The organism is Acinetobacter higginsii, assembly GCF_000369525.1.
Taxonomy (GTDB): domain Bacteria; phylum Pseudomonadota; class Gammaproteobacteria; order Pseudomonadales; family Moraxellaceae; genus Acinetobacter; species Acinetobacter higginsii.
This window is the reverse complement of sequence record NZ_KB850072.1, coordinates 1-57,671: the sequence shown is the minus strand read 5'-3', so window position 1 is coordinate 57,671 and position 57,671 is coordinate 1. Positions and strand designations below refer to the sequence as shown.

Here is a 57,671-nt window from a genome sequence, read left to right as displayed (position 1 = left end):
TGTTGGACTCATCTGCATTCAATGGTCGGGTGGTCAAATACAGTTGTGACGGATTAATCGTTGCAAGGCGTAGATAGCGATCATTGTTGTTGTGCTGATAGAGGATGGCTTGTTCTAAAACCAATTGCCCTTGCTGCATACTCAAAATAAAACCGAGATAGTTTCGCTTATCTCGTTCATCACGTAGATTGCCTAGGATAATTTCAGCATTTTTGGGTGATGCACTAAATACTAGATTGAGCTTGGATACAGTCGAATCGTAGTAGCCCGCAGCATTGGTGCTCGATGCCTGTATATGCATGACTTGCCGATCCGCATCATACTGAGCTGAGTCTTCACTAGATGGACTAAGTACATTGATCGCAATTGGGTAAGCCAAATAATTTAAGGCATCCTCCAATCGTCCAAGGTCAACATTGAGATTGGCTGTGGCTTTTTTTAAAGTGGCTTGTTCTGCCTGAATCCGTTGCTGGTATTGCTCCGTAGTTTCAAATTCGCCTTTGCTCTCTCCTGTAACTGGGGTCTTCAGCATTCGTGCATGGTTAATCACCAGATCATTAGCACTGGCAAATAGGTCATTCTTTGGAAATTCCAGTAAGGATTGCTGACTTGGTTTTTCTATCCCTAAGACCAAAATTTGATTCGGCTTGAGTTGCAGTTTTTCTCGGAATTGTAGCAATGCAGATCGATTGCCTGATTGGGCATGCAGATAGTCACGGAAGCCTGAGACATCTGCTTCGGGCAGTTGTTGTTGATTTAAGAAAGGTTGTAATGCTTTAGCTTCGACCAGAACAGGTCGATGTGTTGGTTCAAGTCGTTGGCTGAGTGCTACATTTTCGTCAGGGCTTAAAACTTCAGTGGAAGAATTTTTATTTCCACAGCCGATCAGTAAAAATGATCCGAGCACACAGACAAACAGAGGATGGACATCCTTCATTTGTTTACCCCAGATAAAATTATTGTTTTATGTATGCTGTTATTGGTTTAGTGATGACAAAGCCGTACACAGCACTGAGGTAAAAATAGAATGATAATTTAAGAATGTAGTGCACATGGTCGACTCCGTTATCAACTTGGAGTTCTGCCCAAAATACAAAGATTATGGTGGCAGAACGAGAAAGGGTTGACGGACTGGGTAAGACTCCAGCACACCCGAAGGTGTCCCTCTCTCGCCCTACCGCAACGAGAGAAGGACGAGAAGTACACACAAAGTCAGCCCTCAGAAGGGAAAACTCTGATGTCGTCTTACAAAACGGTCCGTCAAAACCGACTGACAATGTAGGTCAGCAAGCAAAGGATAATCAGCGAAGTAAAGGGTGTCAATACGTTTAGCTGTTTATAGCTTATTCGACACGCCATAATGTAAGTGAATCAACCATGATCTAGTCAGAATTTATCAATCATTAAATCCTTGAGAATTTTTAGTATAATTTATTAATATAGTCTCAATACATTAAATATTAGGAACCAGCCTATGTCAGAGCAATTTGATTTTATTTCAATAAAAAAGAAAGCCAATGTTCATTTTAATGGCGCATCGATCAGCCATGCTATTGTATTAAAAGACGGAACTAAAAAAACTTTAGGTGTAATTCTTCCATCTGAGGAACCACTAACTTTTAAGACTCATCTAGCCGAACGTATGGAAATTATCTCTGGGGAATGTAGTGTGCAAATTGGTCATGTGCCTGACATAAAAATCTTTAAATCTGGTGAGTCGTTTCAAATCCCAGCCCATAGCCAATTTAAGATTCATACAAGTGAAGTCGTAGATTATATTTGTCATTTTGAATAACAAATAAACTTAATATACCCAAAATCATAGTGTTCTATTCTGATATATAATTTACCAGTAGTAAACTTGACGGAGATAAATGTTGCGACCCAAATGTATTCGTGGTCCAAAGTATAGGCAAGAATATTCTCATCCATATAACGAATTCACCTTTCGTGATCAATAAAAAGATGAACAGCCCCGTTTCTGTAAACAAATCTTAGATTTTACCCCACCTCAAGCATTCTTCATTGCTGAATAAATTTTTCCTTATTTTGCTTACGCGCTTGTATTACAACTGATGGGGCAACAATCTTAATTCATAGCTTTTATTCAATTAGTACTGATTCCACGTTCACTGATCTTTTTATCAATCCACGTATTCACTTCATGCGCAACCCAACCAACTCGATTGCTCGTTAAATTAATCTGCTGCGGAAAACTGGCTTCGTAATATTTTGATTTGGGGTCTAGAAGTGAATAAATTATGGCACGACTCAGCCCTGTGATTTCAACTAGTTGCCTGATGTTTAAAATTTGATTGATCTGAAATGTTTGTGAATTTAACGCGTTCATCTGATGTACTCAGATGTGGTATGAAGGCGTGCTTTCTGCACATATCATGTCCATCACCGTAAAAAAATATATGCCCTCAAACTCCTCTGTATCTAATCAAATAGATACAGAGGTCAATTGTTTTACATTTGATTTGATTCAATCACCATTTTTTGCCATGAAAGGCTTTAAACCCACGTGTTAGGATACAAATCTTATTCATCTTTTCAGATACACTAGAAGCAACTTCAGGCACATTATCTAAATCATCTAATGGGTCCTGTGGCTCAGGAAATGCCAGAACGTCATCACGACCCAAACCAAAAGGATTACCTAATGGCTGCTTAGATCGCTCCTCATCTACAATCAACAATGTTCCTAATCCATCAGTTGCTTCCTGCCATAATCGCAGTATCAAAGCTGAATAATTCGTATCGATAGAATAAAAAACTTTTTGAAAGGTTAAATAAAAACGAATCACATAACAGTTTCTGTAGCCATCACGAATTAAGTGATAGTAAGTAAATATGACTTGGCCTCTAAACCAAGGTTGGCATTTCAAGTTTTTTTCAAATTTTCGAAAGGATTTAATCACCCAATCAATCGATTGCAGTTGCTCTGTCCCTGAAGGAAAGCTCAGATAAAACTTAATATCTGGTGCATCTACACTTGTCTTGCTCACCCCAATATAAGAATCTCGAATTTGATTGATATGCTTCTCATATTGCTCATTGCACTGATGTAAAAACTCAATAAAGCCCGTCGTCCAAAATAGTGTCTTGAGTTTTTCAAGAATCTGCTCAATCATCCATTTCTTAGTATACGTCGTATCTGGTACAAAGTAACGCGCATACGGATTTACTTCTGATAACACACAATAATAAGCATTTCGAAATAGAGTAATCCAAAAGCCAAGCTCAGCATCTCGATGCGAATACATCAAAAAATTCCAATCGCCAAAATAATCTAAAAAAACCTGTGACCATTCCTGTTTCAGATTCTTTTCATTTTCAACATCGCTTTTCTTGGGACCTGAAGCCCCATAGCGTGCCTGAGTAAAAAAGTCATGCACATCTTTCTCTAGGCGTGGTGCTGTTTGGTGTTCAATGTGTGTAATATCCATGGAAGTCGTTCTACAAGGTTGTGGATTTCATAGAACTGCTCCATCCATATTTTTTTACAGGCACTTAATCGGATATGAGTTGATAGTTACGCCCATGCACTCGGTAAATGCCTTTAAAGAATGTTCTTTTATTAATCGGTTTAACTAACATCTGTTGTAGATACTTTTCTGGGTTGGTTAAGTATCTGGCAACATTCAAAGCATTTTGAAGCTCTTTTGGATGCTTACGGTGAATCAAACCAATACCCAGTAAGCCTTTATTGGCAAACTGCTCCTTGTTTTCTTTAGTATTACCATTCCTCCCATAACCCCAACCATGGGTAATAGTCTGCCACTTTTGTAAGACCTGATCCCCTAGAAACCAATCCTGACAACGTTCTGAACCGTTGTAGACCAACATCAGATGCGCATGATAGCCCTTTGTATAACACCCTTGCTCTAAAGCTAAACCATAACCCAATATATGCTTAAAACAGCCATTCTTATCTTTTAGGTACTTGCATAGAAACTGAATATGGAGATAGAAGTCATGAACTGTGACATTCGACATAAATTTCTTTAAATAACCTAAATCCACACGGACAATCAGAACTTGATAATGATCTTGAATCATTTGCTGAACATAAGTCAAAAAGCTGATTTGATTATCTGATTCCTGCTGCCTGAATAAGCGAATCTCATCTAGAATCAGACTACGGTAATCTCTCAAACTTCGCATTAACTTTACTACCTCAACAGAAGATAGCCGTAGCAAGTAATCCTCTAGACATAGAGTCCCTCTTAGTGCTTCAATGGCTTGAGTCATATCTTTAAAAGCCTGAATGGATGCACTGTACTCAATGCCGTCTTGATCAAAGATCTGAAATGCAGGAATCAGTGAGCAAAGATGCGTGATAAAGGAAGATTGATTTAGCTCCAGATTCAGCACCCAGTCAACAAAGCCATGTACGGCTGTCATGACGCCAGCTTGATGAGATAAGTCATATTGCATTGAGATGCTCCTTCGTTATGTTTGGTACATAACTAAGGAGACAACATTATTTTTTTATGTATGAAGATACCTATATGGCGAATCCTACACCAAGATTCAGATCGATCTCAGGACTGATAGCTATAAGTTGCATTTAGGGATTGTAGCACATTGATTGACTATATCAAGATTCAGTAGACATCACTATTAAGTCTCTAATATCAATTGATTATTTCACTATGAGTATCTTAGTGAAGTATTTATGATTGAATATTGAATATTAATTAATATTAAGTATTTAATTAATAATATTATTTACCGACTTATCACAAGACTCAGTAGTTGCAAAATCAATCGATTCATAGGTCTATCCAATTTCCCCCACCCTACAAATCCTGTATTTTTAGAAAAAATCTCATTTACGAGAGTTAAGGCAGAAATTAGTTTTTATTGCAAACCTAAGTCGTGTCACGTTCTACAGCTTGTTAGACTATAAATCCGATTACCATGATCCCCCTTCCACAAACAGGTTCACTTAACCACAAATCCTGTTGGCAGGTCCGCCTTTGAAATTAATGAGTGGATGAAACTAAACTTGCTCAACGCTAAGGCCAACTATTTTTTAAGTATCACACCTTTAATAAAAGCTTTAGGAACTGTCTGACTAAACCGAGCGTGGAATACATCCCGATAAGCGAAATAGGGTATGACATGCTCAATGACTCTTTTTTTCATTTTACGATCATGTGCTTCAAGACAGACATGATACGTACTCTGAGTCTTATCTTCTGTATTCAATCCATCAACCGAACACATTAATATTTTCGGTTTAATGGAGCCATAGTACTTTATATCTTCTGCATCTTGCAGCTTTAAAGTCTGAGCAGCTTTAGTATCAAGAAAGTTGTTCCAGCGCTGATCTAGATCATAGACTAGAGTTTGTAATTGCGCCTGACAACGATCATTAAAAAACAATACGACATCTATTGTAAATTCTGAAGCGATCGGCCAGTTCTTCTCTTGCCAAATACCTACGTAGCCACGCAACCAATAACAAGGTTTCGCTCGCTTTGCTAAGCGCATGAATTCAGTAAATAATTTTGATAGCTCAGACTGTTTCAAACACCCCTTTGATGAATTCGCATTGACAGTAATACGATAAGCCCAACAATTGTGCTCTAATACGCTATTCAAGTATTCTCGTGTATCTGTATACCTCCGTACACCTTGAGCATAATGCTTTTCCAGAAGTTCACGTTTATTTACTTCTAGTCTTTGTTGTTCAAGAAAATAATTCCTTACAGCTTGGAGGTTTGTATTTAACTGGCCTAACACAACAGAGTCGACAGGCTGATTGAATATAAATCCTGTAAAAATCTGCTGAAAACCAATCCACAAGTTCAAATTGTCTTCATGCCCAAACCACCATGTACGTAAACCGTAATTTTGAATTAAATGATCAATCTGCCTAAAAAAATTAAAATCACTTGCAACCTGCTTCACAAGCGATAAATACTGCTGACCAAGCTGTGTAGCGGATTCTTGCATATCTTTAGCATTCAAAAAGTAGGTCTGATGCGCTGATCTCACCTCATTAAAGACGGGTTGTTGATTATTTAACAAAGTCTCAATAAATACTTCAATTTGGAACAACCACTCACCATACTGTTTTGAAATACCTTGTTCAGCACAAAATTCTTTGTAGTAAATCTGGCTAACGAGCAGACGATCAGCTACGCGCTTCGCAAGATGTTTAACATCCCAGATACCTTTGAGTACTTTGCATTCCTGCAATACCTGTGCAAAATTTTTAGGTGGAGGGCTTATCTTGGATGACACAGCCTGCTTCTTTATCTTTGGCTGTTGCCCACTCGGATGCATATAAACCTTATTCACCTCAAGAGATTTTTCAGGATGTATAAGCTTTGCTATTGAATCCATTTTAAAAAAATAGCTGAGTACCCAATACTTAAATTGTTCAATCCGAACAGGCGTATTTATTCCGACAGAACCAACAGCATGTTTCTTACCATGTGTTCGTACAAACTCATTTCCATTAACGACATCAATCGCAGTATAGTGACTAAAATTATTCCTCAATAATGCTTGTAGACGAGTAACAATCACTTCTTCCTGATCAATGCTATAACTTCTTAGTATAAAAACACATGAAAGCTTTAAACCATTTTGATAATCATGTCCAAGCTTGGTATATGCTCGCAGCCAACCAGGGATCATCTTAAAAATTGTATTCTGTATCTCAGCCCGATCTCTAAGTACTTTTTCAATCAATTGCACTAACGGTTCATTCTCAGTTTGACTCACTATACGCAAGAAACGAACATCAATCACCAAGATATACACTTCCTGATGTATTGATAAAAGCGTATCAAAATGTGCGAAAGCATGATTGATCTCGTCTACAACCTGCTGAGTCTGCTTATTAGTTTCTTCGATATATAATGGATTTTTCTGCAACTCAGAAAAAAAATTCATCAATCTCCATGCTTTTTGATAATGGAATTTTGAAGGTGACCATTGTTGCTTTCGTTCCTGCAAACCACCAGAACCCGACAGAACCTGTTCAATACAAGCAGTATTATTTGGTAGCTTAACTGCATCTTCTTCTAAAAACTTTTGATAATAAACCCAATTTAACCCAAGCCCAAGATAAGTCATATCGAACATTTTGCGCTCAAATTGAAGGGCTTTAAAATAAACAAGGAATGAAGGGTCAAATTCAGCATGCCCAGTCACACTAATTCTCAACTGAGTCGCCCGAGGTAAACTTCCAGACTTCAAATCATCTACAAACTTATCGATTGCCCGAATAACCTGAACAGATTCTTTATATAAACAAGCAGGTTGGTACTCCTGATCTTCCTTCACGGAGCGATCTAAGGCTTGCCAGATATAAGGAACTTGATTAAAAAATAAATCAAATAGATCTTTATCTTTAATTATTAGCTTATAATTATCCATTAACATACCCAAAACCAGTAAATATCCTTTATATTAGCTGGATCGAGTCGAACTAAACAATAAATTCCATCCCATTAATCACAGTTATTTTCACTATTATTCACATCAAATTTTACCATCATTAACAATGAATAAAAACATTATGCACTGTGAGTAATATAACTACATCTTTTTAAATCTCTAATTCACTTAAAGAGTTAATTTAATTATGGCAAATCGGTCAATTTTTTTATAAAATTATGTCTAATTATACTTATTTTAGACATAATTTAATCATGAAAGAAGTGACTGTTATTGAACTGAGCGAACTGACAGGTCTCTCTAGATCAAAAATCTACTATCTCAATAAAAAAGGTAAATTAATGATTTTAAATGGTAAAATAAATTATGAAGATGCGCTACAAGTTATCACTTCATTAGTAATTAAGAAAACGAAGATAAACAATCAAGAAAATTTTAGACATATATTAAACATGATGCATTTGCAAAATATCACCTTACAGAAACAGCTAGATTTAGCTTATGAGCGTGAAAAAACCTATTTGGCAGAACTTGCAAGCTATCGGCAGAGTTTACGCCTGAAACCATCTCTCACCCCATTTATAGATGAGAATAATTCACAAGTAGAACTAGAAAATGATTTAGACAATATTGATAAAAATTGTCTAAACGGAATGCCGCCCGAGAGCGAAAATCATACCCCGACAGAATCGTGTCAAAGCATCAATGAAGAAATACAATCTACAAATGAGATTAGTCTCCACGTCCTCCCTACAGCCCCCCGTCAAAATGAAATGACCTTATCCGAGACAGAACGTGGAAAGACTGCATCTACAGAACAAAAAAAAGAAGCTATTGAACAAAAAGACGATGCTCTTGGCATGCAATCACCTACCCAAGGCCAAACAGGTCAACGAACTCTATATACACGCACAAAAGCCACAACCAAAGTAGACCCAGAAAAATTAAGAAGAGGTCTGATCATAGAACGCCGCCCACCCTCACCTAAAAAAACATAAAGAGTATTAGCAGTAAAAACAGGATTAAGAATCATGGGAACCAATCTATAGGAATCATCACCCACCATTTATTTAAATATGACCTCGCTTACATTGAACTGCTTAACTAATGTAAGTGTTGAATAAGTAAATTCCTAGTCTCTATCGGCTGCTAAGGGTAACTTAAATTCTGTAATATCCATCGTAATTCATCTACTAAATCAGCACCATCGATTGGCCTAAACGTTTATTCGTCACCACCCCATTACCAACACTCCTCCCTATTTGGAATCTTTTTCAATAATCTCTGCAAGCAGCTCTGGGCAGTTCCGTACATGATTAAGAAGTGTCTGTTCTTGATCATTCGAGTTAAAAGCCATTTTTTTCTTCAAAATATCTGCAACATTATGGGCGTTTAAAGCTCGTATAAATTCTCTGTTTTCTTCTTCCAGACTTTTAATGTAGCTAATATAGGTTCGATCCTGAATTTTGATATCACAAGATCCCTCATATCGTTTTTTATTATTTTCTAAAGCATCCTGTAATTCTGCAATTTTGCCGGTATTTTCTGCTATACGATTTTTAATCCAATTTTGATCAAAAGCTTTAAGCTCTTTTTCCAGTGTCGGATAAACATCATTAATTGCAGCCGTAACAGATTTCCAGCGTCCTTTTATTTTTGCAGTTTCTCGTAATACCCTATAAATGATCTCTCGCTTTTCATAGAGATTACCTTCATAGCGCTTTTTCACATTCTTTATACCATTGATTCGGCGTTGTAACTTAGGATGCTGAAAAACATGCTGATCAAAATCAAGTGCTAGGTATGCATAAAGTATTGGTTTATAGCCAGCAACACTATGTTTATTTTTTTGCTTATCATTAGCCCCCAATAATTCTTCTTTTAATTGAGCAATACGATCTAATAACTGATTCAGCCCATAAAACTGTGAAAGTTGAGCTTCTCCTTTGAGTGCAATCTCATCAGCCATACATTTTTTTATAAACTCAATTTCGTCAGAGGCAAATTCCCTCTGCTCTTTCAAAGCCCTTACACCACCTGCATGGTAAAGGTAACAATTAAGCATTTCCACCTCTAGAATATTGATGTCTTCATTAGTAACTTTCATCATGCTCAAAATAAAAATATTATAATAATTATAAATTTAACACATATTCTAGTATAATATTTTATTATCTTTGTAGTATGCTAAAAAAAAACTCACTGAGTCACTACCATCAGGTCATGGACAGTCATTAAGTCGGCATCACACGAAAAGTCTGATGAAATTGAATTGATGATTGAGTAGAATTTGGCTTAATGGAAACCAGTAAAATGTTAGAGTTACGCTATCGTGTAAAAGATTTAGTGAACTACCCTGAACGCCCAGCAAAGGACTATGTGGATCGTAGTGGTCGTAGACGGAGAGTTTCACACAAGCCTGCCAGCAAAGGTTTGTTGAATATCGCAGAATCTACTTTTTGGAAGATGATTCGTCGTGGTGATTTTCCTGAACCGACATACTTGACCACAAGTATGCCAACATGGACTGAAAGCCAAATCAATGCTTGGCTTGAGCAGAAAGTACTTCAAGCGGCATAAAAGGAAACAGCCTGTCGATGACAGGCTGTTTTTCTTATACTTTCACATTATGTACAAAATATTGTCTGTACAGAATATTGACACTTAAATTAAAGAGACTTATAGTTAGTATGCTTAGTCGCAATTGTAAGAGTAATAAGCTAACTAGTGTCTATCTAAGTATCTAAATTTAATGCCCAAAATTGAATGACGAAAATACAGCCAGCCATAGTGTCCAAATGTAATGATCAATGTATCTAAAGAAGTGACCAAAAATAGTGTTAAATGAAATGTCAAAATATAGTGGCGAATGAATATCGTAATTAATGACTTGTAATGCTTGAGTAATAGGAAAATTAAGACTATGCAAATTTTCACTTATACCGATGCTCGCAATAATCTGAAAACGGTTTTAGACCGTGTTATTGATGATTCAGATGTTGCAGTAATTACGAGGAAAGAAGGTCAACATGCAGTTGTAATGGGCCAAGACTATTACAACAGTATAATGGAAACATTGTACCTCATGTCTTCTCCAAGTAACGCAGCACACCTAGCGAAATCAATTGCAGAATTACGGGCATCTAAAGCAATCGAAAGAGAACTTTTAGATGAAACGGAAGACTAGTTTTACTCCAACAGCTTGGGAGGATTATGTGTACTGGCAAAGCCAAGACAAAAAAACTCTTAAGCGTATCAATACACTAATCAAAGAGTGTCTTCGTACTCCCTTTGAAGGTATTGGCAAGCCTGAACCATTACTCGGTGATTTAGCGGGGTTTTGGAGCAGACGAATAGATGAAAAAAATAGATTAGTCTATGAAGTAAGTGATGTAGCGATAACTATCATTTCTTGTCGTTATCACTACGAATAAAAGAGAAGCCCTAACTTAGCATTGGGGCTTCTTTACATAAATCATTTACTATATAGCCCACTTAACTGCAATAAGCCTACTTGGACTGAAAGTCAAATTAATACCTAGCTCAAGCAGAAAAATAATTAAGCAGTATTGTAGCTAATTTTAGAAAAAGTTAATTATCAGTATCATCTACTTCATATGAAAACTCTAATGGGGTTACTGAACCCCAGCCAGCTCGTTCAGGCATTCCATTATAATGTCGTTTTGTACTTCCTTTAGTTGCAACAACTTTAAATCCCCTACGCATAAAAGCATTCACAACACGGTCTCTAGGGTGCTTTTTAGAGGATTGGGATGCTGAAACAAATGCCGTCTTATTTAAAGTAAGATTATGCGCATCAAAATTGATCGGCTCACCTAATAAACGGTTTAGTACAGTAGTAGATACATTTCTCCGACTACCGTGATGTGGTACTTGAACAAACTTTAAATCTTCTTTCAGTCTTAAATTGTTTCGTTCAGCAAAAATACAAGCCCTATCAATAGCTTCGACACCACTATCACCAGTAAGTACGAATCCGCGTCCTAATAAATTGGCATATAGCACTACACTACTATTATTTTCTGCTGAAGTTTGAACGTTATTAGGAAGATTCTCATCACCCCAAGATTCCTCTAGTAGCTTAGCAACTGTTTCAACAAAATTTTCCATGCCATCCATAATATTTTCAAAAACCATTTTTGCTTTTGGTGGAGTTTTTGAAAAGTCTGGTACTAGTGTATTTTTATACCAATCCTCATCAGGAGACAGAACTGTAAATGGTCCAATTTTTGCGCCTGCATAGGGTTCATACACTGGAATAGATTGTTCTATAGCTAGTTCATACACACGATGAGCCAGTCTCAATTTAGTTTTCATACGTTCACTAAGACTATTTGCAGTCATACGTCCATCATGAAATAGATCTAGAATCTCTGCACTATATTTCCACGGTTGATGAATCCAAACTTCACCAACTTGCATATTTTCCAACACATAAGTTAATCCAGAAACATGGTCACCATCCGGATGTGAATTAATAAGATAGTCAATCTTATCCATACCATAGTATTTTTTAATATGTTCAACCATAGCTTTGCCAGATGTTTGAGTGCCACCATCGTAGGCAATGATTTTTCCTACATTATCTTCAACGTAATGAAAAAGAATGCAATCTCCACTTTTTTCCCCACTCCCAACAGGCAAAAACTCTATCTCATAACTTGTAATCATCTTAAAACCCCATAATCATTCTTGTATAATAAGTGGTAGCTATTTTTGATATTTCAATTAAAATTTAATGATTTATTTTAGTTAGCAAGTTGTGCGTTATTGGGCTTTTTTTAAATTTCCCCATCCCTGAAGTTAGCTATAATTTCTACTGATAACCTTGGAGAGTGAGGGTAAGTCTTTAGAGTTCATGTAGGAATATCTAAGCACCAAATACTTGAAAACCTGCATCCAACCGAAACCATATATACTTTATAGAATGAGAAAATATAGTGAAACTATCAGACTATTTTGATCAATACTCACTTTCTGCACGAGTAAGACCTGCACTCTTTATTGTTTTACCAATAATATTAACGGCATATATACTGTTTGAACCACTTAGAACACTATTAGGCTCTCTGTTAACAATCTTATTGACTTGTGGAGTAGTTAATTTTTTTTCCAATCAAATGTCATCAAAAGGAAATGTAATTCAACAAACGTTATTTACTAAATGGGGTGGCGCTCCTACAACTCTTATTTTACGCCACTCAAACAATGAACTTGACAAATATACAAAACAAAGATATAGAGAAAAGCTAGTTTCATTAGTATCAAACTTTAAAAATGTCACTGAAAGAGCTGAAAGGTCTAATCCTGCCAATGCTGATCAATACTATATTTCAGCAATTAACTACCTAAAAGAAAAAACAAGAGATAGTAAAAAATATCCTTTAATTCTTAAAGAAAACATGAATTATGGATTTAGCAGAAATCTATTAGCTTTTAAAACCACAGCTATAATAATTATTTTAGCCTCATTACTAATAAGTCTTTCAATAATCTATGTTAAATTTAAAGATAAATATGTGGATATAAACTCTCTAATCTTATTACCATCTGAATACTATGTTCTAATCATCCTACACGTTATTTTTTTATTAATTTGGTGTTTCATGATAAATGAAACATGGGTAAAAGTTAGGGCATACGCATATGCAAAACGTCTTTTATCCTCTTGTGAAGAGATAGCTTAAAAAATTACTCACTCAGCACTCATTACAACTGCCATTTAAGACAATGGTCATTATATAAAATTAATTACTTATACATAAATATCTCATTTATTTAAAGTACACAGAGCCAATTTATTACAAATTGGCTTCTCTTAGACTTCTCGGTAATATTTTGACTAGCAATTTAATTACAAGATCAACATTCTTCTCGCTTCAATTCACTTTATTCAAGTAAAGACCCCAAATAATCTGCCCACTCCTGCATCATCTCACGACGATTATTCAGAAACTTGGTTCGGTTATAAGCTGTACCATTGTTGTCTTTTACCTTATGTGCCAGTTGATGCTCAATAAAGTCCACACGCTGCTCTAGAATTTCATCCAGCATAGTACGTGCAGTTGCCCTGAAGCCATGTGCTGTCTGTTCACCACCGTAACCTAGACGCTTTAAAGCTGAATTGATGGTATTATCAGAAATAATGTTTTTGCCATCTCGACCAACAAAGATATATTCGCAGTATGGATGTAGATCAATGATTGACTCAATTAGACCAAAAGCCTGATCTGACAAGGGTACAATATGAAGCTGCTTGGTTTTACTGGCTGTAAATTTAAAGCAGCGCTCCTCACGATAAAAATACTCCTTTTTCAGCTTGCGTATCTCCCCAGGTCGCTGAAATGTCAGCACAGAGATTTTCAATGCTACCTGCGTGGTCAATAAACAACGTGTATAAAGTTTGGAGTAGTTCCAAATTTTATTCAGCATCGGAGCTAAATCCTGTTCTTCTGTTACAGCTGCAAAGTTTCCGCCCTGTGGCTTTGGTAATTCTATATCCTCAATAGGATTATACTGAATCAGCTTTTTCTTACGCGCTGACTTAAAGATTTGGTTCAGGTCTGATTTAAGACGCTTGGCTACTGACAATGCACCACGTTCAATGATGCGCTTAAAGACCTTAGCTTCTAGTATCTCTAATGTGAGTTGTGGAAAAGTTAAATCACCAATATAAGGATAAGCATCATGCTTTAAACGACGAACAGTTTCTTCATCCTGCTTTTGTTCCAACTCCCGTTTATATAACCATGCTTCAGCAACAATACGAAAGGTGTTTTCTGCTTCTTTCTGTTTCTGAGACTTAGTTTCAATCCTTTCCATTGCAGGGTCTATGCCCTGTTTGATAAGTTTTTTATATTCATCACGAATCGTACGAGCATCGTCTAACGAAACTTCTGGGTAAGTGCCTAAAGATAAATCGTTACGCTTGCCTAAGAATGGGCGTGTGTAATTGAATATCCAATATTTGCTACCGCCCTGATCTATACGCAGATAAAGATTTCCACCATCTGACAGCTTATACATCTTATCAGGATCAGGTTTGGCTTTTTTAACTTGTAAAGCACTAAGCTTATTGATTCCACGAGTTGCCATAGTTCAGACATAAAAAAATGCAGTAAGAAATAATCTTACTGCATTTTTTACTACTTTATAACCACCGATTGGCGTAGTGCGTCACGGCTTGTTATATCGTACATTCCCAACTTTAACCTTACAAATCATAAACTTATATAGTGTTAAACAGTGTCAGAAACTTGAATTTGGCGGAAGCGGTGAGATTCGAACTCACGGAGGACTCACACCCTCGTCGGTTTTCAAGACCGGTGCATTAAACCGCTCTGCCACGCTTCCAATGGCGGCTATCATATAAATAAAAGTTCAACTTGGCAAATCTTTTATTCAAAATAATGCATCAACCGCTCAAAATAAAATCAACACTCTGTAATTTTAAGCATTTTCAGGTTTTTCATAGCGAATTGAGTTGATATACCACAGTTTTTTTCCCAACGGCGTATGCACTTCAACCTCATCATCCACTTGTTTCCCCAGTAAAGCACGCGCCATAGGTGACTCAATCGAAATATGTTGCGGATGATGATCGTAGATTTCATCGACACCCACGAGACGCAATTTTTTTTGCTCCCCTGCATCATTTTCAATTTCCACCCAAGCACCAAAGTAGACCTTTCCCTCCTGCTCAGGCACATAATCGACAATTTTTAATTCTTCTAAACGTTTTCCTAAATAGCGAACTCGACGATCTATCTTCCTAAGTATTTGTTTATTGTATTGATAGTCAGCATTTTCCGAACGATCCCCAAGGCTTGCCGCCCAGTTTACTTTTTTAGTTATTTCAGGACGTTCGTCATGCCAAAGCTTTTTTAGCTCAGCAACCAAAAGGTCATGCCCAGTACGCGTAATTAAATTCGATTTCATAAGCCCAAATACGTTAATACAACAGTCCATTTACAAGTTTTTGCATTGTATGCCTTATTTCGCCACGATTAAGTGTATAAATTTTATTCTTTTCCAAATCATAGGTTTGTGATGTAACTCTCAATTTTTTATTGTGCAAAATTTGACATTCTTGGTTTTGCCGCTTAATATGCGCCCCTAAGTTTGTTTTTGTTTATTTTTTATACACTTTGTAAATGTTGTGAAACATTTGTACCATCTTTCCCTTTAACTCAATGTCATTACTGAATGACGTTCATGACTTGCCCACCCTTATTGAATTTATCAACTTTTAAAAGTTAAGGCAGTGTTTTGCTGAACTTTTTGGGCATAAATTACCTGTAGCGGAGACAACATGCACAGTAATTCAAGTTCTGGGTCGAGGCCTAGCCTTAACTCTTTATCTTCCAAACGACCTTTTCAAGCTTTAGCGTTAGGAGCTGCAATCCTTCCTTTCAATAGCTTGAATGCTGAAAAATCACATCAATACAATACGGTTGTGAATACCAACGTTTTAACTGTCGTTGCAGTTGAAAGTCCAACCACGGTCTTTAAAGACGGTCAATTCCAACATGGTTTTGGTTATGACTTAGTGCGTAATTACGCACAAAGCTTAAATGTAAAGCTTGATTTCAAAACCGTTCCTGACAATGCCACGGCATTGAAATGGGTTGCTCAAGGTAAAGCGAACATTGCTATGACAACAGCCAATCTGGCTGCGATTGAAAATAAACAACTGGTTTCATTTTCAGCAAGTTGTGGCGATCAAGCAAGCCTAAGTAAAAATGGTTTAAATCCTCAGCTAAACTGGGTGTTTAAGCAAGCTGATGATCCCCTCACCCTCACGGCGAGTGGTTTTATCTGTCAAAGTAAGCAATCGGGTACAACCCAGCAATTGGCCTCATTCTATAACCGCAATGTGGTTAAACCAGAGTCTTGGTCTACGATTCAAAGAGATTTGAAACAACGCTTACCGATTTATAAGGCCAGCTTTAAGCAAAGCGCATCTAAATACAATTTAGATTGGCACTTACTCGCAGCAATTGGCTATCAAGAGTCTTATCTTAAACCCAGCTCAGTTTCTCCCACTGGCGTACGTGGTTTAATGATGTTGACCAACAGCACAGCCAAAGCGATGGGCGTAAGCAATCGCTCAGATCCACTGCAAAGTATTCAAGGTGGTGCAAAGTACTTTGATCTAATGTTAGATCAATTTGGTAATGTGCCTTATCCAGACCGTAACTGGTATGCTTTGGTTGCATACAATATGGGTCCTGGTGCAGTCAGCCAGATTCAGAAACGTATTCGTGCCCAAGGCAAAGATCCGAATCAGTGGGTCAATTTGTATGACTATTTACAGCGTAATCAAGCACGAAATGGTCGATATAAACAAGCCGTACAATATGTGACACGTATTCGTACCTATTTAGAACATCTCAAGACCAATAGCCGTATTGATGTATAACTGAATAGATATAAAAAAAGCTTACCTCTGGGTAAGCTTTTTTTATTCAGGAAGACTTAAGCAGTAAGCTCAAGTACTTTCTTGAATAAATCTTTTTGCTCTTGGCTTGGCTTCGCTGTTTGTAAAGCCATAAGTTGAGACATATCGCCTTGCACTTTGATTTTACCAGTCATGAATGCTTGCATCGCAGCAGCCATATCAAATTCCAAGAATACTTTACGTAAAGTTTCAGCATCCATGTTCAAAGTTGTTTTAGCATTTGAAGATAAACCCTTTTGGATTTTACCCGCATCTAAAGCCAACTCTGTATTACCAGCTGCATCTGTTACAACCAAGTTAATCGCTAAATTCGCAAGCGCTGGTGGCAAGTTTAAATCACCTGCTTCAGCAGTAAGTTTTTCAACAGTTGCAAACCAATCATCAGTTAAAAATGCAGCCATGATTATTCCTCAAATGTATTTGTTCAATTTCTTGTGCCATCTATCCAGACGACATCTCATGAAGCAATTTGCTCGTGCCCTGTTATAGCATGTAATTTTTATTTTAGGCTATGATTTTTTGTACGCGTGATTCAATTTTTAAAATTTTGATAAAAAAAAGGTACTTAACAAGTACCTTTTCAAAAATTTTTACACTTTACTCAGCTGCAAAACTGAGATTGACCACATCTAAGCGATTTTTCAACTCTTCTGGGTCTTTCATATCAAACTCACGTTGAGCATCTAACGCTTCAAAATCGAATAGCTCACGGTCCGCCAATTGTGATGGAGACACATTCTGTAAGGCACCAAAAATACTGTGTAAACGTTTTGGATGCTGTTTATCCCATTCACGCAACATGTCATTAATAATGGCGCGTTGTAAGTTTTCTTGTGAGCCACACAAGTTACACGGAATAATCGGGAACTGACGTAAATCCGCATATTTGATAATGTCTTTCTCTTCGACATAAGCCAAAGGACGAATCAGAATATTCTTTTTATCCGATGAAAGTAATTTTGGCGGCATCGCCTTCAAACTACCACCATGGAACAAGTTCAAGAAGAATGTTGCCATGATGTCATCACGGTGATGACCTAATGCAACCTTGGTTGCACCAATTTCTTGAGCGAAGCCATACAGCGAACCACGGCGTAAACGAGAGCATACTGCACAGTAGGTCTTGCCTTCAGGTGTTAAGCGCTTGGTAATGGTATAAGTATCTTTTTCAAGAATGTAATATGGAATATTGTTCTCTTCCATATAGCGCGGCAAGATATCTTCTGGGAAGCCCGGTTGCTTTTGATCCAGATTCACAGCCACAACATCAAAATTGATGGGTGCAATCCGTTTAAACTGCAGCAAGATATCCAATAAGGTATAGCTGTCTTTACCGCCAGACACACAAACCATGACCTTATCACCGTCTTCGATCATGTTGTAATCACGAATTGCATGTCCAACCTGACGACGAAGCTTTTTCAACAGACGATAATACGCTGAACTTGTCGGAAGTTCTGGCTTGAAATTAAATCCTTGGTTGGATTCCACTGGCGCGTACATAGACGTGATTTACTCATAAACAAAAATACCCGCAAGATTTTATCTCATTCCGAAAAAATGCGCATCTAAAGAATTTTTCAATTTCTTCCAATCGTCATATTTGAGTTTCATACTGGTAAAATTCTGATCAAAAAAATTCAGATTCGGCTGGATTGCTTATATTTCAAACTTTTCCACAGTTGTCCACAAAAGCTGTGGATAAATTTGTGGATTTCTTCGCTATTGACAAACTCTTTTTATCTTAAAATAAGGCTTCCGATTAGATTGATCATTTTTTAACCAATGATTTTATAAAAACAAAATCAATGACTTAGATAAGTCAAGACTTAGTTTTTAAAAAAAATTTTTTAATTTTTTTTGCTGAACATTCGAACAAAATGACTTGATTTTTGTCTAACAGTCGAAAATAAAAAAATTGTAGCGAAAGTTCTTTTTTTACTTTTTTTTGTTACACTGCTGTGAAGAACTTATGCTCATCCTTTCGTGAATATTATAATGATGAACAAAACAACATATTTTTTTACCCTTTGCTTGGGGACAATCGGTTTTTTTAATGGCGTAGCTCCAAGCTATGCTGGGCAGACGATTTATCAATTTAAAGACAACAATGGTACAACGCTGCTGACCAATAAGAAGAAAGCAGAATATAGCCATTTAAAAGTGGTGAAAGCAACCTACTATCCCGACAGTAATATCCATAGTTATAGTAACTGGGGTGCGAGTGAGGCTTCAGTGCTTCCGAGCTATAGCCGTAATAAAAATGCATTTGATCCATTGATTCGCCAAGCGGCACAGCAACATGGTGTCTCTGAGGGATTAATTAAAGCCGTGATGCATACGGAATCTGGCTTTAATATCAATGCCCGCTCTCCAGTAGGAGCGCAAGGTTTAATGCAACTGATGCCAGCGACTGCACGTCGCTTTAATGTGAATAATGCCTATGACCCACAACAAAATATTTTTGCTGGTGCAAAATATTTAAGTTGGTTACTTAAACGGTTTAATGGCAATACGCAACTTGCAATCGCCGCATATAACGCAGGTGAAGGCAATGTCGATAAATATGGTGGCATTCCTCCATTTCGTGAAACCCAAGACTATGTGCGTCGTGTCACTAGCCGTTATCAAAATCTATATGCATCAAGTATCGGCTCATCTTCATCGAGCGCCGCTACACAAGTGATTGCACAATCTGCCAATTACACCACGCCATCCACCGAAGCTGTAGAAGTTGCACCAGCACCAAAACAATATAATCGCCAAATTATTACTCTTGCCGATGGTACCTTTACCGATGCACCATCAGGTACCTATACCACCACCAATGCCACTGCTTCTGCCAGAATACGCCTCAGTGATTGACAATTCAGGCCAACGATTCTCACAGAATGATTTTACCTGATATTTTTTAGACAAAATTTCATTTAAGTCACTGTTTCATAGCCAATTCATCGTTTTATAGGCTAAATGTATCTGCGCCCACTTTTTGCTTGAATTTTTACAATTCGCCCTGCATATTAGCGTTATGATTTATAATTTATAAATCAGATCACTTTTTCTTTATAAGAGGGTTTTCTCAATGATGCGGATTGGTTTGTTCTTGCTAACCAACCTCGCGGTACTGGTTGTAGCTGGCATTATCTTGTCACTCTTCGGTGTCGGTAGTTACCATGGCGCAGGGGGCTTGAATCTAGGCAACCTTTTAGTCATCTGTTTTGTCTTTGGTATGGTGGGTTCTATTATTTCCCTGTTCATGTCGAAGTGGATGGCTAAAAAAACCACTGGGACAGAATTAATTGACCCAAATGCACCCCGTAGTCAAGCAGAAGCTTGGTTATTACAAGAAGTGGCGCAATTATCTCAACGTGCAGGTATTAACATGCCTGAAGTGGGTATTTTCCCTTCTTACCAATCCAATGCATTTGCGACAGGTTGGAATAAAAATGACGCATTAGTAGCTGTTTCAACTGGCTTACTTGAGCGTATGAACAAAGATGAACTTCGTGCAGTACTCGCGCACGAAATCGGTCACGTTGCAAACGGTGACATGGTGACCCTTGCGCTGATTCAAGGTGTAGTGAACGCCTTTGTCATGTTCTTTGCACGTATTGCAGGTGACTTCATCGACCGTAATGTATTTGGTCGTGAAGAAGGTGAAGCACCAGGCCTTGCTTATTTTGCCATTACCATCGTACTCGACATCGTATTCGGTATTATGGCCTCTGCCATCGTGATGTGGTTCTCTCGTCAACGTGAATATCGCGCAGATGAAGCCGGCGCACGTTTAGCAGGTAAACAAGCAATGATCTCTGCTCTACTTCGTTTACAAGCAGAATCAGAAATGCCAGATCAAATGCCAAAAGAAATGAAAGCATTTGCGATTGCGGAAGGTAAGGAACAAGGCTTTAGCTTAGCTGCTTTATTCCAAACTCACCCTACCATTGAACAACGTGTTGCTGCATTACAGCAATTAAATGTTCAATAATCAGTATCAGATACATAATAAAGCCTCCATCACGGAGGCTTTATTTTTACTTAAAAATCTAGTGCGCTTGGAAAGATTGATAAAACTGCCACAGATAACTGAAACCGGCCCAGACCGCGACAACCAATAACATAAGGACTGCAATTCCCAACAAATCTGGGATACGTAACCAAATCCAGCTCACGATCGGATTACGCCAAAATGCCGAGCTTTTTTGCTTCTGCTCAAGTGATTCATGTAAGAATGGATGGACCACATGAATATCACTGTGCACTTGATATTCCTCACGGATATGCGCATGTACAATTTCAAGCGTCTTGCGACTCGGACGAATAAATACGTCAAATAAGGTGCCGACAATCGGTACAAAACCGACCAACATATCCATAATTGCCAGTTTGACCACACCCTTCAGTTTATGCTGTGGTACACCGACCTCCCTCGCCTTTTTAAACGCATACAGCGTTAAAATAAAACCGGCAATATCACCTGCAAAAGGAATGGTGCTCAGTGCAGCATCGGCTCCAACACCTTGTTTGGTGAACGGAATCCGAACCAAACTGTCCATGGTGTTGGCAAACTTTGCTAAATCACGTTCGACAGCAATCGCTTGCTGCTGAGTTAATTTTTTTTGTTGTGTTGGAGCCGTCATTCACTCAACCTAAAAACCATGTTTATGCTTGAGAATAAAGTAGTTTTTAACTTTTGTCGGTACAATTATTATTACGACTCAGAATAAAATCATCGAGGCGATAAATAAATACACCAATACCCCTGTCGCATCACAAATTGAGGTGACCAACGGCGCGGAAGCACTGGCAGGATCAAGTCCAGCTTTGTTTAAGATAAACGGCAAGCTCATTCCGATCAAACAGCCCATCAATACAATGCCCATCATGCTCAGCGCCAGTACCAAAGCCACCATTTCATCACCACGGAAATAACCCAGTAATGACACTGCAACCGCCATGGTGCCACCTAAGCACAGTGCAACTAAACTTTCACGTCCGAGTAAATAAAACCAGTCTTTGAATTGCACATCACCCGTTGCTAAGGCTCGGACCATCAATGTTGAAGACTGAGAACCTGCATTGCCTCCACTTCCCACCAATAACGGCAAAAAGAAAACCAATACCAGATTTTTCGCAATAACATCTTCATAGTGGGCAATACCAATCCCTGACAACAAGCTACCAAACACCAAGAAAACCAACCAAAAAACACGCTTCTGATAAAGTTGCAAAATGGGTGCCGACTTAATACTGAGTTTAGATGATGCATTGACCGCACCGACTTTTAAGAAGTCTTCTGTTGCTTCTTCGCTGGCCACGTCCATCGCATCATCATAGGTCACGATCCCGACCATCATGTTTTGATGATCAATAATCGGCAGCGCTAATAAATCATAACGTGCAATGGTTTTTGCCACTTCATCTTGGTCGGTATCCACATAAGCGGTTAAGACATTGGTTTCCATGAGCTCATTAATATTTTGCTCTTCAGGCGCAAGTATCAGTTGCTTTAAAGATAAAACCCCGAGAATTTTGCGTGCTTCATCCAACACATAAGCGAAATAAATCATTTCCGTATCGGGGGCTTCGAGGCGCAACATTCTGATTGCATCCATGACCGTCATATTCGGTTTTAAGGTCGCATATTCGGAGCTCATAATCGCACCCGCTGTTCCCTCTAAATATGATGACAGTTGACGGATATCTTCTCTCTCGGCCTGTGCTAGGGCTGGTAATAGCGCATTTTGTTGTTCTTCATCTAAACACTTAAACACATCAGCGCGTTTATCCGATGACATTTCCCCAATAATCTCTGCCAGAATATTTCTGGGCATGGCTTGAGCCAATTTGACTTGTTCATTGGGTGGAAGATAGGAAAATACGTAGGCACGATCAGGTAAATGCGTGAGCAGTAATTGACTTTGTTCAGCCGAGAGCTGTGTCAATACATCTGCAATATCGACGGCTTGAAATGTTTCAACTGATGCAAGTGCCAGTTCAATATGATTATTTTTAAGTGCGTCGCTTAATAAATATAAAAAGTTGTTGTAGCTCATATTCGCCTCTTCACTACAAAGTATCTGCAATGAAGGACTAAACGCAGCGTATTATTTTACGATCGAATAGAAAACTTCATTCAGATTTTGATTAATATAAAAATGTGTAATTTGAAATAAACTACAACTCTGCGTGTCCATTTAGGGAATCAAACCTCATTAGGCCGCTTATACGGCACGGCAATACTACAAATATTTTTTTATATTCTCAACTTAGACAACAAAAATGAACAATTCGAACCTTTATTAGAGGAACGAATTATTCATGTCTGCCACTAATTTATAGTGCTCTTATTTAGCCAACTCAACCTTATCTTTAGGCTTAAACAAGGTTCTGACCAGTACATACATAAATGGAATAAAGATCAGCACCAGAATCGTACCAAATACAACTCCACCAAACACACTATAGCCAATCGCTTGTCGGCTCAATGCGCCCGCACCACTGGAGAACATCAATGGAATCACACCTGCACCAAATGCAATTGAAGTCATTAAAATTGGTCTGAGGCGAAGCCCAGCTGCATGTAATGCAGCCTCTAATGCTGTTCGGCCTTGTTGTTGTAGACTTGCTGCGAACTCAACCATCAAAATCGCATTCTTACAAGACAGGCCAATGGTGGTCAGCAATGCAATCTGGAAATAAATATCGTTGGCAAAACCAAACCAATAACTAAATAGAATGGTTCCTCCAATCCCAAGTGGAATCGCAGCCATGACCACTGAAGGAATCGACCAGCTTTCATACAGCGCTGCAAGACAAAGGAAAATAAAGGCTACAGACACCAGATATAACCAGATTGCCTGATTACTGGATTCTTGTTCTTGATAAGACAATCCACTCCATTCCAAACCGACATCAGGCATTTGATCCACCAGACTACGAATGGCCTGCATCCCCTGCCCACTACTAAAGCCATTGGCTGCATCTGCTTCCAAGCTGATGGCAGGATAGCCCATAAAGCGTTCTAACATCGGTGGCGCACCTTGCCACGCAATCTGACTAAATTGCGAGAAGGGTACCATCTGCCCATTGGCATTTTTAACATACCAGTAATTCAGGTCTTCCGGCTTAGAACGATACGGTGCATCACCCTGTAAATAGACCCGTTTAATACGCCCACGATCAATAAAGTCATTGATATAGCTACCACTCCACGCTGTCGAGAGTGTGCGGTTAATTTCACTGACATTAAGACCATGAATCATCGCAGCTTTATGATCAATCTTGATATTCAATACGGCCTGATCATCATTGCCTTTTTTATCAAGGTTTTCGACCGAAGGCAGTGCATTCCCTTGTTGCTGCAAACTTCGGAAAGAGTTCAATAAACTTTCTCGACCCAAGCCTTTGGTGTCCTGTAGCCAAAACTCCATTTTGTCAGAGTTCCCGAGCCCACGAATCACTGAAGGCATCAGCACCATAATGCGCGCTTGATTATTTTGGGAGAAATACTTCATTGCACGTGCACGAATTTGCTGTGCGCTATTTTCTGCACCTTTACGATCATTCCAATGTTTTAATGAAACAAAAGCCTGCCCCAAATTCTGTCCTGTACCTGAAAAGTTACGCCCATGAATCACCATGACCCCATTCAGGTTGGCCTTTTCATGTTCAAGGAAATAATCTGAAATTTGTTTTCCAACTTCTTCGGTCTTGCTCATCGGTGTCCCTTCCGGTAAACGGAATTGAACCCCTAACAAGCCTTGATCTTCTTGAGGTAGGAAGCTGGTTGGAAGGTCACGATAAACCCAAATAAAACTACCGATCAGCAGTACAATACCCAATAGAGAAATGGTTTTTAAATTAATGACTTTTTGTGAAACATTGAGATAACGCGTTTTAATATAGTCCAAACCCTGATTGAACTTGATCGCCCAACGCGCCTGTTTCTGCTGAGGCTTTAATAAAATCGCACATAAGGCTGGGGTTAGGATCAAAGCCACCAGCAATGAAAGTCCCATCGCGACCACAAGCGTAATCGAGAACTGGCGGTAAATAATCCCTGTTGCACCACTAAAGAAAGACATTGGAATAAATACGGCGGTCAGTACCAACGTAATCCCGACCAAGGCACCACTGATCTCATGCATGGACTGAATTGAGGCTTGCTTGGCACTGAGTTGCTGTTCATGCATCAGCCGCTCAACGTTTTCCACCACCACAATCGCGTCATCGACCAACAAACCAATCGCCAACACCATCGCAAACAAAGTCAGGGTATTGATGCTCATCCCTAAAACCGCTAAAACGGCGAAAGTTCCGAGAATTACCACTGGCACGGTAACCGCAGGAATTAAAGTAGCCCGCCAGTTTTGCAGGAAGATAAACATCACCAAGACAACCAAACCAATGGCTTCGATCAGGGTTGATACCACTTGCGACATCGACTCTTTTACGAAAGGCGTATCATCTCGTGGATAGACCACAAAATAGCCTTCAGGTAGCGCTTTTTCTAAGCGTGCCACTTCCTTATACACTGCATCGGCAACTTGCATCACATTGGCCCCGACCGTCAAGGACAGTGAAAGCCCCGATGCAGGATAACCATTTAGACGGTTAAACACCTGATAGTTTTCAGCACCGACTTCGACACGAGCGACATCTTTTAAGTAAACAAAGCTGCCATCTGTATTGGCTTTGACAATGATATTTTCAAACTGTTCTGGTGTTCGTAATAAAGAACCCGAGGTGACTTTGGCATTTAAATATTGATCTTGAGCGGCAGGTAAATCCCCAATCGCACCTGCTGCTACCTGTGCATTCTGGTTTTCCAAGGCAGTGCGCACTTCACTGACTTGTAATTGATAACGTTCTAAGCGTTGTGGATCGAGCCAAATACGCATGGCATATTGCGATCCGAATACACTGACCTCGCCAATCCCTTCGATTCGACTGAGATTTAACTCAAAGTTATTGGTTAAATAATCTGAAATATCTAAATTGGTTGAACGCCCTGATTTATCTCCCAGACCGATCACCATAAATGAATCACTCAGCGACTTGCGAACATTAACGCCTTGTCGTTGTACATCTTCGGGTAGGCGGTTAATCGCGCCATTAATCGCATTTTGTACCTGAACTTGTGCTTGATCTGGATCTGTACCTTGATCAAAGAACAGACTGATTCGGCTATTACCACTGGCATCACTGCTGGAGTTGAAATACAGCAGATGATCAATGCCTTTAATTTGTTGTTCTAAGACCTGGGTAACACTGTCTTCAACCGCTTGTGCATCTGCACCACTATAATTTGCCGCAACAGTAATTCGTGGTGGCGCAATATCGGGATAACGCTCCACCGGTAACTTTAGAATTGAAAAGAGACCCACAGCCATGACGATGATTGCCAGTACACCAGCAAAGATCGGGCGATGAATAAAAAACTTAGATAACATGGCTGTTTATTCCATTCTAGAAACAGTCAATTTTTCAAAAAGATAGAGAGAATACGAGTACGTTCAAACTATGATCATTACCGAGCTTTCAGGCAAACACCATCCCTATTAACATATCATTTCAAAAAGCAGAAATTGAGGAGAAATAATGGATTTTAGATACTTCTACATAACTTCATGCACGATCTTTGCACCAATTTAACAGTTTAGCTGTGCTAATTAATTTAATTTACTGTGCAATCAAATACTTCTTAATTTAGAATTGACACACTCCCCCGTTAAACCGATATTAGCCGCTTAACTTTTCTCCCTCACAGTACTAGGCATATATGAAGGCCAGCTTAAAAAACTTGAATATTCTGCTGCTGATTTTGCTGCCTGCATTCATTACAGGTGGCTTGCTCATTGTCGCAGGTAATTTATCTGATGGTTTAAGGCTTGGCTTTTTATCTCTACCTGGTGTTTTGTTTATTTATTTGGCAATTACGCGCCAAAAAACATATTGGTATATCCTGACCATTGCTTGGTGGTTTATTGCTTGGTTAGACGCCTTGCTACGTTCAAGTACCTGGTTTTTATTTAATAGTGATAATGAAGCCTATTTTGTTATTGAAGCGATAGCCAATACCAATCATCAAGAAATTTGGGGATTCTTACAACTGCATCTGGTCACGATTGCTGCAGTAATTTTTGCTTTACTCAGTGTGTTGGCTATCTATAGTTTTTCTGTATTTAAACTGGTTAAGCCTGCCCATTTTAGTCAACTCTGGCACAGTCGCATTTATCGCAGTTGTATTATTTTATTGATGTTACTGACCGTGACCAGCTATTTGATGAAACCTTCACGAAAAGTCCACCCCATTATTTTTTGGACGGAGTTTGAGACTAAAATTGAAGATTTCCAAAATAGAATTAAGCAACATAAAGATGTCCATCAGCAATGGGATGTCAGTGCTAAACAAAATCTCGCACTGACCCAACAAGCAGTAGGCAAACAAACCCATGTACTGGTACTTTCTGAAAGCCTAACCAGTTTGAATCTAGGGGTGTGTGGTTATGCACGCGATACCACACCTGAATTAGCCAAACGACTGGCTGACATCAAAGTATTCTGTAATGCCTTCTCACCATCACCATCTACGATTAATGCATTACGGGTCTTGTTGACCGAAAGTCCGGCTTCTGAACATGATAAATATTCGCCTGAGAGTGTGCTGGCTTACGCACGTGCTGCAGGATATAAAATTTATTGGCTCAGTAACCAAGATGATACTTATCTGTCTTCTTTATTTGGTTCCTATGCCGATAAAGCGGTTTATAAAAACACCCGCTCTGGACGGAGTAGTACCTCTTTAGATGAAAGCTTATTGCCTGATTATCAGCAAGCACTTGCAGATCCTGATCCCAAGAAGTTAATTATTCTTCATCTGATTGGTGCACACCCGAATTATAAAGAGCGCTATTCTGCCGCCTTCAATAAATTCAGCAGTGAAAGTAATGATACTGTAGAAACAGAACTGAAGAATCGCGATATTGACCCTTGGATTCGTTCCTTACGTAATGATTATGATAATGCCGTGTTATATGAAGATTCTCTGCTAGCACAATTTTTAGATACATTGAAAGCCGATACAGTCCCAGATTTTAGATCATTCACCGTTGTATCAGATCACGGCAATGAAGTGGGACATGAGATAGACTATGCTGGACATAGTCCCAATACCAAAGCAGGCTATCAGGTTCCTGTAATCATGTGGGCAGATAAAATGCTCGCCACTGGGGTTAACAAAGACAGAACCATCAATACCGCCGAACTTGATAACAATTTAATGCACATTATGGGGCTAAAAGATAAATCATCGCTTGGACAATCTTATTGGCAAGATAAAGACTATCAGTTTATCCCTGAGATCAATTGGCCGTATTGGAAGCATAAATCCTAAAATCATGATTAGACATCCAGTTGTGCTCAATTGTCCGACTGGATGTTTGCTATAAATCATACAGACATTTTAAAATTCTTGATAATTTCATAAAAGCATCATGCAACTGTCATTTATTTGATAACTTTAGCTTGCAAACTAGCCGCTTAAATAAAAACTGATGAGTTTGTTCATGTTTAAAAAAGCTGCGCTTTGTCTCTGCCTGCTCAGTCTTGCAGGCTGTAATGATGACAATAATAATCAAAGTAAGACCACTCCACCTGAATATCAACTGCCAAAAATTTTAGTGATTGGACATCGTGGTGCCAGTGCGCTTCGACCAGAACATACCCTCGCCTCTTATCAAAAAGCCATAGATGACGGCGCTGATTTTATTGAACCCGACTTGGTTTCAACCAAAGATGGTGCCTTGGTCGCACGACATGAAAATGAAATTGGTGGGACCACCAATGTTTCCACCCTATCTCAATTTGCAGACCGTAAAAAAACAAAAGTCATTGATGGGGTCACTTTAGAAGGTTGGTTTACCGAAGACTTCACTTTAAAAGAGTTACAGCAACTCAAAGCCCGTGAACGTATTCCACAATTCCGACCAGACAACCAGAAGTATAATGATCTCTATGCTATTCCAACCTTAGAACAAATCATTGAACTGGCAGAAGCACATTATAAAAAAACAGGCAAAATCATTGGTCTATATATTGAAACTAAACATCCGACCTACTTCCAGCAACAGAATCTGGCGATGGAAGATGCTTTACTAAAAACCTTATCTAAGTATCAATACAGCCGAGATATTGCGCCTATTTATTTACAATCTTTTGAAGTTGGAAATTTAAAATACTTAAAGAGCCAACTCGACTTACACAAGAGTGTTAAGCATGCACAATTGATTCAGCTCTATGATGCGCCAGAAGCAAGACCGGCAGATTATGTTGTGCAAAATAATCCTAAAACCTATGCGGATCTGGCAACGGCACAGGGTCTTAAAGACGTTTCAAGCTATGCCAATGGTGTCGGTCCATGGAAAGTCTATGTCTTTAAAGATGCCGCAATGACACAGACCACTTCGTTTATTGCGGATGCGCATAAAGTCAATTTAAAAGTACATCCTTATACCTTCCGTCCAGAAAACAACTTCCTGCCCGATACGCTGAAATGCAGTGCTGATGTCGCTAAAGCAGCTGAGCGTTGCAGCACAGGGTCCATCAAAGAAATGCAGCTTTATTTTAAAGCGGGGGTCGATGGTGTATTTACCGATGATCCAGCTTTAGGCCGTCAAGCTGTACAGACCTATCAGGCAACGACGAAATAAGACTTAAATACACAATAACAAGGGCAGCTCAGCTGCCCTTGTATTTATAGTTGAAACTGTTGTTTTTGTTTGACCTGTTGCCATTGCCACCAACCATAGGCCGCCAATCCAACAAAAGCTGCATAGAGTCCCGCGGTCAGGAAAACCTCTTTGTAAATAAACATACCGACATAGATAATGTTGACAAAAATCCAGAGAATCCAAGTGGCAATATGCTTACGGCTGGTCCAGTAGGTTGCAAGTAAACTAAATGCCACCAATTGTGAATCTAACATCGGTACAGCAGCATCGGTAAAGTGTTTAAGAATCAAGCCAAACAACAGACCAAAAATCAGCGCCAAGCACATTTGCGCCAATACAGTGGTCTTGGCAATCGGTTCAATCCGAATATCATGGTCTTGACGTTTGCCTTTAAGCCAGTAATAGAATCCATAAAGATTCATCGCAATAAAGAAAAATTGCAGGATCGTTTCGCCATATAACTTGATGGTAAAGAAAAAATAGGCATACAAACTACACGCCAGAAAGTTAAACCACCAACACCACATATTGCGTCGAATGGTCAAGGTCACACCAATCAGACTAATCACTACCGCAAAAATTTCAAAGGCAGACAAGAGCAAACTTCTTTCAGAATTTGATGGCAACATTATGGAAAAATCTGCAATTTTAGCAATGCCCAATTGTTTATTTACTTTGCTTATATTTTTATCTTTATTTGAGAGAACGACTATTTTTCACCCAAAGCCTATGCTATAAAAATCTAAAGCTAATTTCAGAATATTGATATGTTCAGCAACAAAGTGTCTTTCGCACCCGTCATCGTGATTTCGCATGCTATTTCTGCCCATGCAGCATGGCGACGTGTCTGCATTTTTATGCGAGGAGACTTTGTACAGCTTCATCCGATGCCCCCTTAAAAAAGCATCATTTGAATCCCAAGGTCGCCTCAACAGCGACCTTTTTTGTTGCCTAAATTTTTTAACCCCATCTACCGTTGTTATAACAGGAACCTCAACATGAGCCAGTTACCCGAAAAGAATTTTATATCCAGCACACAGATGCAACCGGCTGTGGCTCTCGTTTCCCCTCGCCTTGCCACAGTCGGTCAATTTATCGCAGTCGTGCTGATCTGGTCATTCACACCTTTGGCCGCGGTTTTGACTGTGCACGAAATTCATTGGGCTTGGGGACTGTTTTTCCGCTTTAGTATCGCCATTCCGTTGGCATTAATTTGCCTGTTTTATTTCCGACAAAAACTTATTCTGACACCTCAGGCCTTGATCAGTTATGGCGCAGGTGCGGTTGGCTTATTTGGCTCTATGACCTTCTGCTATATGGGCGCAACCCGTGTTTCATCGGGTATGATTTCGATTATTTATGGTACGGCGCCACTCTGGTCAGGTTTGATTGCCGTCTTTATTCTAAAACGCGAACGTTTTTTAAAACGTCAATGGTACGGACTCACACTAGCAATTTTTGGCTTGTCTCTGACACTCGGTATAGGTGCTGATCATATTCAGCTGGATTCAGTTGGGGTGTTATATGAAATCATTGCGGTTCTACTCTATGTACTTTCAATGTTTAGCGTTGCCAAAGTTGGCGCAGAAATTCATCCAATCATTCAAACCACAGGCTCAACTCTGGTTTCATGGTTTGGCTATCTGTGTTTATTACCTTTTTTTCTCGCTGAGGCACCAACGCAGTTCCCGAGTCTGCAAACCAGTTTGGCCCTGCTGTATAGCGCCTTATTTTCTTCTGTGCTGGCCATGATTTTTTACTTTCATCTAATTCAAAAACTCAACCCAACTACAGTGATGCTGATCACCATTCTGACGCCTGTGTTTGCCACCTGTTGGGGCTTTTTGTTCAATCATGAGCCTCTCAGTTCACATCTGATCATAGGTTTAATGTTGCTGTGTTTCGGTCTGTTTCTTTATGCCTATCGAAACCGACCACGCCCACAATAAATATGCAAACGGATCGGTCAGGTAACACCTCCGATCCATGATAGTATCTATTGATCGGCTCAAGTACACTGTCCCAACGCTCTGCGTGACATCTCAAAGATTTGTTCAAGGATGAAATAATCGATGCGTTCTTACGTTTTATGGCTTTGCTGTAGTCTGGTATTGGTGTTACAGGGTTGTGTACATGCGACGACACAGCCCAATTCAATAACGCTTAAAACCACAGAACTCAAGCAGCGCTATTATCAAGCTAAAACCACTGCAGCTGATGGCACGGTACTCGCATTTACCGTGTATCAACCGCATTTAACATCGGATCAAACCGCCCCTTTGCTCTTACATACGCATGGCTTTGGTCTGTCTCGAATGAAACGGCCTGAACTCAGTTTATATGGCTTTCTTTTGCCAACAGGCCAAGTGGCAAAAACCGCTTGGCAGAATGGTTATTGGGTGATTAGCTATGACCAGCGTGGACATGGAGACAGTCAGGGAAAAATTCGTCTGACTGATCCAGAAAAAGAAGCACAAGATGTCATCACCATGATGAACTGGGCAGAAAAAAACCTGCCGCAACTAACCAAAAATCAAAACGGCGTCCGTACCGGTATGATTGGTGAGTCCTATGCCGGTGGTGTGCAGTATCTAGCTTCAGCTTTAGATCCACGTTTACAGGCGATTGTACCAATTACCACGTGGTATGACATTGTGCATAGCCTCGCCCCCAATGGCGTGCCTAAAAGTAACTGGATTGCTTTCCTCAATCTAATAGGCGACTGGTGGAATTGGAATAAATTTGATCCTGAATTGAAACAGGCCTATCTGGATACGCAGCAAGGTCAATTAAAGCAATCGACTTATGATTTTCTCAACACCCATCAAGCCAGCTGGTTTTGCAGTCATAATCAAGCCCCTCAGGCAGATGCCTTAATTATTCAAGGCTTCAGAGATGTGCTCTTCCCTTTTAATGAAGGGATTAAAGCAGCACAATGTATCCAACAGGCGCAACATGAAGTGCATTTGATTGGGGTACAAGGCGGCCATTTACAGCCCTTTACCCAGCACTCTCCCTTAGGCAGTACCCCTTTTTGGTATATTGGCAAATCGGTTCGCTGTGGCAATCAACAGCAGTACAATCTACAAAAAACCATTTTGACTTGGTTTAACCAGAAGCTAAAAGATCAACCACCAGCCGAATCATTACCTGAATTATGTGTCGATCAAAGTCCTGTCAATCATTTTGCCGATCTTAAACCTGTAACCAGCTACGATCTGAAAAAAACATGGATCGCACCGACAGCAAGCCAAGCGGTATTTATACCGATTCACACAGCACAGCAATCAGCATCGATGGCAGGTTCGCCAGTTATTTCCTTAAATATGGAAACAACGCCTGAATATGCAGATGCAACCTTATTTATCTCAGTTGCGATCAAATCAAAGATCACAGGGAAATATACGATTTTAAATGATCAAAGTGTGCCGTTTAATCCAGCCAAGAAAGCAAGCTATGATCAGATTCGATTAGGTTTAACGGATCAGAACAGCAAAACACCAAGCATCGAATTACCGAGTGTGTATGGACAACTCAATCAGGGAGATACGCTAGGCTTATTGATCAATAGCGAAAGTCTGTATTATCAAAAAATACAACAGCCCAAAATTGAAGCATGGATTTCAGGGCAAATTGTGTTACCAAAACTTTGGCATGGAGCAGCTGCGAATTAATTGTTGTTATTATAAAAACCAACGAGAGTGAAATTTACCACTCTCGATTGGCAATCAATTCTTCCATTTCAACATCTAGGTAGCCGACATCTTGCACCACCATCATCATCGCTTCAGCAATATAATCTGCGGCGGTGTCATCCAAGCTTGATTCCAAATCTTCAAACTGCGGCTTCATTTCGTTAATTTCAATCATGGTCTGATGTGCATAACGATAGATTTCCGTTTCAGACAGATCGGTACGACTGACCTTTTTTGAAAACTGCTGGATATGCTGTTTCACTTCGGCAACGAGAATATCGGGATAATATTCATCGTCAAACATGGGGAGGAGTAAATTTTCAAACATAAAAAATAATATGCCAATAAAACGCCATGCTTATAACATAATTTAGCCAAAATCACGATATTAAGTCATAAAAAAAGCGGTTTTTTCTAACCGCTTTTTAAAACAATGTTTAATCTTTTTTCGCGCTCAAGCTTTTGGCAATCTTCGCAAGTTCGACAAACTCCTCACGCATTTGATAGGGATCAGGCTTGGCAGATTGTTGTGCCAACTGAATAATTTGATCCCAGCCCATGGCTCCGTTATATTGCCCACCTTTTAGTTGCTGCGCATAGGAAGCCACTGCGATCGCAAAACGGGTATCGTTATTGGCCTGTGCAAGGGTTTTACTTTCAGCTTTCACCGCTTGATTGAGCAAAATACTTTTTTCTTGGTTTGGTAATTTATAGCGCAGGTTGACAAAAGCATATTCAGACTTTTTTGCTGTATCTGTTTTCGAAGATTCCTGATAACGTGAATCATTGAGCCAACCTTGCTGACCAACTGGAATGATTTCATAAATTGCTGTGACATTATGGCCTGCCCCAATATCGCCGGCATCAACTTTATCATTATTGAAATCTTCCTGCTTTAGCATCCGATTTTCATAACCGACTAGGCGATATTCTTTCACCGTTGCAGGGTTAAATTCCACCTGAATTTTGACATCCTGAGCAACGGTTGCTAATGTCGAGGAAAGCTGACGCTGTACTACTTTTTTCGCTTCATTTTTATTATCGATATAGCTGTAGTTTCCATCCCCAGCATCTGCCAGTTGCTCCATCAGCTGCTCATTATAGTTACCTGTACCAAAACCTAAAGTCGTTAACGAGATCCCGCTTTTTCGTTTCTGCGCTACCATACCTTTTAAGGTATTGAAGTCAGTGATGCCCACATTAAAGTCACCATCTGTCGCCAATAGAATTCGGTTAATGCCGTTTTTCATCAAAGCTTTTTCAGCTTGTTTATAAGCCAGTTGAATCGCTTGTTCACCTGCGGTTGCCCCGCTTGCCTGCAAAGCGTTAATCACAGCTAAAATCTTGTCTTTTTCATTTCCAGATGTAGGCTCTAAAACCAGTTTTTCACCGCTAGCATAAGTAATAATAGTGACTTTGTCTTGAGGACGTAATTGCTCGGTGAGTAAACGCAGGGTTTGTTTGACTAAAGGTAACTTATCAGGCGCATCCATACTCCCTGAGACATCCACCAAAAATACCAGATTGGCTGGAGGTAATTGTTTAGTAGTGAGATCTTTAGCTTGAATACCAATTTTAATCAGCTTGGCATTTTCCTTCCAAGGCGAATCTACTGTTTCAGTACTAACTGAAAATGGATGAATACTATTCGGCTGTGGATATTGATAATCAAAGTAATTGATCATCTCCTCAGCACGAACCGCATCAACAGGTGGCAAACGACCATCATTCAAAAAACGGCGGGTATTGGTATAACTGCCCGTATCCACATCAATACTAAAAGTTGAAACAGCTTGATCCGCCACGCGATGAACCGGATTGACCTCATTTTTTTGGTATTTTTCAGTATTCTGCTCTAACCGTGGTCTCTCCATCGTTGGCATCACTGCAATATAAGATGCAGGTGCAATCATTTTACGCGTCTGAGCCAAGCCTTGATTTGACTGGGTAATCGGTGACGGCGATACAGGCATCGTTGTTTCAATCATCACTTGGTCATTGTGTTTGACAGGACTACTACAAGCCATGATCATGCAACTGAGCAAACTCAGTGTTAATATTTTTGTGGATTGGTGCATGCTTAAATTCCTAAATTCTATTTTGTCTTTTCAAATGAAGGTGATATTCAAAGATTGTATGCAAAAAAAGAAAGATACATGGTATTTGTATGTATCTTTCCTTCGATCTATTTAATTTAAAGGAGCTTGGTTTAATTCAAGACTGAAACGTTATTCAATCGCATAATTGATGGTGACCACCACGCGGGCAATTTTATTAATGGTGGCTTTGTCATAAGCGCCCCCATAATCACTGTCATCGTCAGAACCGCTTTCAGGCAGGATATAAAATGCACCTTGGCTGGCTGAACGCATCATCCCGACCTTTACCCCACCGACTTTGGCAAACTCATTGGCTCGGCTATAGGCATTTTTGGTGGCATTGGCAATCAAGGACATTTTGATTTCTTCTAAATTCGACACTAGATATTCAGGTTTTTGTTCAATCGAAATGCCTTTTTCATCCAGTAAATAAGCATCTTTTGCCGCCTGTTCTATTTTCTTGATATCTCGACTGCTGATCACCAAAGACTGCAAGGCAATATAGCCTTTAAACTCCCGCTTGGTACGCCCTTCACTTGTATCGACTTCCTCATAATAAGAATCAGAACGTTTATTTCCGAGTTGCATATCTGCGGCTTTAAAACCATGTTCAACAAAGAAGGCCTGTAATGCTTTCATTTGTTGATCAAGTAATTGATAGGCTTCTGGAATCGTGTCAGAAGTGTGGTTGGTTTGTAAGTTGATTTCCCATCGTGCAGAATCTGCTTGAATCGGCTTTTCAGCTAAGCCTTTGACTGTAATTGAATTTTTTGTGCTATTAAACTGCTTAAGCGCATAACCCATTACACCAGCAGAAACAATAAAACCAAGACTCAGAATCAGGGCAAACACCCATAAACTTTTATATGTGATTGTTTTATTTTCCATTTTTAATATTACTCATCTTCATTATATATTTGTTATATTTAATCTGATTCAGCAAGTCAATAGAGCCCTTGGGCTCTACTGATGGATACAAGCTTAATGATTTTGCATCCTGTTCCAGACTTTAATCGCATCGCTGGTGGCTTTAACATCATGCGCCCGAACAATACTTGCCCCCTGCTGAATACTCAACAGATGCCCCATTACACTCCCCACAGCACGTTCCTGTGCAGGCACACCATCTAAGGCTTCACCAATAAAACGTTTCCGTGATAAGCCTGATAAGATCGGATAACCCATTCGATTAAGCTTCCAGAACTCACTCAGTAATTGAAAGTTTTGCTGTGCATTTTTAGCAAAACCAAAACCTGGGTCGATAATAATATTTTCTTTTCTCACCCCAACTGCAATCGCTTGATCTAAGCGTTGTTGTAGCTCGTAAATTACCTCTTCGGTCACATCCTGATATTGATCCAACTGGTTCATATTGGTGGGTTCACCGCGCATATGCATCAACACCACAGGGATATTTAATTCTGCAGCCGTTTCTAAGGCCTGAGGCCGAGTCAATGCACGGACATCATTCCAGATATGCGCTCCAGCCTGAACGGCTGCACGCATCACTTCTGGCTGACTGGTGTCAATTGAGATGATCACATCGTATTTAGATAATGCTTCAACCACAGGAATCACACGACGAATTTCTTCTTCCAATGCAACTGCTGAAGCATTCGGACGAGTCGACTCGCCACCGATATCAATAATGCTGGCACCATCTTGCATCATCTGCAATGCATGTTGAATAGCTTGGTCTTTTTGATGATGTTGCCCACCATCACTAAATGAATCAGGCGTGACATTTAAAATCCCCATCACTTGGGGTTGGGAGAGGTCTAAGCTAAAACGGCCACACTGTAACTGACATTGTGATAAGGGCATCAACTGCATGATCAAGACTCTTCCTACTTTGACAGGCTTATTTTAACAAGACCGCCTCTAGAACGTTGATGATTTATTTTCAGTTTAGGCCAAAATTGAGACAAAAAAAGAGCGACCGAAGTCGCTCTTTTTATTTTATCTTTGATTAGCCCATTGCTGGTAATGGTGGTGGAGTAGATGGACCATCTTTCGGCGGTTCAAATGCAGCCACTGGATTTTCAGCAACATAAACTTTAGGTGGTTGCGGCTCACGACCTTCCATGATGTCACGGATTTGGTCACGATCGATTGTTTCCCAATCCATCAACGCTTTCACCATTGCATGAGCGATATCTTTGTTATTTTCCAAGATGTCACGTGCAACTTTATATTGTTCATCTAAGATACGACGTACTTCTTCATCAACTTTTTGTTGAGTTGCTTCAGAAATCGTACGGCTACCCACATTACCGAAGAAACCATTTTGGTTTTCATCTTCATATACCATCACACCAAGGCGATCTGACATACCGTACTTAGTTACCATTGCACGTGCCATTTTGGTTGCACGTTCAAAGTCGTTCGATGCACCTGTCGACATTTGGTTAATGAATACTTCTTCTGCAATACGACCACCAAACAAGATAGAAAGTTCATTCAACATCTTATCTTTATAGTGGCTGGTCTGATCTTGTTCAGGCAACTGCCAAGTCACACCCAATGCCCAACCGCGAGGCATGATCGTCACTTTATGCACAGGGTCTGTACCTGGCAAAATTTCAGCAACAATCGCATGGCCAGCTTCATGGTAAGCCGTCGCACGACGTTCTTCTTCACGAATCACCATCGATTTACGTTCTGGGCCCATGTAGATCTTGTCTTTTGCATCTTCAAAGTCATGCATATCTACCGTGTTTTTATTACGGCGAGCAGCAAACAATGCAGCTTCATTGACTAAGTTTGCAAGTTGCGCACCTGAGAATCCTGGCGTACCACGTGCAAGAACTTTAAGATCGACACCTGTAACAGAAGGAAGTTTCTTCAAGTGAACATTCAAAATTTGTTCACGACCACGAATGTCTGGTAAACCCACCATTACTTGACGGTCAAAACGGCCTGGACGAAGCAATGCTTTATCCAATACATCAACACGGTTGGTTGCAGCAATAACGATAACGCCTTCATTGCCTTCAAAACCGTCCATTTCAACAAGCATCTGGTTCAGGGTCTGTTCACGCTCATCATGACCACCACCTGTACCCGAACCACGATGACGACCAACTGCATCAATCTCATCAATAAAGATGATACATGGCGCATGGCGTTTTGCTTGCTCGAACATGTCACGGACACGAGATGCACCGACACCAACAAACATTTCAACGAAGTCAGAACCAGAGATACTAAAGAATGGAACCTTAGCTTCGCCAGCAATGGCTTTCGCCAATAATGTTTTACCAGTACCTGGAGGACCAACCATCAGTACACCACGTGGAATGGTTGCACCAAGGCGTTTGAATTTAGCAGGGTCTTTTAAGAAATCAACGATTTCAACCACTTCTTGTTTTGCTTCGTCACAGCCTGCAACATCACTAAATGTTAACTTGATTTGATCTTCAGATAACATTTTTGCTTTTGACTTACCAAAACTCATAGGACCGTTTTTGCCACCTGCACCACCGCCCATATTACGCATGAAGAACATGAATAATAAGATGATGAGCAATACAGGGAAACTCGCAATGAGAAGTTGCATCAAAATGCCTTGACGTTGTGGCGCTGTGCCTTCAACAACTACATTTTGTTTATTCAAGCTTGGTAGCAACTCAGTGTCTTCTACTTGAGGACGAACCGTCTCAAAGGCAGAGCCATTGGTTTTTTCACCATTAATATTTAAACCGTCAATTGTGACTTGTTTAATTTGCCCAGCATTCACCGCTGCAACGAAATCAGAATATTTCATCGCTGCAGGCTTATTGCGGTCACTGACGTTGCTAAAAATCAAAATCAGAACACCGAGTATGATGAGCCACAATACGGCATTCTTGAAGTAATCGCTCAAGGCTTTATTCCCATATCAATCTAATTTGATCATACCTAATCTTGGCTGACCTTCACAAAAACAGCAATGAATTTGCGTTGCAAAAAACTTAAAAGGTACAAAATGCACAATTTTTAACAACTTGGCAAGTACACTTTTATTGCAATGCCTTTTTACGACCTTGACCAATCAAAAAAACTTCTTTCGATCGAGCACGTGAAGCCGCAGGTTTGGCTGTTTTTAATACATCAAAACCATCGACCACTTGTTTTCTGAACTCATCAAATCCTGAACCTTGGAACACTTTAACAAGAAACTGTCCGTTGGGTCCGAGTACTTTCTGAGCAAAATCCAAAGCCAATTCACATAAGTAAATTTGACGAGGTTGATCAACAGCCCTATTACCTGATGTATTGGGGGCCATATCTGAAATTACAACGTCTACTTGACGCCCATTTAAAATATTTAACAATTTTTCGAAAACTTCTTCCTCGCGGAAGTCACCTTGCAAGAAGGTCACATCTGGAAGAGCATCCATTGCCAGAATATCTGAAGCAATCACTAGACCTTTTGAGCCGACCAATTTACCTGCAATTTGCGACCAACTACCTGGTGCCGCGCCTAAGTCGACAACCGTCATCCCAGGTTTGATCATTTTATATTTTTCTTGGATTTCAAGTAACTTATATGCCGCGCGTGCGCGATAACCTTCCTTTTGTGCTTTCTTCACAAAATGGTCATCTAAGTGCTCTCGCATCCACACACGACTGCTTTTAGACAATTTTTGATTGGTAATGCGTGTCGCCATAACTCACTAAATTTCAAAAAACTTCTGATGAGTCATTGTACGTGAAAATTACTCTCATTACAGTACGGATGTACTTCATTCACACGAACTTTTACAGATTTTTTTCGATCATCATCATTGGATATTTCAGCAATTTTCACATATTTGTTTCAAGTGCCTGCCTTCTGAATCTATCTTAGAATCGGGATGCAAGTTATACTAGGTCGTTTTTCCAATCAGGTATTTTTAATGGCGGCTTTATCTATCCTTGAACGTAAACGTTTACGTCAAATTGGTCATGCACTTAATCCAGTAGTAATGGTTGGTGGCCAAGGTCTTACAGAAAACGTCATTGAAGAAACAAATCGTGCGCTGAATGATCATGAACTCATTAAAGTCAAAATTGCAGGTGAAGATCGTGACGCACGTGCAGCAGTGATTGACGCGATTATTGAAGCAACTGGTGCAGAATCTGTACAGAAAATTGGTAAAATTGTTTTGCTCTATAAAAAAGCAGCGAAACAAAACCAACACCTGTCTAACTTGGTTCGTTTTGCTCATTTAAATAATAAGTAATTACGATGGCAAGTTATGAACTGTCTGCCTTTGATCGCTTTAGTGCCATTACGGTCGTTGGAGCAATTGAACAACAAACACCAGCAACCTTAAATGTTGGTTTTTGGGTTCGTGACCCAAATCAATTTCTGATTTACCCAAATCAAGTCACAGCACATCCACGTCAAGACTTTTTATGGGAACACACTTGCTTTGAAATTTTTGTCGGCGTGAAAGATCAAGATTTCTATCGGGAAATTAATCTATCACCTTCTCAGGCTTGGCAAGTTTATCAATTTGAAGAATATCGTTTTCCTGAAAATATGCCGCCGATTGCAGCATATGACATTGAATTGAATCATTTACAGCGCACTCATTATGGCTTAAATGTCAGTTTAGATTTGTCACAATTTATGCGCGAGCATGAATTAAAATGGGCTGACATATATCTTGGTTTGACTGCTGTTCTGGAAACTACGCAAGGTATGCAGTATTTTGCGATGCAACACAGTAGTCCTCAAGCTGACTTTCATAACAAACGTGATTGGTTACATCAGTTTTAAATTTAAAAATAAAAAAAGCGAGAAAAATTCTCGCTTTTTTTATGCCTGCAATTAATTAGCTAGCACGTACTTTATTCCAAGCTTCAACCGCTTGTTCTTTAGTGCGTTTAAAGCTACCCACCAACGTATCTTTGTGCTTCACTGAAATCTGGCTAATGTCATCTTTCAGTTCTTTGCTTACCTTGGTCAGGTCTTCAATCAATGCATTTAATTCAATTTTCAATGCATTTTTAAGTTCAAGTAAGTTACCTTGCGATGAATTAAGTTGAGTCTTAATCACTTCAATACGCTCTAGAAGATCTTGCTTGATTTGAGTCAGCTGGTTTTGAATGTTTTGATTCAATTCTTTCGCTTCAGCCTCAATTTTTTCTTGAGTTTCAGCTAACGCTTCTTTCACTTGGCCTTGGGTCTCAGCGATCACTTCTTTCGCTTGCTCTTGAGTTTCCGCAATCACTTCTTTTGCCTTCGCTGTTTTTTCTGCAACGACTTCTTTCGCTTTTGCAGTTTTTTCAGCAACCACTTCTTTGACTTCAGCAGTCTTTTCAGCAACAGCTTCTTTCGCTTTCGTGGTTTTTTCAACTACAGCAGTTTTTACTTCTTCAGCAGTTGCAGGTGTCGTTTGATTCTCAGCCATTTTGATTACCCTCTTTATTGATTGTTGATTTTTTGGCTAGATATAAGATAAAACGGCCACATCCCAAACACAAAAAAAATTGTCTGACAATTTGCATAATATCTCATGATATCGATAGAAGGATGATTGATTTTGCAATAGACACTGCCCAGCGAATGCTTATAAAAGAAATTGGGAAATTCTGACTTTAATAAATAAAACACATAGACTTTTCACGGACTCATGCGTATAATGCGCTGTTAAGTTACAAGCGAGCAGACTGGAAGGAGGGGCATGTTTTTTTAAAGACGGCCTGCCTTTTTTTATGTCTTCTCGCTTTTTTACAGCCCTATTTTTGTGGTCTTAGTTCAGGAGCTTTGGTTTGAGCACCCCCGCCATTTTAGCCCTCGCAGATGGAACGATCTTTAAAGGAACGTCTATCGGTGCATCGGGTAGTACGACTGGTGAAGTCGTTTTTAACACTGCCATGACTGGTTATCAAGAAATTTTGACCGACCCAAGCTACGCACAACAAATTGTGACGTTGACTTATCCTCATATTGGAAATACTGGCTGTAATAGTGAAGACGTTGAATCAGGTCGCATCCATAAAGTATGGGCGAATGGTTTAATTATTCGTGATCTGCCTTTATTACATAGTAATTTCCGTGCTGAACAATCACTGAGTGAATATTTAGAACAACATAATGTTGTTGCGATTGCTGATATTGATACGCGTAAATTGACTCGTATTCTACGTGACAAAGGTGCACAAAATGGTTGCATCCTTGCTGGCGAAAATATTACAGAAGAAGAAGCAATTGCAAAAGCACGTGCATTTGGTGGTTTAAACGGTTTAGATCTTGCGAAAGAATGCTGTGATCCAACAGGTTTTGAATGGACTGAAGGCTCTTGGACTTTGGGCGAAGGTTTCACTCAACCAGAATTAAAATTTCATGTTGTTGCATACGATTATGGTGTCAAAACCAACATCTTACGTATGCTTGCAGACCGTGGTTGTAAATTGACTGTTGTTCCTGCACAAACCCCAGCTGAAAAAGTGCTCGCACTCAATCCAGATGGCGTGTTCTTATCAAATGGTCCTGGTGATCCAGCAGCATGTGATTATGCAATTGAAGCAGTGAAAACCATTGTTGATACAACCAATCTACCTGTATTCGGTATTTGCTTGGGTCACCAAATTTTGGCTCTCGCTTCTGGCGCGAAAACCATGAAAATGAATCATGGTCACCACGGCGCTAACCATCCTGTACAAAACCTTGAGAAAGGTACAGTGATGATTACTTCTCAAAACCACGGCTTTGCTGTTGACGAGAGTACTTTACCTGCAAACTTAAAAGTGACACATCGCTCACTGTTTGATGGTACAAACCAAGGTATTCATCGCACTGACAAACCAGCATTCAGTTTTCAGGGTCACCCTGAAGCCAGCCCTGGTCCACATGACTGTGCCCCATTGTTCGATCATTTCATCGAACTTATCGAAGCAGCTAAGAAGTAATTACGGAGCGAATAATGCCTAAACGTACGGATATTAAAAGCATCTTAATTATTGGTGCTGGTCCTATTGTCATTGGTCAAGCCTGCGAATTTGACTATTCTGGTGCGCAAGCATGTAAAGCGCTTCGTGAAGAAGGTTATCGCGTTATTTTGGTAAACTCTAACCCAGCGACCATTATGACTGACCCTGCAATGGCGGATGCGACCTATATTGAGCCAATCACTTGGCAGACAGTTGCACAAATCATTGAAAAAGAGCGTCCAGATGCAGTCCTTCCAACAATGGGTGGTCAAACTGCATTGAACTGTGCCCTTGCCTTAGACGAGCACGGCGTTCTTGAAAAATATAATGTAGAACTGATTGGCGCATCAAAAGAAGCGATTGAAAAAGCAGAAGACCGTAAACTGTTTGATATCGCAATGCGTAAAATTGGTTTGGAATGTCCAAAAGCTGCTATTGCTGAAACAATGGAAGAAGCTTTGGCGATCCAAGCGGGCTTCGGTTTCCCAGTCATCATTCGTCCATCATTCACGATGGGTGGTTCTGGTGGTGGTATCGCTTATAACCGCGAAGAATTCCTTGAAATCTGTGAACGTGGTTTCGACCTCTCTCCTACTCACCAATTATTGATTGATGAATCATTGATTGGTTGGAAAGAATACGAGATGGAAGTTGTTCGTGACAAAAACGACAACTGTATCATCGTCTGTGCAATCGAAAACTTCGACCCAATGGGCGTTCACACAGGTGACTCAATCACGGTTGCACCTGCTCAAACATTGACTGACAAAGAATATCAATTGATGCGTAATGCCTCTGTTGCAGTTCTTCGTGAAATCGGTGTAGAGACTGGTGGTTCGAACGTTCAATTCGGTATTAACCCGAAAGACGGTCGTATGGTTGTGATCGAGATGAACCCACGTGTTTCTCGCTCATCTGCACTTGCGTCTAAAGCAACAGGTTTTCCGATCGCGAAAATCGCAGCGAAACTTGCGGTCGGTTATACCCTTGATGAATTGAAAAATGACATCACTGGCGGTATTACACCAGCATCTTTCGAACCATCGATTGACTATGTTGTCACTAAGATTCCACGTTTTAACTTCGAAAAATTCCCACAAGCTGAGCCAGTACTAACGACTCAGATGAAATCTGTGGGCGAAGTGATGGCAATTGGTCGTAACTTCCAAGAATCAGTACAAAAAGCACTTCGTGGTTTAGAAGTAGGCGTTAGTGGCTTTGATGAAAAAGTTGAAGCTGGTACAGCCAATGCCAAAGACATCATCCTAAAAGAGCTTAAAGTTCCTGGTCCAGAGCGTATCTGGTACGTTGCGGATGCATTCCGTCATGGTTTCTCATTAGACGACGTATTCGAAGCAACCAAGATCGACCGTTGGTTCTTGATCCAAATCGAAGACATCATTAAAACTGAAGCACAAGTGAAGACTTTAGGCTTTGGTGACTTAAACGCTGACAATATCCGTTCATTCAAGCGCAAAGGTTTATCTGACCTGCGTATTGCTGGCTTGATGGGTATTTCACAAAAACAATTCCGTAAGCAACGTTGGAACTTGGGTGTCTATCCAGTTTACAAACGTGTTGACACCTGTGCAGCCGAGTTTGAATCGGGTACTGCTTACATGTATTCAACTTACGATGAAGAATGTGAAGCGAATCCATCTAACCGTGACAAGATCATGGTGATTGGTGGTGGTCCAAACCGTATTGGTCAAGGGATCGAGTTTGACTACTGCTGTGTACACGCTGCGCTTGCAATGCGTGAAGACGGTTATGAAACGATCATGGTGAACTGTAACCCTGAAACGGTTTCAACCGACTATGACACATCTGACCGTTTATACTTCGAGCCTGTAACACTTGAAGATGTACTTGAAATCGTACGTACCGAGAAGCCTAAAGGCGTGATCGTACAGTACGGTGGTCAAACACCTTTGAAATTGGCACGTGCTTTGGAAGAAGCAGGTACACCAATCATTGGTACATCTCCTGATGCAATTGACCGTGCAGAAGACCGTGAACGTTTCCAGCAAATGATTCAACGTCTACAGCTTCGTCAACCAAACAACAGCATCGTAAAATCTGCTGAAGAAGGTATTTCAGAAGCGGCTAAAGTGGGTTATCCACTGGTTGTTCGCCCATCTTATGTATTGGGTGGTCGTGCAATGGAAATCGTCTATAACGAAGAAGAGCTTAAACGTTACCTTCGTGAAGCTGTACAAGCATCGAATGAAGCCCCTGTCCTGCTTGACCGTTTCCTTGACGATGCAACTGAAGTTGACGTGGACTGCGTATCTGATGGTAAAGACGTTGTGATCGGCGGTATCATGCAGCACATTGAACAAGCCGGTATTCACTCAGGTGACTCAGCATGTTCGATTCCTCCGTACTCGCTTTCTCAAGAAGTTCAGGATGAGATGCGTCGTCAAACTGTTGCAATGGCAAAAGAACTTGGCGTTATCGGTTTGATGAACGTTCAGTTTGCTGTTAAAGGCAACGACATTTATGTCCTTGAAGTGAACCCACGTGCATCACGTACCGTTCCTTTCGTATCTAAATGTATTGGTGACTCTTTAGCAAAAGTTGCGGCACGTTGTATGGCGGGTCAATCATTGGAATCACAAGGTTTCACTCAAGAAATCATTCCAACACATTTTGCGGTTAAAGAAGCAGTATTCCCATTCGCTAAATTCCCTGGCGTAGATCCAATGCTTGGGCCTGAGATGAAATCTACAGGTGAAGTGATGGGCGTTGGTAAAACATTTGGTGAAGCATTCTATAAAGCAGTGCTTGGTTCGAATGAACGTTTACCTGGCTTACCAACTGAAGGCGAAGTGAAACATGCATTCTTATCTGTTCGTGAATCAGATAAGAAATACATTGCTGACATTGCAAAACAGTTAATCGCTTATGGCTTTAAGCTTGTTGCAACCAATGGTACACATCGCGTTCTGAAAGAAGCAGGAATTGAATGTGAAGCAGTCAATAAAGTGACCGAAGGTCGCCCACATATTGTTGACCGCTTGAAAAATGGTGAAATTCATCTTATTGTCAACACAACTGAAGGCAAACAAGCTCAGTATGACTCTGCCATGATTCGTCGTGCTGCCCTACAAGGCAAGGTGTATTACACTACGACAATTAACGGTGCAGAAGCAGTTTGCCAAGCATTTGCTGTGAAATTGCCAATGGATGTATACCGCTTGCAAGATTTACAAACTGTAGGTTAATTCTCTACCGATAAAGTCCCGTCACCTTATCGGTGGCGGGCTTTTTCTTTTTTTAATCCTGTATTTTCCCAACCAATTTAGAGGGGACCAGAATGCAACGTTATCCTATGACTCCCGAAGGCAAGGTTGCCTTAGAGAAAGAATTACAACAGCTCAAGACAGTGGATCGCCCACGTATTATCCAAGCGATTGCTGAAGCTCGTGAACATGGTGATTTAAAGGAAAATGCTGAATATCATGCTGCGCGTGAACAGCAAGGTTTCTGCGAAGGTCGTATTCAGGATATCGAAGGTAAACTGGGCGCAGTACAAGAAATTGATGTCAAAACACTTGAGCAAAATGGCCGTGTTGTCTTTGGCGTGACTGTAACGATTGAAAATCTTGATACCGAAGAACGTAAGACTTATAAAATCGTCGGTGATGATGAAGCAGATTTTAAAATCAATAAAATCTCAGTGAACTCACCGATTGCACGTGGTCTTCTAGGTAAAAACGAAGGCGACGAAGCAAAAATTCAAACACCGCAAGGTGAAGTTGAATACGAAATCGTGAGTGTGGAATATATCTAATTTATCCACCTGATTAAGTGATTAAAGAACTCTTCATTATTTGCAGAGTTCTTTTGTTTCAGGCATTCTATTTCTAAATACAATAACAATGAGATAAAGAATGCAAGATCGACTCATAAGTGCATTTATGTATGCAATTGCAGGAATTATTCTGGGTATTGGGATTGCCATCACATGGGGGTTTCATGTGAATTCTACGACCAGCTCTGCGCTCATTATTTTGAATACAGCTCTACTTTGTGCAGTTATAGGCTTTGTATTTCCCAATCAAATTCAACGTTTGTTTACTTGGCTTTGGAAATTTTTCTCCAACTAGCACTCTCTCCAGATATAAAAGCTATAATGCCACGGCTTTCTTTTAATATTTTGTCTAGATATGGATCCATTAATCAACTCTCCTGTTAAACACTGGTGCGAGTTCGAATTTATTGCTAAAACGGTGAAAAATCCCAATATCCATATCAAAGGGAATTACTCCTATTATTCAGCTTACTGGGATCAGGGTTTTGAACGCTGTGTGGTGCGCTATCTACATGACAAAGCCTCAACCCCTGAAAAGCCAATCGATCAGCTGCATATCGGTAACTTTGTCTGCTTTGGCGCGGAATGCGTGATTATGATGGGTGGCAACCAATTGCACCGCCCTGACTGGATCTCAACCTTCCCTTTTGATACACGTAGCTTTGAACCTGCAGGCAATACTGTCATTGCTGATGGTTGCTGGATTGGCAGCCGAGCCATGATCATGCAAGGGGTCAAATTGGGTGAAGGTTCGGTGGTTGCAACAGGTGCTGTAGTCACGCAAGATGTACCACCCTATGCAATTGTCGGTGGTGTCCCAGCCAAAGTCATCAAATACCGCTTTCCTGAACAAGACATTGAAAAACTGCTTTCCCTTAAACTTTATGACTTAGATGAAAAGCAGATTTTAAAAATGCGTGAGCAGTTGCAGACGGATAATATAGAAGCCCTTCGCCAATACTTCGAGCAAAGTTAATCTGAATTTTCACAGATAAATCAGGGTTATACCCATGTTCTTTTTTGTAGAAATTTCATGTAATTTAAATAAAATCAGCACTTAACCATAATCCTATAAATAATAACTATCCCTATAAAAATGCTAGGTTTTATTTATCTCCAAAGAGGTTTACTATAACAATATAGCTTGTAATTTAAACAATTTTTAAATACCTAATTCAATGCAAAATCATAAGTATAAGGAGTAACCAACATGGCTTATCAAAAAATCTTAGTGGCGATTGATGACTCTAAAATTGCGGCAAATGTCATTCGAGAAGCAGCTCAACTCGCAAAGGCTTTAAACAGTGAAATCACGGTTGCTGAAGTAATGACCTTAGATCCCTATCTCGCCGATGCCTATGTGCGTATGGGACAAAGCAATGATTTGATTGAACGTGTCAGAGGCTATGTTCAAGAGAATTTAAAGAAAGCTGAGCAAAAGTTTGAAGAACATGGGCTTACCGTCGCCACTCAAGTCTTAGAAGGCTTTTCAGTCCATCAGGAAATTATTGGTGCGGCGCAAAACCTAGGTGCAGATTTGATTATTATGGGTTCACATGGGCGTACAGGTTTTAAACAATTTGTACTAGGTAGTGTGGCACAGAAAGTTTTAGCGGAAAGTCATATTCCAGTATTGATTGTCCGCTAAACAATTAAAAGTCTAAGAACGTATAATTTTTATTGGTTGAATTGTTCAATAAGTGATTATGCGTTCTGAACTTAACTCCTGATTAAGGCTGCCAGCCAAAGACTTTTAAACTCACCTTGCCATTTAATAAATATACCCCTTCTGCTTCTAATAAACTTTGCTGAACATTTTCACCTTTCTCATTGATTCGAGTCACACTGATTTTTCCTTGTGAATTAATCACACGATACCAAGGAATCTCACTATCTTTATCTAAATGCTTAAGTACATAACCCACTAAACGCGGATGTTTAGGTAAACCGGCCAACTTGGCAATTTGTCCATAACTTGCCACTTTTCCAAAAGGAATCAAGGCAATCACTTCTAAAATTTGTCGATGTAGTTCATTGGTATCTTGCACCATACAAGCTCCAAAAATCTGCTAAGATAATCAAAATCATGCGAAAAGCTGGCTTTACAATAATTAAAACGCGACCATTTGAGAGAACAAAAAATGCGGTTAAAAATCACTGCCCTGACACTATTATGTCTGATCTTTAGTGCATCTTGTACCACTCAAAAAGCTCCGATAAAAAAATTACCCTATCAATATCCGCTAGATGCCGACCATTTACCTGTGGTCAATGTCAGCTTTATTGTGACCAGCAATCGCCCAGAAGTAAAAGCCCTAGATCGTAAAGCACAAATGTATAAAGAACTGGCAATCTTGAACCAATACTTTGTCGATGAAAATAATCAAAAAATCTTTAAGTTTAAAATTCATCGTTATTATTCCTATCAAGATTTTAGTAAACGCAAATGTGATCTCGCCAACCAATTAAGCCAAGCGAAAGCGATTGTTCCAGACAAACTGCCAAGTGCGGTCAGAACTTGCTTCCCTCGCCGAAAGAGCAAAGAAGTACTGTTTATTATTTATGATTCTTATGGCGAAAAATTAAAAGATGCTGATATCACCAGTTGGGGATTCCGCAATCAAGGACAACCATTTATTTTGATTGATTGGCAACGGCTGAATTACCAAACTCAAGCTGCCAGTATCCATGAAATGGGACACGCCTTCGGTCTCAGCCATGTTTGTTCACCTAAAGCGACCAAAACCACACCGACCAACATTATGAGCAGTTATGATTGTCGCTTAGGCAGTGGAGGCTTACGTAATTTGGGATTTAACAAAGAACAACTGAACATCATGCTCAACAATTACAACCAATATCCTTAAAATTTGAACTGCAGATAATGACCTAAATCATCCTGCCCCACACTGTAATTTGCTGGATCTAATTGATGGGTCAATAATGATTTTGCCTGTTCAAATTGCAGTTCATCGACAATACGCGGTTGCCAAAAGGTTTTCTGATTATGGGTATAAATCGGATAGAGTTTTAATCGGGATTCTTTTAAATTGATGCGTACCACAGCCCCGTAGGGTAAGGCCTGATATTTTTCAAAATGACCATTGCTATTAAATACCCCATTGCCAATGCCAAAGATGACCAGCTTTTGATGAATGGATTGAATTGATTGCAGGGTATGAGCACCATGGCCAATCACTACATCAGCCCCAATCTGAGTCAGGACCTTGGCCAGTTTTTCTTGCTCAGGATGGATCGATTTAAAATCCACACCCCAATGACAGATCACCATAATTTTATGGGTTGGATGCGCTAAGCGGTATTGCATCAGTTGTTCGAATAAAATCGCATTGAGACAGGCTACCCCAGCACTGTTACCGAGTGCATAAAAATCATACTCCTGATAGGCAGCTCTTCTATGCCAATAGCCATTAAAAATAGCCAGACATTGCCCCTGATCATTTTTAATTTCTAGACCTTGATGTGCCTGTTGTTGATTCTCACCTGCCCCAATAAAATCAATATTGCTACGCTCTAACTGAGTTAAAGTATGTTTTAGACTGGCTTCACCATAGTCTTTTAAATGGTTATTGGCCAAGCACGCTGTATTGATATGAATGCGTTTAAATTCTGCCAAGGTTGGCTCAGACTGCGCACCAAGGATATAGTCTTTTCTTCCCGCTAAAATTGAATTTTCTTCAAGATTAAAAACTGCTTCTAAATTGGCAATATTAATATCATCTGGGCCAAAAAAATCTTTGATCGCTTCAAAAGAATGACGATAACCATAACGTTGTAAAGCATCCTCTATGCCTTTGTTTTTTCTTTTTTCGGTATAAAACTCCCCAAAATAGGTATCGCCAAGAATATTGATCCATTCAGTTTTGGCTTGCAGCTGTTTAGTTGGCAATAGCCCTTGTTGAAAATAATGATAATACGGGGCTAAATGATCAATTCGATGGAGCTGATCTAACAGTAGAAAAATACCTAAGCTCTGATTTTCATGACGATAAGAAAAAAAGCAGTCTCGACGTTGATCTGTCAAATAAATCACTGCATCCAGTTGTGTACAGCTTGATAATGAATGGATCGGAACAATCTCCTGTCCATTAATATTCAGTGCTTTGACAAAAACCTGCTTCAGCAATTCAATCGGCAGATTAAAGATGGATTCCGCCAAACCATAGAGTTTTTGCAAGATATTTTGGGTCACAGCAGATTGATGCTGAATGTTCAATCCAAACTGCTCTGCCTTACTGGCGATTTCAATTTCTGCCTGTTGCCAATTTTCAAACAGGAGGCAACCAAGCAACTGTTGGGCAAACTGGTTTTGAGTAAAGCTGAGATATTGCAATAACTGTAAAACGGAATTGCTTGAATTCCAGATCAAATCAGGCTGATCACTTTGCTTCGCTTGGAAATTCGCATCAATAATTATCCCATCTTCAAGTAATAACCGACCTTCAACCACCGCCTCTAAAGCTAAATATAATAGAATCCAAGCTGAACAATCCCCTGCAATTTTTGTCTGCCAAACAGGATATTGAAAGTCTTGATTGCCCATCTGGCTGATGATTTTGATTTCTTGAGGTGTACTCATTGATTCCATCCTCAAGCTTCCGTTTCAAAATGCTGAACATAAGCAACATAACCAGAAAGATTATGTTCTTGGTCATCAATCCGTACACGAAAACGATCATGCCGTACATAGAAGGCATTCAATACTTTATCTGGCCGTGCCATATACATGGCCATTTCTGGATAGAAAAATCCTGTTCGTTGAAACTCAGCGCGAAACTCAATCAGCTTTTTTAGATCATCAAACTGTGCCTTTTCGAACAAATGTCCTAAACCGAGTGCTCGAAGTCGAAGAACCATTTGATAAGCTGCCATCATCATTTCCAACAAAGTGGCATAGGCTGTTTTACGGTTACGGATAAATACCAGATGCCTTAAATAATTATTCAGGCCAAACTGGAAATATTTTTCTTCGGGGCAAATTTTGGTCAACTCATTGCTGCAGTAGCTGAGCCAGTGATCATGATAACGATCATATTTTTTTTCAATGAATCGTTCAAACATGCATTTGACGGTTTGCAGTAATTTTTGCTCTGCATGAAGTTGATAAAGACGTAATAAGGCTAACGCAGCTTCACCATCATAATAAATGATGCGGAATTTTTCTTTAATCTCATAACTTGGGTAATGCAGTACATGTGTGGTTTCACCTGCGTCATTGACCATCGATAAAATGCCATTGGCTAAGGCCTGTGCGTAAACCAGATAGCGATCATCACCTGTGATTTCTTGATATTTGCTGAGCATTAAAATCGCTGCAGCATTGGCCCCTAGCTTAATTTCATCTAGGCCTGTGGCTTCATTACCATCCAGCATATACGCCAATTTCGCCTGTTTCTCGATATAGAAATGCTGCAAAGCATAATCAATCGCCAACTGAATTTTTTCGATAAAAACGTGATGTGATTGAATTGTTAAAGTTTCGAGCAAGGCATACACCGACGTACAATGCCGAACTGTGTTATAGCTTCGGATTTCACGATCATAGGCGGGGAAAAAACCATAAGCGAATCGCCCATCCTGCTGGATTTGCTGATAGAGAAATTGCGCATTCCCTGCAATCATTTTTTTAAAATGCTGCTTTTTCGGTTCCAGTAGATAACGCACACCATTTTCAGTGAACTGACTGTGCAAAGGAATCAACTGCCCTGCCTCATAAATCACAGCATAAGTATCAAAAGTCCAAAGCTGTTGAAGCTGTTCAATTTTAATACTGTGGTGCTGATTCGGATATTTTCTTAAAAGGCTACTATTTAAGTTTTTCTCATCAAGAAAATTAGGGCTGTTATAGCTCAGCGCACGAATAATGGCTTTACCGTATAACTCTTGCTCCAAGAAGCAACAGTTAAAATCTGCATCAAAACTGATTCCTTTACGGTAATGATTATTATGGAATTGGTTTTTTAAAGTCTGTTCAAGGTTTTGCCAACTTTCTTGTTGGATATTAAAAGCAACATCAAATTTCAGAAAGGCAGGAGGTCGTTCAACGACAGCAAGTTGCTGCTCAAGAAAATCAAATAGTTGTTTTTGAATATCAGCAAAATCTGAGCAGGCTGAATTCCAGACTTGGCAACGTTGTGTGTGTTCTCCATAGGAACAGAAAATCACTGCTTTAGACACATCAATTTGCGGCTGTACCTGCTTAAAAAATTGCTCACTCAACAAATGCGTCAATTGTTCAAGTGCCGAAATCGTTGTAATGCTCATATCTTTGGTTTTTAGAATTTTTAAGTGTTTTACACACCATATCACATATTTTTATGATCTTCTCAAAATGAAAAAGAGAACCCGAAGGTTCTCTTTTTTTAAAGTGAAGGCTTTGGATTAGTAAATGATTTGTCCATTATTCAACAAATCATTCAGCGTTAACGGTGCTGTAATATTTGTGAGCTGTAACAATGGAGTTTCGGTATAGGTACCTTCAATCAATACACCACCATCACGGTCTACACTGATCGTTGCAGTTTGTGTACCTGCATCGTAGCTCACCGATACATATTGACCAATGGTTAGACTGTTTTGAGTACCAATCAACAAGTTACTTAAATCAATCTTATCCGCTTGATCATCTGTCGCTGTATTACCAACATGGAAGTCAGTCCAGATGTCTACGCCACCACCTGTTGTATTACCACCTGTTGCATTGGTAACGCTCGCAGCGGTCAATGTATTGTAGATCAAGGTGTCAGAACCATTACCCAATGTGAAGACATCATTTGCAGACGTACTCACCACCAAACTATTCAACTCTTGACTCAAGTTAATCGTCAATGAAGAGGTATATTCACTGCCATCAATCACAGAAACCAACTTGTAATCAATCACATCAGACGTTGCATTTGCAGCACTATCAAATGGTTTGTAGAAGTAAGAACCATCATTGTAGAGATACAATGTACCTTCACCTGTATTCACACCCTGACCAGCAGCTAATTCATAGCTACCTGTTGTTGAGTTAAAGACATGGAGTTGCGTGCCCTCAGCAACATCATTGGTCAATACATTACCTGTAATCCAATCTGTTTGACCGTCTGGTGTGTATTGGTTTAGATGCGTAGCTGTTGTAGTGACAACTGAGTCTAGAGTTACCACGCCTAAGGAAATCAAGCTAGATAAGCTAAAGACCACACGATAAGTTCCTTCTGACAGATGAGGGATATCTGCAGAGAATGCTGGAGCACCCAACACACCAGCTAAAGCCGTCGCCGAACCCGAATATGCAGTATCAACCCAAGACGCGCCAACCAATTGCTGAATTGTATATCCAGTCGTTGGGAAAGCAGACAAGCTTAATGATGCCGTATAATTCAACTGCACATGAACATCACTTACAGTATTAGCAGCAATCACAAATTGGTTAGATGTCACAGTACTGCTCAATACAGGAAGCGGTATTGGGAAACCAGCTAAATTACCGATGGTCACATTACCACTTGTTACATCTACAACAGGATCAGTGACATGCTTCATACTAATGGTTGCATCGTCAGTATCAGCAATAACCGAAGGTGCTGGAAGTGTTGCATCTGCAGAAGGATCTGCGATGTTCCAATTCACATCAACATCAGGTGAACCCACCTGGATATGTAATGTAGCGGTATCGGTTCTACCTGTTACAGGATCTACGACGGTGTAGGTGAAACTATCCACTTTACCAACATTCGCCATATTCGCTGTTGCTTGGTAAGTATAAGTACCATCTGAACCAATTGTTAATGTTCCATATGCACCAACAATCGTTGTTGGAACACCAACAATAACACCTTCAACATTGCCATTTTCTGATGTCACTGATGTCACAACAGTCGTGGTGGTAATATAGTCTGGCGTATAGTTTGGACCATATATCGCTGAGTCACCATCAGCAAGGACATTGCCTGTGATTGGATCAACAACCAATACTGGCGGCTGAGTAATATCACCATGATTCAATGTGATATCCGCAGTGACATTACCTAAAGCAGTCAGAAGTGTATTGCTCTCCATGAACAGCTCATAAGTACCTGCACTCAAGTTATCAACCTTGAATTGAACTTCGGAACCAAAGATACCTAACAGATCAAGTACACCTGTATTGGCACTGTCAGCAATCACTGTACGACTACCGTCTGGATTGACTCGTGTTAATACCACATGTAAGCCATCGACAATCGTTGCCACTGAACCAAAGTTTACAGAGATAATCGCATCAGTAAGATGACCTGGATCTACATCAAATGTCGCTGTACCTTGTTTAGTACCGATCACAATACCGCCAATACCGAGTAACCAGTTATAGCTAATCGCATTATCAAGGACTTCTGTGGTGACAGGATAAACCATGTCAATTTCAGCCGAAGCAACATTATCCATTGCATCCACTGGAACTGGACCTGTAATCACAGCAGGTTGAGATGGATCTGCTGGATTCCATGTCATATCGACACCGTTACTATCCAAGTGAACATAGAGAACCGCTTGTGAAGTATTGCCTGTAACAGGATCGAGTAAGGTATAAGTAAACTGGTCAACCTGTCCAAGATTTAAACCATTCGCATTTGGTGTGTAAGTGTAGTTACCATCTTGATCAATCACCAAGTTACCGTATGTGCCCACAATAGTGGTTGTACCTGTTGCACTTACTGGATCACCATTCACCATTGAGATGACAGCATTGCTGCTCGCAGCATCAACTGCCCCATTAATACCCACATCTTTGATGACATTGCCAGAGATTGGTTCAACAGAATATCCAGCAATAACATATGGATTATAAACATCCATTGTACCTGTTAATGTTCCGCCTAAGCCTACACCCAACAAGCCTTCATAACCGATAAAGGCACGATATTGACCAGCTTCCAAACCTTCAATCACCGCAGTTGCCACCCCACCAATGAGGGATAAATCAACCAATGTTGCTTGTGGATTAGTACCACCAATAGAGACCCACTGTCCTGTTGTTGCATCATATTTTTGAACAACCAGCGAGTAATCACTCAAGAGGTTCGCAGTCAATAATCCGCTGAAAGTAAATGTTGCTGTACCTTCACGATCAGCATCAACATTGAATGCAACAGTGGCATCACCCAGCAATTGTAAATTTAATCCAGCCAGAGAAACAGCAGCGAGATAACTTGCACTTCCAAGGGCTACATCATCAGCAACTAACAATGCTTCTGGATTAATTTCCGCAACAGCAAGGTTATCTGATGCTTTCACTGAACTTAATTGGATGTTCAATGTCGCTTGAGCCGTATCACCCGTTACAGGATCTCTTAAGGTATATACAAACTGATCAGTTTGACCAATCCCTGCCGCAGCTGAGTTCGGTGTGTAGACATATGAACCATCAAGATTAATGACCAAGTTACCGTAGGTACCAATAATCACAGTACCATCTGTTAGCACAGGTTGACCATTCACTGCATTAATCACAGTTGTTGGTGTAACCACATCGACTTGACCACTATCATTAATATCTGAAATCACATTACCAGTGGCTGTTTCTGTATAGAATCCACCGATTTGCGTTGTATCGTAGATATCCATTGTCGCAGTTAAGGTACCAAGTAAGCCGATACCCGCAAGGCCTGTATAGGTCATAAAGGCACGATATTGACCTTCCTCAAGACCGTCTAGAGCTACCCCTGGAGTAGAACCTAATAAAGTCAGTTTAATGATATCCGCTTGACCACCACCATACACTGAAGTCCACTGACCAGTCACTGGATCCAATTTCTGAACCACAAGTGAGTAATCAGCCAGTGCATTCACACCGATGAGTGCGCTATAGGTAAATGTTGCATTACCTTCTTGATTTGCCGCCACACTAAAGCCGATTGCTTCAGAGCCGAGTTGTAAATCAAGCCCTGCAAGTGAAACAAGTGCTAAGTATGTTTTGCTACCAAGTAGTGCATCATCTGAAATCAGCAATGGTTGAGGAGCAAGTACTGCCGTATCAAAATTATCGAATGCAATGATTGAGCTAGAAAGCGTATAGGTTTGTGCGTCTTGAAGCGTACTACTATTACCAGCTATATCTGTAAAGGTTGCTATCGCCTCGATCGTTAAATCTGTATCGGCGGCAAGTTGACTACCTAGAACACCTATGCTCCAAGTACTTGTTAAAGGATCAACCACTGCTGTGTAATTGGTTCCATTTACATTCACTTGAACTGAAGTTATTACTGCATCAGCTGGAATCGTCAAGGTACCAGTCAATGTGACTGTACCTGATACTTCCGCTGCATCGAGAATATTGTCTCCAGTGATTGCATTAATTGCGATTGCAGCAGTCGTGATATCAGGAGGTGTAATATCAATGGTTACTGATGAATCAGCACTATCAATGTTACCTTGAGCATCGACTGCTTCTGCATGGATCGTGATGCTGCCATCTGCTGCAACGGCTATCGCTGCAGTGATGAAGCCATTCACCAAGTCCGCTGCTGTTAC

48 protein-coding genes and 1 tRNA gene (1 of these 49 running past the window's edge) are annotated in these 57,671 nt (G+C 40.0%); 22 read left to right on the top strand and 27 right to left on the bottom strand.

The window, feature by feature from the left end:
- On the bottom strand, positions 1-937 hold the 5' portion of the coding sequence (locus F902_RS06270) for a hypothetical protein (protein ID WP_005150491.1). It extends 188 nt beyond the left edge of the window; only the first 937 of its 1,125 coding nucleotides appear in the window; it begins with the start codon at positions 935-937; its stop codon lies beyond the left edge, outside the window.
- A 537-nt stretch (positions 938-1,474) separates the two neighbouring features.
- Here F902_RS06270 and F902_RS06260 point away from each other — a divergent pair.
- Positions 1,475-1,795, top strand: coding sequence for a pyrimidine/purine nucleoside phosphorylase (locus F902_RS06260; protein ID WP_005146015.1), 321 nt, complete (start codon positions 1,475-1,477; stop codon positions 1,793-1,795).
- 312 nt (positions 1,796-2,107) lie between these two features.
- On the opposite strand, the gene F902_RS06255 is transcribed toward F902_RS06260, so the two are convergent.
- From F902_RS06255 to F902_RS06240, 4 genes are all read right to left on the bottom strand, one after another.
- A complete protein-coding gene (locus F902_RS06255) occupies positions 2,108-2,350 on the bottom strand; it encodes an AlpA family phage regulatory protein (protein ID WP_005146011.1) in 243 nt (80 codons plus the stop codon).
- 142 nt (positions 2,351-2,492) lie between these two features.
- Positions 2,493-3,452, bottom strand: a complete 960-nt coding sequence (locus F902_RS06250; protein WP_005202028.1) for a hypothetical protein — start codon at positions 3,450-3,452, stop codon at positions 2,493-2,495.
- Positions 3,453-3,516: 64 nt separating this feature from the next.
- On the bottom strand, positions 3,517-4,443 hold the full coding sequence (locus tag F902_RS06245) for an inovirus-type Gp2 protein (RefSeq protein WP_005150481.1): 927 nt from the start codon (positions 4,441-4,443) through the stop codon (positions 3,517-3,519).
- Between the two features lie 594 nt (positions 4,444-5,037).
- A complete protein-coding gene (locus F902_RS06240; protein ID WP_017402191.1) occupies positions 5,038-7,404 on the bottom strand; it encodes a hypothetical protein in 2,367 nt (788 codons plus the stop codon).
- A gap of 275 nt (positions 7,405-7,679) precedes the next feature.
- Here F902_RS06240 and F902_RS06235 point away from each other — a divergent pair, with 275 nt between their 5' ends.
- Positions 7,680-8,423 (top strand): hypothetical protein, encoded by a 744-nt coding sequence (locus F902_RS06235; RefSeq protein WP_228129549.1) that lies wholly within the window; start codon positions 7,680-7,682, stop codon positions 8,421-8,423.
- 260 nt (positions 8,424-8,683) lie between these two features.
- On the opposite strand, the gene F902_RS06230 is transcribed toward F902_RS06235, so the two are convergent.
- Positions 8,684-9,535 (bottom strand): hypothetical protein, encoded by an 852-nt coding sequence (locus F902_RS06230; protein ID WP_005150475.1) that lies wholly within the window; start codon positions 9,533-9,535, stop codon positions 8,684-8,686.
- A 203-nt stretch (positions 9,536-9,738) separates the two neighbouring features.
- On the opposite strand from F902_RS06230, the gene F902_RS06225 reads away from it, so the two are divergent.
- From F902_RS06225 to F902_RS06215, 3 genes are all read left to right on the top strand, one after another.
- Positions 9,739-10,005: a helix-turn-helix transcriptional regulator gene (locus F902_RS06225; RefSeq protein WP_005150474.1), complete on the top strand. Its 267-nt coding sequence runs from the start codon at positions 9,739-9,741 to the stop codon at positions 10,003-10,005.
- Between the two features lie 343 nt (positions 10,006-10,348).
- The gene (locus tag F902_RS06220) at positions 10,349-10,612 is read left to right on the top strand and encodes a type II toxin-antitoxin system Phd/YefM family antitoxin (RefSeq protein ID WP_004671839.1); all 264 of its coding nucleotides are present in this window, start codon (positions 10,349-10,351) and stop codon (positions 10,610-10,612) included.
- A complete protein-coding gene (locus tag F902_RS06215; protein WP_005150473.1) occupies positions 10,596-10,859 on the top strand; it encodes a Txe/YoeB family addiction module toxin in 264 nt (87 codons plus the stop codon). Before F902_RS06220 ends, F902_RS06215 begins: the two co-directional genes overlap by 17 nt.
- 157 nt (positions 10,860-11,016) lie before the next feature.
- Here F902_RS06215 and F902_RS06210 read toward each other — a convergent pair whose 3' ends face one another.
- Entirely contained in the window at positions 11,017-12,117 is a 1,101-nt protein-coding gene (locus tag F902_RS06210) for a ComEC/Rec2 family competence protein (protein ID WP_005150472.1), read from the bottom strand.
- A gap of 269 nt (positions 12,118-12,386) precedes the next feature.
- Here F902_RS06210 and F902_RS06205 point away from each other — a divergent pair, with 269 nt between their 5' ends.
- A complete protein-coding gene (locus F902_RS06205; protein ID WP_005150471.1) occupies positions 12,387-13,133 on the top strand; it encodes a hypothetical protein in 747 nt (248 codons plus the stop codon).
- A 202-nt stretch (positions 13,134-13,335) separates the two neighbouring features.
- Here F902_RS06205 and F902_RS06200 read toward each other — a convergent pair whose 3' ends face one another.
- The 3 genes from F902_RS06200 to greB form a co-directional block, all read right to left on the bottom strand.
- On the bottom strand, positions 13,336-14,541 hold the full coding sequence (locus F902_RS06200; protein ID WP_005150469.1) for a tyrosine-type recombinase/integrase: 1,206 nt from the start codon (positions 14,539-14,541) through the stop codon (positions 13,336-13,338).
- Between the two features lie 168 nt (positions 14,542-14,709).
- Positions 14,710-14,799 (bottom strand) — tRNA-Ser (locus F902_RS06195).
- Between the two features lie 96 nt (positions 14,800-14,895).
- Positions 14,896-15,384, bottom strand: a complete 489-nt coding sequence (gene greB, locus F902_RS06190) for a transcription elongation factor GreB (protein WP_005202026.1) — start codon at positions 15,382-15,384, stop codon at positions 14,896-14,898.
- Positions 15,385-15,757: 373 nt separating this feature from the next.
- Between greB and F902_RS06185 the strand changes: the two genes are divergently transcribed.
- Positions 15,758-16,867 carry an MltF family protein gene (locus F902_RS06185; RefSeq protein ID WP_005202024.1) on the top strand — a complete coding sequence of 370 codons (1,110 nt, stop codon included), beginning with the start codon at positions 15,758-15,760 and terminating at the stop codon, positions 16,865-16,867.
- Between the two features lie 56 nt (positions 16,868-16,923).
- On the opposite strand, the gene F902_RS06180 is transcribed toward F902_RS06185, so the two are convergent.
- Both F902_RS06180 and ttcA read right to left on the bottom strand, forming a co-directional pair.
- Positions 16,924-17,307: an SCP2 sterol-binding domain-containing protein gene (locus F902_RS06180; protein WP_004801562.1), complete on the bottom strand. Its 384-nt coding sequence runs from the start codon at positions 17,305-17,307 to the stop codon at positions 16,924-16,926.
- Between the two features lie 196 nt (positions 17,308-17,503).
- Positions 17,504-18,409, bottom strand: a complete 906-nt coding sequence (ttcA, locus tag F902_RS06175) for a tRNA 2-thiocytidine(32) synthetase TtcA (protein ID WP_004801563.1) — start codon at positions 18,407-18,409, stop codon at positions 17,504-17,506.
- A gap of 498 nt (positions 18,410-18,907) precedes the next feature.
- Between ttcA and F902_RS06170 the strand changes: the two genes are divergently transcribed.
- Together F902_RS06170 and htpX are read left to right on the top strand one after the other, a co-directional pair.
- On the top strand, positions 18,908-19,771 hold the full coding sequence (locus F902_RS06170; protein WP_171061104.1) for a lytic transglycosylase domain-containing protein: 864 nt from the start codon (positions 18,908-18,910) through the stop codon (positions 19,769-19,771).
- Between the two features lie 217 nt (positions 19,772-19,988).
- Entirely contained in the window at positions 19,989-20,894 is a 906-nt protein-coding gene (gene htpX / locus F902_RS06165; protein WP_004801567.1) for a protease HtpX, read from the top strand.
- Between the two features lie 58 nt (positions 20,895-20,952).
- Here the strand turns inward: htpX and F902_RS06160 are convergent, their stop codons facing one another.
- The 3 genes from F902_RS06160 to F902_RS06150 all read right to left on the bottom strand — a co-directional run bounded on the left by F902_RS06160 (position 20,953) and on the right by F902_RS06150 (position 26,361).
- Positions 20,953-21,546: a DUF4112 domain-containing protein gene (locus F902_RS06160; RefSeq protein WP_005202019.1), complete on the bottom strand. Its 594-nt coding sequence runs from the start codon at positions 21,544-21,546 to the stop codon at positions 20,953-20,955.
- 78 nt (positions 21,547-21,624) lie between these two features.
- Entirely contained in the window at positions 21,625-22,962 is a 1,338-nt protein-coding gene (gene mgtE / locus F902_RS06155; protein WP_004801570.1) for a magnesium transporter, read from the bottom strand.
- Positions 22,963-23,253: 291 nt separating this feature from the next.
- Complete coding sequence (locus F902_RS06150; protein WP_005202012.1) at positions 23,254-26,361, bottom strand: efflux RND transporter permease subunit; 3,108 nt, start codon at positions 26,359-26,361, stop codon at positions 23,254-23,256.
- Between the two features lie 329 nt (positions 26,362-26,690).
- Between F902_RS06150 and F902_RS06145 the strand changes: the two genes are divergently transcribed.
- Positions 26,691-28,304 (top strand): phosphoethanolamine transferase, encoded by a 1,614-nt coding sequence (locus F902_RS06145; RefSeq protein WP_005202011.1) that lies wholly within the window; start codon positions 26,691-26,693, stop codon positions 28,302-28,304.
- Positions 28,305-28,476: 172 nt separating this feature from the next.
- Positions 28,477-29,619 (top strand): glycerophosphodiester phosphodiesterase, encoded by a 1,143-nt coding sequence (locus tag F902_RS06140; RefSeq protein ID WP_005202010.1) that lies wholly within the window; start codon positions 28,477-28,479, stop codon positions 29,617-29,619.
- 44 nt (positions 29,620-29,663) lie between these two features.
- Here F902_RS06140 and pnuC read toward each other — a convergent pair whose 3' ends face one another.
- Positions 29,664-30,236: a nicotinamide riboside transporter PnuC gene (gene pnuC / locus F902_RS06135; RefSeq protein ID WP_171061102.1), complete on the bottom strand. Its 573-nt coding sequence runs from the start codon at positions 30,234-30,236 to the stop codon at positions 29,664-29,666.
- A 402-nt stretch (positions 30,237-30,638) separates the two neighbouring features.
- On the opposite strand from pnuC, the gene F902_RS06130 reads away from it, so the two are divergent.
- Together F902_RS06130 and F902_RS06125 are read left to right on the top strand one after the other, a co-directional pair.
- Complete coding sequence (locus F902_RS06130; protein WP_005202008.1) at positions 30,639-31,589, top strand: DMT family transporter; 951 nt, start codon at positions 30,639-30,641, stop codon at positions 31,587-31,589.
- Between the two features lie 123 nt (positions 31,590-31,712).
- Positions 31,713-33,314 (top strand): CocE/NonD family hydrolase, encoded by a 1,602-nt coding sequence (locus F902_RS06125; protein WP_005202006.1) that lies wholly within the window; start codon positions 31,713-31,715, stop codon positions 33,312-33,314.
- 34 nt (positions 33,315-33,348) lie between these two features.
- Here the strand turns inward: F902_RS06125 and F902_RS06120 are convergent, their stop codons facing one another.
- The 6 genes from F902_RS06120 to rlmE form a co-directional block, all read right to left on the bottom strand.
- The gene (locus F902_RS06120) at positions 33,349-33,663 is read right to left on the bottom strand and encodes a DUF5713 family protein (protein ID WP_004801585.1); all 315 of its coding nucleotides are present in this window, start codon (positions 33,661-33,663) and stop codon (positions 33,349-33,351) included.
- Positions 33,664-33,772: 109 nt separating this feature from the next.
- Positions 33,773-35,413, bottom strand: coding sequence for a vWA domain-containing protein (locus F902_RS06115; RefSeq protein ID WP_005202005.1), 1,641 nt, complete (start codon positions 35,411-35,413; stop codon positions 33,773-33,775).
- A 150-nt stretch (positions 35,414-35,563) separates the two neighbouring features.
- Entirely contained in the window at positions 35,564-36,322 is a 759-nt protein-coding gene (locus tag F902_RS06110) for an SIMPL domain-containing protein (protein ID WP_005202004.1), read from the bottom strand.
- Between the two features lie 93 nt (positions 36,323-36,415).
- On the bottom strand, positions 36,416-37,267 hold the full coding sequence (folP, locus tag F902_RS06105; RefSeq protein ID WP_005202003.1) for a dihydropteroate synthase: 852 nt from the start codon (positions 37,265-37,267) through the stop codon (positions 36,416-36,418).
- 136 nt (positions 37,268-37,403) lie between these two features.
- The gene (ftsH, locus tag F902_RS06100; RefSeq protein WP_004801591.1) at positions 37,404-39,299 is read right to left on the bottom strand and encodes an ATP-dependent zinc metalloprotease FtsH; all 1,896 of its coding nucleotides are present in this window, start codon (positions 39,297-39,299) and stop codon (positions 37,404-37,406) included.
- Between the two features lie 136 nt (positions 39,300-39,435).
- Positions 39,436-40,086 (bottom strand): 23S rRNA (uridine(2552)-2'-O)-methyltransferase RlmE, encoded by a 651-nt coding sequence (gene rlmE / locus F902_RS06095; RefSeq protein ID WP_005202002.1) that lies wholly within the window; start codon positions 40,084-40,086, stop codon positions 39,436-39,438.
- A 228-nt stretch (positions 40,087-40,314) separates the two neighbouring features.
- On the opposite strand from rlmE, the gene yhbY reads away from it, so the two are divergent.
- Both yhbY and F902_RS06085 read left to right on the top strand, forming a co-directional pair.
- Positions 40,315-40,641: a ribosome assembly RNA-binding protein YhbY gene (gene yhbY / locus F902_RS06090; RefSeq protein ID WP_005202001.1), complete on the top strand. Its 327-nt coding sequence runs from the start codon at positions 40,315-40,317 to the stop codon at positions 40,639-40,641.
- A gap of 5 nt (positions 40,642-40,646) precedes the next feature.
- Positions 40,647-41,183: a DOMON-like domain-containing protein gene (locus F902_RS06085; RefSeq protein ID WP_005202000.1), complete on the top strand. Its 537-nt coding sequence runs from the start codon at positions 40,647-40,649 to the stop codon at positions 41,181-41,183.
- 55 nt (positions 41,184-41,238) lie between these two features.
- On the opposite strand, the gene F902_RS06080 is transcribed toward F902_RS06085, so the two are convergent.
- On the bottom strand, positions 41,239-41,817 hold the full coding sequence (locus tag F902_RS06080) for a hypothetical protein (RefSeq protein WP_004801599.1): 579 nt from the start codon (positions 41,815-41,817) through the stop codon (positions 41,239-41,241).
- Between the two features lie 361 nt (positions 41,818-42,178).
- Between F902_RS06080 and carA the strand changes: the two genes are divergently transcribed.
- From carA to F902_RS06050, 6 genes are all read left to right on the top strand, one after another.
- Positions 42,179-43,318 carry a glutamine-hydrolyzing carbamoyl-phosphate synthase small subunit gene (carA, locus tag F902_RS06075; RefSeq protein ID WP_005201999.1) on the top strand — a complete coding sequence of 380 codons (1,140 nt, stop codon included), beginning with the start codon at positions 42,179-42,181 and terminating at the stop codon, positions 43,316-43,318.
- A 14-nt stretch (positions 43,319-43,332) separates the two neighbouring features.
- Positions 43,333-46,566, top strand: a complete 3,234-nt coding sequence (gene carB, locus F902_RS06070; RefSeq protein ID WP_005201998.1) for a carbamoyl-phosphate synthase large subunit — start codon at positions 43,333-43,335, stop codon at positions 46,564-46,566.
- A 92-nt stretch (positions 46,567-46,658) separates the two neighbouring features.
- On the top strand, positions 46,659-47,135 hold the full coding sequence (gene greA / locus F902_RS06065; protein WP_004651928.1) for a transcription elongation factor GreA: 477 nt from the start codon (positions 46,659-46,661) through the stop codon (positions 47,133-47,135).
- A 100-nt stretch (positions 47,136-47,235) separates the two neighbouring features.
- On the top strand, positions 47,236-47,451 hold the full coding sequence (locus F902_RS06060; RefSeq protein ID WP_005201997.1) for a hypothetical protein: 216 nt from the start codon (positions 47,236-47,238) through the stop codon (positions 47,449-47,451).
- Between the two features lie 60 nt (positions 47,452-47,511).
- Positions 47,512-48,132, top strand: coding sequence for a CatB-related O-acetyltransferase (locus F902_RS06055; protein ID WP_005201994.1), 621 nt, complete (start codon positions 47,512-47,514; stop codon positions 48,130-48,132).
- 234 nt (positions 48,133-48,366) lie between these two features.
- The gene (locus F902_RS06050; RefSeq protein WP_005201993.1) at positions 48,367-48,804 is read left to right on the top strand and encodes a universal stress protein; all 438 of its coding nucleotides are present in this window, start codon (positions 48,367-48,369) and stop codon (positions 48,802-48,804) included.
- 82 nt (positions 48,805-48,886) lie between these two features.
- On the opposite strand, the gene F902_RS06045 is transcribed toward F902_RS06050, so the two are convergent.
- Complete coding sequence (locus F902_RS06045; RefSeq protein WP_005201991.1) at positions 48,887-49,207, bottom strand: MGMT family protein; 321 nt, start codon at positions 49,205-49,207, stop codon at positions 48,887-48,889.
- Between the two features lie 90 nt (positions 49,208-49,297).
- Here F902_RS06045 and F902_RS06040 point away from each other — a divergent pair, with 90 nt between their 5' ends.
- Positions 49,298-50,023, top strand: a complete 726-nt coding sequence (locus F902_RS06040; RefSeq protein ID WP_005201989.1) for a zinc metalloprotease — start codon at positions 49,298-49,300, stop codon at positions 50,021-50,023.
- Here F902_RS06040 and F902_RS06035 read toward each other — a convergent pair.
- The 3 genes from F902_RS06035 to F902_RS06025 all read right to left on the bottom strand — a co-directional run.
- Positions 50,020-51,756 (bottom strand): CapA family protein, encoded by a 1,737-nt coding sequence (locus F902_RS06035; protein WP_005201987.1) that lies wholly within the window; start codon positions 51,754-51,756, stop codon positions 50,020-50,022. The two genes, F902_RS06040 and F902_RS06035, sit on opposite strands and share 4 nt — an antisense overlap.
- A gap of 11 nt (positions 51,757-51,767) precedes the next feature.
- Positions 51,768-53,441 carry a hypothetical protein gene (locus tag F902_RS06030; protein WP_005201985.1) on the bottom strand — a complete coding sequence of 558 codons (1,674 nt, stop codon included), beginning with the start codon at positions 53,439-53,441 and terminating at the stop codon, positions 51,768-51,770.
- Positions 53,442-53,558: 117 nt separating this feature from the next.
- Positions 53,559-57,671 (bottom strand): beta strand repeat-containing protein (locus F902_RS06025; protein WP_005201983.1); only part of this gene is annotated, 4,113 nt, incomplete at its 5' end.

Bases quoted from the DNA above. Each gene is read 5' to 3' on its own strand.
- F902_RS06080 (WP_004801599.1), bottom strand. From the start codon at position 41,817: ATGGCTGAGAATCAAACGACACCTGCAACTGCTGAAGAAGTAAAAACT.
- F902_RS06255 (WP_005146011.1), bottom strand. From the start codon at position 2,350: ATGAACGCGTTAAATTCACAAACATTTCAGATCAATCAAATTTTAAAC.
- folP (WP_005202003.1), bottom strand. From the start codon at position 37,267: ATGCAGTTGATGCCCTTATCACAATGTCAGTTACAGTGTGGCCGTTTT.
- F902_RS06230 (WP_005150475.1), bottom strand. From the start codon at position 9,535: ATGATGAAAGTTACTAATGAAGACATCAATATTCTAGAGGTGGAAATG.
- F902_RS06040 (WP_005201989.1), top strand. From the start codon at position 49,298: ATGCGGTTAAAAATCACTGCCCTGACACTATTATGTCTGATCTTTAGT.
- F902_RS06050 (WP_005201993.1), top strand. From the start codon at position 48,367: ATGGCTTATCAAAAAATCTTAGTGGCGATTGATGACTCTAAAATTGCG.
- carB (WP_005201998.1), top strand. From the start codon at position 43,333: ATGCCTAAACGTACGGATATTAAAAGCATCTTAATTATTGGTGCTGGT.
- F902_RS06085 (WP_005202000.1), top strand. From the start codon at position 40,647: ATGGCAAGTTATGAACTGTCTGCCTTTGATCGCTTTAGTGCCATTACG.
- F902_RS06220 (WP_004671839.1), top strand. From the start codon at position 10,349: ATGCAAATTTTCACTTATACCGATGCTCGCAATAATCTGAAAACGGTT.
- F902_RS06200 (WP_005150469.1), bottom strand. From the start codon at position 14,541: ATGGCAACTCGTGGAATCAATAAGCTTAGTGCTTTACAAGTTAAAAAA.
- F902_RS06180 (WP_004801562.1), bottom strand. From the start codon at position 17,307: ATGGCTGCATTTTTAACTGATGATTGGTTTGCAACTGTTGAAAAACTT.
- F902_RS06215 (WP_005150473.1), top strand. From the start codon at position 10,596: ATGAAACGGAAGACTAGTTTTACTCCAACAGCTTGGGAGGATTATGTG.
- F902_RS06225 (WP_005150474.1), top strand. From the start codon at position 9,739: ATGTTAGAGTTACGCTATCGTGTAAAAGATTTAGTGAACTACCCTGAA.
- F902_RS06240 (WP_017402191.1), bottom strand. From the start codon at position 7,404: ATGGATAATTATAAGCTAATAATTAAAGATAAAGATCTATTTGATTTA.
- mgtE (WP_004801570.1), bottom strand. From the start codon at position 22,962: ATGAGCTACAACAACTTTTTATATTTATTAAGCGACGCACTTAAAAAT.
- F902_RS06045 (WP_005201991.1), bottom strand. From the start codon at position 49,207: ATGGTGCAAGATACCAATGAACTACATCGACAAATTTTAGAAGTGATT.
- yhbY (WP_005202001.1), top strand. From the start codon at position 40,315: ATGGCGGCTTTATCTATCCTTGAACGTAAACGTTTACGTCAAATTGGT.
- rlmE (WP_005202002.1), bottom strand. From the start codon at position 40,086: ATGGCGACACGCATTACCAATCAAAAATTGTCTAAAAGCAGTCGTGTG.
- F902_RS06160 (WP_005202019.1), bottom strand. From the start codon at position 21,546: ATGACGGCTCCAACACAACAAAAAAAATTAACTCAGCAGCAAGCGATT.
- F902_RS06140 (WP_005202010.1), top strand. From the start codon at position 28,477: ATGTTTAAAAAAGCTGCGCTTTGTCTCTGCCTGCTCAGTCTTGCAGGC.
- F902_RS06030 (WP_005201985.1), bottom strand. From the start codon at position 53,441: ATGAGCATTACAACGATTTCGGCACTTGAACAATTGACGCATTTGTTG.
- greB (WP_005202026.1), bottom strand. From the start codon at position 15,384: ATGAAATCGAATTTAATTACGCGTACTGGGCATGACCTTTTGGTTGCT.
- greA (WP_004651928.1), top strand. From the start codon at position 46,659: ATGCAACGTTATCCTATGACTCCCGAAGGCAAGGTTGCCTTAGAGAAA.
- F902_RS06250 (WP_005202028.1), bottom strand. From the start codon at position 3,452: ATGGATATTACACACATTGAACACCAAACAGCACCACGCCTAGAGAAA.
- F902_RS06035 (WP_005201987.1), bottom strand. From the start codon at position 51,756: ATGAGTACACCTCAAGAAATCAAAATCATCAGCCAGATGGGCAATCAA.
- F902_RS06185 (WP_005202024.1), top strand. From the start codon at position 15,758: ATGCACAGTAATTCAAGTTCTGGGTCGAGGCCTAGCCTTAACTCTTTA.
- F902_RS06260 (WP_005146015.1), top strand. From the start codon at position 1,475: ATGTCAGAGCAATTTGATTTTATTTCAATAAAAAAGAAAGCCAATGTT.
- F902_RS06125 (WP_005202006.1), top strand. From the start codon at position 31,713: ATGCGTTCTTACGTTTTATGGCTTTGCTGTAGTCTGGTATTGGTGTTA.
- htpX (WP_004801567.1), top strand. From the start codon at position 19,989: ATGATGCGGATTGGTTTGTTCTTGCTAACCAACCTCGCGGTACTGGTT.
- F902_RS06110 (WP_005202004.1), bottom strand. From the start codon at position 36,322: ATGGAAAATAAAACAATCACATATAAAAGTTTATGGGTGTTTGCCCTG.
- F902_RS06245 (WP_005150481.1), bottom strand. From the start codon at position 4,443: ATGCAATATGACTTATCTCATCAAGCTGGCGTCATGACAGCCGTACAT.
- F902_RS06150 (WP_005202012.1), bottom strand. From the start codon at position 26,361: ATGTTATCTAAGTTTTTTATTCATCGCCCGATCTTTGCTGGTGTACTG.
- F902_RS06130 (WP_005202008.1), top strand. From the start codon at position 30,639: ATGAGCCAGTTACCCGAAAAGAATTTTATATCCAGCACACAGATGCAA.
- F902_RS06060 (WP_005201997.1), top strand. From the start codon at position 47,236: ATGCAAGATCGACTCATAAGTGCATTTATGTATGCAATTGCAGGAATT.
- F902_RS06145 (WP_005202011.1), top strand. From the start codon at position 26,691: ATGAAGGCCAGCTTAAAAAACTTGAATATTCTGCTGCTGATTTTGCTG.
- ttcA (WP_004801563.1), bottom strand. From the start codon at position 18,409: ATGTACGCGCCAGTGGAATCCAACCAAGGATTTAATTTCAAGCCAGAA.
- F902_RS06235 (WP_228129549.1), top strand. From the start codon at position 7,680: ATGAAAGAAGTGACTGTTATTGAACTGAGCGAACTGACAGGTCTCTCT.
- F902_RS06115 (WP_005202005.1), bottom strand. From the start codon at position 35,413: ATGCACCAATCCACAAAAATATTAACACTGAGTTTGCTCAGTTGCATG.
- F902_RS06170 (WP_171061104.1), top strand. From the start codon at position 18,908: ATGAACAAAACAACATATTTTTTTACCCTTTGCTTGGGGACAATCGGT.
- F902_RS06210 (WP_005150472.1), bottom strand. From the start codon at position 12,117: ATGATTACAAGTTATGAGATAGAGTTTTTGCCTGTTGGGAGTGGGGAA.
- F902_RS06120 (WP_004801585.1), bottom strand. From the start codon at position 33,663: ATGTTTGAAAATTTACTCCTCCCCATGTTTGACGATGAATATTATCCC.
- F902_RS06055 (WP_005201994.1), top strand. From the start codon at position 47,512: ATGGATCCATTAATCAACTCTCCTGTTAAACACTGGTGCGAGTTCGAA.